Annotated in this window: 50 protein-coding genes and 1 pseudogene (1 of these 51 running past the window's edge); 31 read left to right on the top strand and 20 right to left on the bottom strand. The window is 56.3% G+C overall.

Going from position 1 to position 57,671, the window contains the following annotated elements:
- The 10 genes from HZS81_RS15285 to HZS81_RS15240 form a co-directional block, all read left to right on the top strand.
- Positions 1–374: the 3' portion of a TetR/AcrR family transcriptional regulator gene (locus HZS81_RS15285; RefSeq protein ID WP_179931383.1), read on the top strand. It extends 304 nt beyond the left edge of the window; the window shows 374 of its 678 coding nt (coding positions 305–678); its start codon lies off the left edge, out of view; it ends in the stop codon at positions 372–374.
- Between the two features lie 147 nt (positions 375–521).
- Entirely contained in the window at positions 522–1,868 is a 1,347-nt protein-coding gene (locus HZS81_RS15280) for a class-II fumarase/aspartase family protein (RefSeq protein ID WP_179931382.1), read from the top strand.
- Between the two features lie 114 nt (positions 1,869–1,982).
- On the top strand, positions 1,983–2,828 hold the full coding sequence (locus HZS81_RS15275) for a CoA transferase subunit A (protein ID WP_179931381.1): 846 nt from the start codon (positions 1,983–1,985) through the stop codon (positions 2,826–2,828).
- Positions 2,828–3,601: a CoA-transferase subunit beta gene (locus HZS81_RS15270; RefSeq protein ID WP_179931380.1), complete on the top strand. Its 774-nt coding sequence runs from the start codon at positions 2,828–2,830 to the stop codon at positions 3,599–3,601. Before HZS81_RS15275 ends, HZS81_RS15270 begins: the two co-directional genes overlap by 1 nt.
- A 10-nt stretch (positions 3,602–3,611) precedes the next feature.
- Positions 3,612–4,814, top strand: coding sequence for a 3-oxoadipyl-CoA thiolase (gene pcaF / locus HZS81_RS15265; protein ID WP_179931379.1), 1,203 nt, complete (start codon positions 3,612–3,614; stop codon positions 4,812–4,814).
- A 22-nt stretch (positions 4,815–4,836) separates the two neighbouring features.
- A complete protein-coding gene (locus HZS81_RS15260) occupies positions 4,837–6,006 on the top strand; it encodes an alpha/beta fold hydrolase (RefSeq protein WP_179931378.1) in 1,170 nt (389 codons plus the stop codon).
- Positions 6,007–6,060: 54 nt separating this feature from the next.
- A complete protein-coding gene (gene pcaQ / locus HZS81_RS15255) occupies positions 6,061–6,990 on the top strand; it encodes a pca operon transcription factor PcaQ (RefSeq protein ID WP_179931377.1) in 930 nt (309 codons plus the stop codon).
- A 157-nt stretch (positions 6,991–7,147) separates the two neighbouring features.
- Entirely contained in the window at positions 7,148–7,876 is a 729-nt protein-coding gene (gene pcaH / locus HZS81_RS15250) for a protocatechuate 3,4-dioxygenase subunit beta (RefSeq protein WP_179931376.1), read from the top strand.
- A 14-nt stretch (positions 7,877–7,890) separates the two neighbouring features.
- Positions 7,891–8,523 (top strand): protocatechuate 3,4-dioxygenase subunit alpha, encoded by a 633-nt coding sequence (gene pcaG / locus HZS81_RS15245; protein ID WP_179931375.1) that lies wholly within the window; start codon positions 7,891–7,893, stop codon positions 8,521–8,523.
- A 117-nt stretch (positions 8,524–8,640) separates the two neighbouring features.
- Positions 8,641–9,477: a 3-oxoadipate:acetyl-CoA acetyltransferase gene (locus HZS81_RS15240; RefSeq protein ID WP_179931374.1), complete on the top strand. Its 837-nt coding sequence runs from the start codon at positions 8,641–8,643 to the stop codon at positions 9,475–9,477.
- A 117-nt stretch (positions 9,478–9,594) separates the two neighbouring features.
- On the opposite strand, the gene HZS81_RS15235 is transcribed toward HZS81_RS15240, so the two are convergent.
- On the bottom strand, positions 9,595–11,217 hold the full coding sequence (locus HZS81_RS15235) for a sigma-54-dependent Fis family transcriptional regulator (RefSeq protein ID WP_277815006.1): 1,623 nt from the start codon (positions 11,215–11,217) through the stop codon (positions 9,595–9,597).
- A gap of 415 nt (positions 11,218–11,632) precedes the next feature.
- Here HZS81_RS15235 and HZS81_RS15230 point away from each other — a divergent pair, with 415 nt between their 5' ends.
- The 8 genes from HZS81_RS15230 to HZS81_RS15195 all read left to right on the top strand — a co-directional run bounded on the left by HZS81_RS15230 (position 11,633) and on the right by HZS81_RS15195 (position 19,916).
- Complete coding sequence (locus tag HZS81_RS15230) at positions 11,633–12,001, top strand: c-type cytochrome (protein WP_179931373.1); 369 nt, start codon at positions 11,633–11,635, stop codon at positions 11,999–12,001.
- 3 nt (positions 12,002–12,004) lie between these two features.
- Positions 12,005–12,547: a hypothetical protein gene (locus tag HZS81_RS15225; RefSeq protein WP_179931372.1), complete on the top strand. Its 543-nt coding sequence runs from the start codon at positions 12,005–12,007 to the stop codon at positions 12,545–12,547.
- Between the two features lie 69 nt (positions 12,548–12,616).
- Positions 12,617–14,167 carry an FAD-binding oxidoreductase gene (locus tag HZS81_RS15220; RefSeq protein WP_179931371.1) on the top strand — a complete coding sequence of 517 codons (1,551 nt, stop codon included), beginning with the start codon at positions 12,617–12,619 and terminating at the stop codon, positions 14,165–14,167.
- 61 nt (positions 14,168–14,228) lie between these two features.
- Complete coding sequence (locus HZS81_RS15215) at positions 14,229–15,698, top strand: aldehyde dehydrogenase family protein (RefSeq protein ID WP_179931370.1); 1,470 nt, start codon at positions 14,229–14,231, stop codon at positions 15,696–15,698.
- Between the two features lie 105 nt (positions 15,699–15,803).
- Complete coding sequence (locus HZS81_RS15210; RefSeq protein WP_179931369.1) at positions 15,804–16,715, top strand: SphA family protein; 912 nt, start codon at positions 15,804–15,806, stop codon at positions 16,713–16,715.
- A gap of 326 nt (positions 16,716–17,041) precedes the next feature.
- Positions 17,042–18,073: a TRAP transporter substrate-binding protein gene (locus HZS81_RS15205; protein WP_179931368.1), complete on the top strand. Its 1,032-nt coding sequence runs from the start codon at positions 17,042–17,044 to the stop codon at positions 18,071–18,073.
- Positions 18,074–18,079: 6 nt separating this feature from the next.
- Complete coding sequence (locus tag HZS81_RS15200; protein ID WP_179931367.1) at positions 18,080–18,637, top strand: TRAP transporter small permease; 558 nt, start codon at positions 18,080–18,082, stop codon at positions 18,635–18,637.
- The gene (locus HZS81_RS15195; RefSeq protein WP_179931366.1) at positions 18,627–19,916 is read left to right on the top strand and encodes a TRAP transporter large permease; all 1,290 of its coding nucleotides are present in this window, start codon (positions 18,627–18,629) and stop codon (positions 19,914–19,916) included. The genes HZS81_RS15200 and HZS81_RS15195 overlap by 11 nt, the downstream gene beginning before the upstream one ends.
- A 72-nt stretch (positions 19,917–19,988) precedes the next feature.
- Here HZS81_RS15195 and HZS81_RS15190 read toward each other — a convergent pair whose 3' ends face one another.
- A complete protein-coding gene (locus HZS81_RS15190) occupies positions 19,989–20,867 on the bottom strand; it encodes a helix-turn-helix domain-containing protein (RefSeq protein WP_179931365.1) in 879 nt (292 codons plus the stop codon).
- A gap of 202 nt (positions 20,868–21,069) precedes the next feature.
- Between HZS81_RS15190 and pobA the strand changes: the two genes are divergently transcribed.
- The 10 genes from pobA to HZS81_RS15140 all read left to right on the top strand — a co-directional run bounded on the left by pobA (position 21,070) and on the right by HZS81_RS15140 (position 31,632).
- Positions 21,070–22,254, top strand: a complete 1,185-nt coding sequence (pobA, locus tag HZS81_RS15185; protein ID WP_179931364.1) for a 4-hydroxybenzoate 3-monooxygenase — start codon at positions 21,070–21,072, stop codon at positions 22,252–22,254.
- A 400-nt stretch (positions 22,255–22,654) separates the two neighbouring features.
- A complete protein-coding gene (locus HZS81_RS15180; RefSeq protein ID WP_179931363.1) occupies positions 22,655–23,773 on the top strand; it encodes a muconate/chloromuconate family cycloisomerase in 1,119 nt (372 codons plus the stop codon).
- A gap of 58 nt (positions 23,774–23,831) precedes the next feature.
- Positions 23,832–24,122: a muconolactone Delta-isomerase gene (gene catC / locus HZS81_RS15175; protein WP_179931362.1), complete on the top strand. Its 291-nt coding sequence runs from the start codon at positions 23,832–23,834 to the stop codon at positions 24,120–24,122.
- 66 nt (positions 24,123–24,188) lie between these two features.
- A complete protein-coding gene (gene catA / locus HZS81_RS15170) occupies positions 24,189–25,163 on the top strand; it encodes a catechol 1,2-dioxygenase (RefSeq protein WP_179931361.1) in 975 nt (324 codons plus the stop codon).
- Between the two features lie 98 nt (positions 25,164–25,261).
- Positions 25,262–26,629, top strand: coding sequence for a Rieske 2Fe-2S domain-containing protein (locus tag HZS81_RS15165; RefSeq protein WP_179931360.1), 1,368 nt, complete (start codon positions 25,262–25,264; stop codon positions 26,627–26,629).
- Positions 26,630–26,654: 25 nt separating this feature from the next.
- Complete coding sequence (benB, locus tag HZS81_RS15160; RefSeq protein WP_179931359.1) at positions 26,655–27,143, top strand: benzoate 1,2-dioxygenase small subunit; 489 nt, start codon at positions 26,655–26,657, stop codon at positions 27,141–27,143.
- 24 nt (positions 27,144–27,167) lie between these two features.
- Positions 27,168–28,193 carry a benzoate 1,2-dioxygenase electron transfer component BenC gene (benC, locus tag HZS81_RS15155; RefSeq protein ID WP_179931358.1) on the top strand — a complete coding sequence of 342 codons (1,026 nt, stop codon included), beginning with the start codon at positions 27,168–27,170 and terminating at the stop codon, positions 28,191–28,193.
- Positions 28,190–28,990 carry a benzoate diol dehydrogenase BenD gene (benD, locus tag HZS81_RS15150; protein ID WP_179931357.1) on the top strand — a complete coding sequence of 267 codons (801 nt, stop codon included), beginning with the start codon at positions 28,190–28,192 and terminating at the stop codon, positions 28,988–28,990. Before benC ends, benD begins: the two co-directional genes overlap by 4 nt.
- A 44-nt stretch (positions 28,991–29,034) precedes the next feature.
- Positions 29,035–30,291 carry a benzoate/H(+) symporter BenE family transporter gene (locus tag HZS81_RS15145; protein WP_179931356.1) on the top strand — a complete coding sequence of 419 codons (1,257 nt, stop codon included), beginning with the start codon at positions 29,035–29,037 and terminating at the stop codon, positions 30,289–30,291.
- Positions 30,292–30,465: 174 nt separating this feature from the next.
- Positions 30,466–31,632, top strand: coding sequence for a benzoate/H(+) symporter BenE family transporter (locus tag HZS81_RS15140; protein WP_179931355.1), 1,167 nt, complete (start codon positions 30,466–30,468; stop codon positions 31,630–31,632).
- A gap of 6 nt (positions 31,633–31,638) precedes the next feature.
- Here the strand turns inward: HZS81_RS15140 and HZS81_RS15135 are convergent, their stop codons facing one another.
- On the bottom strand, positions 31,639–32,541 hold the full coding sequence (locus tag HZS81_RS15135; RefSeq protein ID WP_179931354.1) for a LysR family transcriptional regulator: 903 nt from the start codon (positions 32,539–32,541) through the stop codon (positions 31,639–31,641).
- A 242-nt stretch (positions 32,542–32,783) separates the two neighbouring features.
- On the opposite strand from HZS81_RS15135, the gene HZS81_RS15130 reads away from it, so the two are divergent.
- Entirely contained in the window at positions 32,784–33,227 is a 444-nt protein-coding gene (locus HZS81_RS15130) for a universal stress protein (RefSeq protein ID WP_179931353.1), read from the top strand.
- Here the strand turns inward: HZS81_RS15130 and tnpA are convergent.
- From tnpA to HZS81_RS15085, 9 genes are all read right to left on the bottom strand, one after another.
- The gene (tnpA, locus tag HZS81_RS15125) at positions 33,217–33,513 is read right to left on the bottom strand and encodes an IS66 family insertion sequence element accessory protein TnpA (RefSeq protein WP_179931352.1); all 297 of its coding nucleotides are present in this window, start codon (positions 33,511–33,513) and stop codon (positions 33,217–33,219) included. The two genes, HZS81_RS15130 and tnpA, sit on opposite strands and share 11 nt — an antisense overlap.
- Before the next feature lie 88 nt (positions 33,514–33,601).
- Positions 33,602–34,153 (bottom strand): 4Fe-4S dicluster domain-containing protein, encoded by a 552-nt coding sequence (locus HZS81_RS18310; protein WP_422141746.1) that lies wholly within the window; start codon positions 34,151–34,153, stop codon positions 33,602–33,604.
- Positions 34,150–34,746: a Tat proofreading chaperone DmsD gene (gene dmsD / locus HZS81_RS15115; RefSeq protein ID WP_179931350.1), complete on the bottom strand. Its 597-nt coding sequence runs from the start codon at positions 34,744–34,746 to the stop codon at positions 34,150–34,152. Before dmsD ends, HZS81_RS18310 begins: the two co-directional genes overlap by 4 nt.
- 8 nt (positions 34,747–34,754) lie before the next feature.
- Entirely contained in the window at positions 34,755–35,597 is an 843-nt protein-coding gene (locus tag HZS81_RS15110) for a DmsC/YnfH family molybdoenzyme membrane anchor subunit (RefSeq protein WP_179931349.1), read from the bottom strand.
- A 1-nt stretch (position 35,598) separates the two neighbouring features.
- Positions 35,599–36,216: a DMSO/selenate family reductase complex B subunit gene (locus HZS81_RS15105; RefSeq protein ID WP_179931348.1), complete on the bottom strand. Its 618-nt coding sequence runs from the start codon at positions 36,214–36,216 to the stop codon at positions 35,599–35,601.
- A gap of 10 nt (positions 36,217–36,226) precedes the next feature.
- Positions 36,227–38,680: a DmsA/YnfE/YnfF family dimethyl sulfoxide reductase gene (locus HZS81_RS15100; RefSeq protein WP_179931347.1), complete on the bottom strand. Its 2,454-nt coding sequence runs from the start codon at positions 38,678–38,680 to the stop codon at positions 36,227–36,229.
- Positions 38,681–39,225: 545 nt separating this feature from the next.
- The gene (locus HZS81_RS15095; RefSeq protein ID WP_179931346.1) at positions 39,226–40,530 is read right to left on the bottom strand and encodes a GGDEF domain-containing protein; all 1,305 of its coding nucleotides are present in this window, start codon (positions 40,528–40,530) and stop codon (positions 39,226–39,228) included.
- A gap of 220 nt (positions 40,531–40,750) precedes the next feature.
- On the bottom strand, positions 40,751–44,251 hold the full coding sequence (locus tag HZS81_RS15090; RefSeq protein ID WP_179931345.1) for a sensor domain-containing protein: 3,501 nt from the start codon (positions 44,249–44,251) through the stop codon (positions 40,751–40,753).
- A 288-nt stretch (positions 44,252–44,539) separates the two neighbouring features.
- Positions 44,540–46,189 (bottom strand): methyl-accepting chemotaxis protein, encoded by a 1,650-nt coding sequence (locus HZS81_RS15085; protein ID WP_179931344.1) that lies wholly within the window; start codon positions 46,187–46,189, stop codon positions 44,540–44,542.
- 522 nt (positions 46,190–46,711) lie between these two features.
- Here HZS81_RS15085 and HZS81_RS15080 point away from each other — a divergent pair.
- On the top strand, positions 46,712–47,470 hold the full coding sequence (locus tag HZS81_RS15080) for a DeoR/GlpR family transcriptional regulator (protein WP_179931343.1): 759 nt from the start codon (positions 46,712–46,714) through the stop codon (positions 47,468–47,470).
- 166 nt (positions 47,471–47,636) lie between these two features.
- The gene (gene glpK, locus HZS81_RS15075; protein WP_179931342.1) at positions 47,637–49,121 is read left to right on the top strand and encodes a glycerol kinase GlpK; all 1,485 of its coding nucleotides are present in this window, start codon (positions 47,637–47,639) and stop codon (positions 49,119–49,121) included.
- A 61-nt stretch (positions 49,122–49,182) separates the two neighbouring features.
- Here the strand turns inward: glpK and HZS81_RS15070 are convergent, their stop codons facing one another.
- The 8 genes and pseudogenes from HZS81_RS15070 to HZS81_RS18105 all read right to left on the bottom strand — a co-directional run.
- A complete protein-coding gene (locus HZS81_RS15070) occupies positions 49,183–50,835 on the bottom strand; it encodes a glycerol-3-phosphate dehydrogenase/oxidase (RefSeq protein ID WP_179931341.1) in 1,653 nt (550 codons plus the stop codon).
- A gap of 202 nt (positions 50,836–51,037) precedes the next feature.
- Positions 51,038–52,804: an ABC transporter substrate-binding protein gene (locus HZS81_RS15065; protein WP_179931340.1), complete on the bottom strand. Its 1,767-nt coding sequence runs from the start codon at positions 52,802–52,804 to the stop codon at positions 51,038–51,040.
- 132 nt (positions 52,805–52,936) lie between these two features.
- Complete coding sequence (locus HZS81_RS15060; protein WP_179931339.1) at positions 52,937–53,209, bottom strand: DUF2160 domain-containing protein; 273 nt, start codon at positions 53,207–53,209, stop codon at positions 52,937–52,939.
- A gap of 15 nt (positions 53,210–53,224) precedes the next feature.
- Complete coding sequence (locus HZS81_RS15055) at positions 53,225–54,121, bottom strand: carbohydrate ABC transporter permease (RefSeq protein ID WP_179931338.1); 897 nt, start codon at positions 54,119–54,121, stop codon at positions 53,225–53,227.
- Between the two features lies 1 nt (position 54,122).
- Positions 54,123–55,010: a carbohydrate ABC transporter permease gene (locus tag HZS81_RS15050; RefSeq protein WP_179931337.1), complete on the bottom strand. Its 888-nt coding sequence runs from the start codon at positions 55,008–55,010 to the stop codon at positions 54,123–54,125.
- Positions 55,007–56,104: an ABC transporter ATP-binding protein gene (locus tag HZS81_RS15045; RefSeq protein ID WP_179931336.1), complete on the bottom strand. Its 1,098-nt coding sequence runs from the start codon at positions 56,102–56,104 to the stop codon at positions 55,007–55,009. Before HZS81_RS15045 ends, HZS81_RS15050 begins: the two co-directional genes overlap by 4 nt.
- A complete protein-coding gene (locus HZS81_RS15040) occupies positions 56,097–57,194 on the bottom strand; it encodes an ABC transporter ATP-binding protein (protein WP_179931335.1) in 1,098 nt (365 codons plus the stop codon). Before HZS81_RS15040 ends, HZS81_RS15045 begins: the two co-directional genes overlap by 8 nt.
- A gap of 356 nt (positions 57,195–57,550) precedes the next feature.
- Positions 57,551–57,671: pseudogene (locus HZS81_RS18105) on the bottom strand (IS5/IS1182 family transposase); the annotation flags it as partial.

Raw genomic sequence — 57,671 nt, 5'->3', positions numbered from 1 at the left:
GGTTGGTGCGGTTTACGTTCTGCCATCATGCTAAAAATCCCGATTTTATTCGCTTGGTGATGATTGAAAATATTCACCATGGGCGGTTTTTGGCGCAGTCAGAGTTGATTCAATCGCTTAATGCCGGTGTGATTGATGCCCTCGCCGACGTCTACGCGCGTGGCGTCGAAAGCGGCTGCTTTCGCGAAGGCTTAGATCCGCGCGAGTTGCACTGGCTGATTAGTGCGCTGTCTTTTTTCAACGTCTCCAACCAACACACCTTTTCGCGTATTTTTGATTGGAAGCAGGCCGCGCCGGAAAACCAGCAGAAATTAGAAGATCACGTTACCGACATGGTGATGCGCTACGTACGTACGGATGAAGCCTTGCGTTGAGCCGGCCGGATGCAAGCGCGTAAGTGGGTATTTGCGGGTTGGTAGCCGCCTCGATAGCATGGCGTTTAAATGGCGAACAGTTGTACGATTTTGCTGACGTCGTTCAAAGCGATGCCTAGATTCCTGCTAAGAAGAGGTTGATTATCCATGCCTGCTGCATTTTTGAAGCATCCGTTTATGAGCCAGCACGCGCTTAGTGAGTTTGACGAGCGCGCGATGGTGCGGGCAATGCTCGCGTTCGAGATTGCCCTTGCTGAAGTGCAGGAGACAAGCGGCGCGATTCCTGCCACGACCAGCCAGCAGCTGCGCGATGCGCTCGACGGTGTCGACTGGGACATTGACGCCATCGCCACCGGCATCGCCAGCGGCGGCAACGTGGCGATTCCGTTTGTGAAGCAGGGGCGCGCCAAGCTCCCCGCCGCGCTCAAACGCTACTGGCACCTCGGCGCGACCAGCCAAGACGTGGTCGATTCCGCGCTGATGCTATTGCTCAAACCGCGTTTGGCCGCGCTGGATAACTTGCTTACACGCTGCCGCACAGCGGCGCTGGCGCTGATGGAGGCTCACGCGGATACCCCGATGGTGGGGCGCACGCTGATGCAGCAGGCACTGCCGATCACCTTCGGGGTGAAGGTCTCGCACTGGGCGGTGGGGCTGGAGCAGAGCCGCCGCCGCTTGGCAGGCGTGGAGTTGCCGGTGCAGTTTGGTGGCGCGGTCGGCGTTCATTCCGGCTGGGACGCACAGGGCTTGAGTTTTATGGACGCGCTAGCCGAGCGATTAAATCTTGCGGCGCCCGTACTGCCTTGGCACACAGACCGCCAGCCGATTCATGCGCTGGGTACGGCGCTGGACGCTATTGCTGGCGCGGCAGAGAAGGTCGCGCTCGATGTGTCGCTGCTGACGCAAACCGAAATCGGTGAAGTCGCCGAACCTTCCGCGCCGGGCATGGGAGAATCTTCTTCCATGCCGCATAAGCGCAACCCGGTGCGTAGCGCCTTGATTCGCGGTGGCGCTCGTCAAGTCCATGGCCTTACCAGCACGCTGTTGAACGTGTACGCCCAGCCATTAGAGCGCGGCCTGGGCGAATGGCACGCGGAATGGGCACCGCTGACTGAGAGCACGCTGCTGGTGGAGGGGGCGCTTGAGCAGCTCGCCGTGCTGCTCGAAGGTTTAGATGTTTACCCCGAGAAGATGCAGCGTAATCTGGCCGTTACTGGTGGCGGCATCATGGCCGAACCTGTCGCCCGCCTTCTCACTCCACACCTTGGGCCGGATGCCGCTAAAGCGCTCAGCGCCGAGGCCGCCGAAATCGCCCGCCAACAAGTCCGTCCGTATGCGGAAGTGCTGACCGAAGTGTTAGCGAAATACTCCGACGCCGCGAGTGTTACCCCAGAGGCGCTACGCGATGCCTGCGACCCAGCATTATACCTTGGTAGTAGTGCGCAGCAGGTGGCGCGAGCGCGCGCGTGGCTAATACCCACGCGTGACGTTTAGCGTTCTAAAGGGGTTGTTGACTTACGCGAGGTTGCCCGCTAAGTTTGTTCGCATATAGAATCTATGTTCGTAAGTCGAACAAAATTTGCGTTCATCCTAATAGAGGCACTTAGCATGGCCGAGTTTTTGAGCTTGCATGACGCGGTGGCGCGTTTCGTCGAGGACGGCGCTACCGTCGCCATGGAGGGCTTTACCCACCTGATTCCGTTCGCTGCGGGCCACGAAGTCATCCGCCAGCAAAAGCGCGATTTAACCCTGATTCGTATGACCCCCGATTTGATCTACGATCAATTGATCGGCGCGGGCTGCGCCAAGAAAGTCATTTTCTCCTGGGGCGGTAACCCCGGCGTTGGCTCGCTGCACCGCCTGCGCGATGCGGTTGAGAAAGGCTGGCCGCGCAAGATCGAGATTCTTGAGCACAGCCACGCGGCCATGGCCTGCGCTTTTGAAGCGGGAGCAGCGGGCTTGCCGTTGGCGGTGTTGCGCGGCTATGTCGGCAGCGAACTGCCTAGCGTTAATGATCAAATCAAGTTTATCGAGTGCCCCTTCACCGGTGAGCGGTTAGCGGCGGTGCCCTCGGTGCGCCCGGATGTCTCCATCGTCCACGCTCAGCGCGCTGATCGCCAAGGCAACGTGCTGGTTGAAGGTATCGTTGGCGTGCAGAAAGAGGCCGTGATGGCGGCGAAGCACAGCATCGTCACCGTCGAAGAGATCGTCGACGATCTGAACGCGCATCCCAACGCCTGTGTGATTCCCGGCTGGGCGATTAGCGCCATTGCCGTGGCCGAAAAGGGGGCGCTGCCTTCCTATACCCACGGTTACTACGATCGCAACAACCGCTTTTATAAAGAGTGGGACGCTATCGCACGCGACCGCGACACTTTTACCACGTGGCTCGACGAGAACGTCTATAACGCCGCCCGCAGTACAGCCAGTGACAGTGCAGGAGGACAAGCCTGATGAGCCTGGAATACACCTCTTCGGAAATGATGACCGTGACCGCCGCCCGCGCGCTGGCAAACGGCACCACCTGCTTTGTCGGCATCGGCCTGCCTTCGGAGGCCGCCAACCTGGCGCGCCTGACCCACGCCCCCGATGTGGTGCTGATTTACGAATCCGGCACGCTGCAAACCAAACCCGAGATTTTGCCACTATCCATCGGCGATGGTGAACTGTGCGAATCCGCGCTGACCACCGTGGCCGTGCCGGAGATGTTCCGCTACTGGCTACAGGGCGGAAAGGTTGACGTTGGCTTCTTAGGCACCGCGCAAATTGACCGTTTTGCTAACCTGAACACGACGCTAATCGGCGATTACAAGGCGCCGAAGGTTCGCTTACCGGGCGGTGGCGGTGCGCCGGAAATTGCCACTAGCGCGGGCGAAGTGTTTATTACCCTTAAACATTCAAAACGCGCTTTTGTAAAAGATGTCGACTTTGTGACCACGCTGGGTTTTGGCCGCGACGGTAAAGGGCGTGATGGCGTGCCCAATATCGGCAAAGGCCCTACCCGTGTCATTACCGATCTCTGCGTAATGAAGCCCGACCCCGAGAGCAAGGAGCTGGTGGTGGTCTCGCTGCACCCGGGCGTGTCGCGTGAGGACGTGATTGATGCCACGGGTTGGGAAATTCGCTTTGCCGAGCAGCTGGAAAGCACCCCCGAGCCGAGCGAAACAGAACTCGACGTACTACGCGAGCTGAAAGCCCGTACCGAACGCGCCCACGCGGGCCAGTAAGGAGAGCATCATGACTGACGTATTTCTCTGCCATCCGCGCCGTACCGCCGTGGGCCGTTTCGGTGGCACACTGGCAAGCGTTCGCCCGGATGACGTTGCCGCGACGCTTTTCAAAGCGGTGCTCGCTGAGGCGCCGAACCTCAAACCGGCCGCCATCGAAGAAGTCTTTATGGGCTGTGCTAACCAGGCCGGTGAAGACAACCGTAACGTGGCGCGGATGTCATCGCTGCTGGCTGGCATCCCGGCATCTGTGCCTGGCACCACCATGAATCGCTTGTGTGGCTCGGGTATGGACGCCGTTGGCACTGCCTTTCGCGCCATCAAAGCTGGTGAAATGGAGCTCGCGCTGGCCGGTGGCGTGGAGTCGATGTCGCGTGCGCCTTATGTGATGGGCAAGGCCGATAGCGCCTTCTCCCGTGGCCAGAAGATCGAAGACACCACCATAGGTTGGCGTTTTATCAATCCGGCGATGAAAAAGGCGTTTGGGGTGGATTCCATGCCCGAAACCGCCGAGAACGTCGCCGAGCAGTTTAAGATCGCGCGCGAAGATCAGGACGCCTTCGCCCTGCGCTCACAGCAGAAAGCCGCCGCCGCGCAAAAGGGGGGCCGTTTTGCTCAGGAGATTACCGCCATTGAGATTCCCCGCCGTAAGCAGGAACCGCTCATCTTTGATCATGACGAGCACCTGCGCGAAACCACGCTCGATAAATTGGCGGGCCTGCCCACGCCGTTCCGCGATGGCGGCAGCGTCACCGCAGGCAATGCCTCCGGTGTGAACGACGGCGCGGCGGCAATGCTAGTCGCAAGCCAAGCGGCGGTCGAGGCGCACGGCTTAACCCCCATGGCGAAAATTCTCGGCATGGCCACGGCGGGTGTAGAGCCGCGCATCATGGGCTACGGCCCGGTGCCTGCGGTGCAAAAACTGCTCAAGCGCACTGGTGTGAGCATAGATGAGATCGACGTGATTGAGCTAAATGAAGCCTTCGCCGCTCAGGCGCTTGCGTGCCTGCGTGATCTCGGTATTGCTGACGACGACCCGCGCGTAAACCCTAACGGCGGTGCGATTGCACTGGGCCACCCGCTGGGTATGTCCGGCGCGCGCTTATTGCTCACCGCTGCCCACGAGCTGCAAAACAGCGGCAAGCGCTATGCGCTGTGCACCATGTGCGTTGGCGTCGGCCAAGGTATCGCCACGCTGATCGAGCGGGTATAGCCCAAATAACAGGAGAGAGATCATGGCATTTGCAACGATCAACGGCCGCGGTATCGCCTATCGCCTGCTCGGTAGTGAGGCCAACCCGCTGGTGGTGCTGGCGCACCCGCTGGGCATGAGCCAAGCGGTATGGGATGACGTTATTCCAGCGCTGTTGCCACGTTACCGCGTGTTGACATGGGATTTGCCCGGCCACGGCGCGAGCCAAGCCGTAACGGGTGCCCAGACAACACCGGCGGATTTGGTCGCCGAAGCGTTGGCGCTGGTAGCGCTCTCTGGCGCCGAGCGTTTTCACTTTGCCGGCACCTCAATCGGCGGCGTGGTCGGCCAGCAGCTGATTGCCGAACATAGCGAGCGTTTGCTCTCCGCCACACTGACCAATACCGGCGCGGTGATTGGCAACGCAGAACTGTGGAACACCCGCGCGGCCCGCGTGCGCGAAGAGGGCTTGGCGGCGATGGCCGAAGAGATCGTACCGCGTTGGTTTGCCCCGGCGGCGTTTGAGGCCAGCCCCGCGCTGAAAACCGGCTGGTGCACGCAGATGGGCCGTGGCGATGATGAATCCTACGCTCAGCTGTGCGAAATGCTGGGTCGTGATGTCTTTACTGGAAAGCTCACGGGTAAGCACGCCAAAATCCGGCTTTTCGGCGGCAGCGAAGATATGGCCACACCCCCCGCCACGCTGGAAGCGCTTTCTGCGGAACTCGACGGCGCACCGCTAGAGATTTTTGATGGCATGGGTCATGTACCCCCGGTTGAGGCGCCAGCGCTATTTGCCGAGAAACTGCTCGCTGTGCTGGCTGTGGATCTCGGCGATGTGGGCGCTAACGGCGTGGATTACGCCAGCGGCCTTGAAACCCGTAAGCAGGTGCTGGGCGAGGCGCACGTTGAACGCTCCACCGCGAATGCGACGAGCCTGGATGCGCCGTTTCAGCAGATGATCACTCGCCTGGCGTGGGGTGAGCTTTGGAGCAACGACGACCTGACCCGGCGTGAGCGCAGCATGATCACCACCGGTATTCTCGCCGCGCTCGGCCGTGAAGAGCTAACGCTGCACTTGAAAACTGCCAAGCGTATCGGTCTTTCTGAGGCCGAGCTACGTCAGGTGCTGATGCACGTGGCGATCTACGGCGGCGTGCCGGCGGCAAATCACGCCTTTGCGCTGGCCAAAGAGCTAGGCTGGGGCGAATAGCACCGCTGCGCTAAACTCATAACCAAAAGGTTATGAGTGAGAGAGGGAAAGGGCATGCTCAATGCGCGGATCAAATTGCGCCACCTTCAAGCTTTTTTGCAGGTGGCGCGCCAGCGCAGCTTCGCTCGCGCTGCGGAGCGTTTGGCGATTACTCAGCCGGGTATCTCGAAAACCATCCGTGAGCTAGAAGAGACGCTGGCCGTTGTGCTTTTTGAGCGCACGCCGCGCGGGGTTTCGTTAACCCAGGCGGGGCTGACGCTGCTGCGTCATGCCGGGCCTGCTCTGCGCACTTTGGAGGAGGGCATTGGCGCGGTGGGCGAGGGCCGCACCGGGGCGAGCTGGCTGCGCATCGGCGCGCTCTCCACGGTGGAGAGCCGTTTGATGCCCGAAGCGATTCACCGTTGGCAGGCGAGCATGGAAGGCGAGGGTGGCGTTAGCGTGGTGACAGGCCCGAGCGCCTTTTTGCTCTCGCGCCTGCGACGCGGCGAGCTGGATTTGGTGGTCGGGCGCATGACCGCCGCCCGCGAGATTCTCGATCTCAATTTCGAGCACCTCTTTTACGAGCGCCTGCTACTCGCCGTCCGCGCGGGACATCCTCTAGCAGCCGCTACCGAGCTCACGCCCCAGGATTTAACCGCCTACCCTTGGGTATTGCCACCTCCGCAAACCACGCTGCGTCAGCAGGTGGATAGCTTTTTTGTCCGCCACGGCTTGGAGCTGCCCGCGCAGCCGTTGGAGACGCTTTCACTGCCGCTAGGGCGCGGTTTTACCCTGGGCAGTGATGCCATTTGGGTGGCGCCCGAAGAGTCCGCGATGGAAGGGCTCAAAACCGAAGAGCTGTGCGAGCTACCACTGGCCATGGAGCAGCAGGGCGGCTCGGTGGGATTGTGCACCAACGCTTCACTGGCGCCATCGCTAGCACTGGATCAGTTTTGCTATACCTTGCGCGCCATCGCCGCCGAAAAAGCCATCACTACACCATAGCTAAGCCATAAGTACGTCATAACTCCGCATATAACTTATAGGTTATGACATAACGCTAAAACGTCAATTGGCACGGTGCTGGGTTATTTGCAGACTAGCTACTTACAGGCTGGCTGTTTCCAGACTGTCTTGACCACTTCCCTAAAGGACAATAACGATGTCGTACCAGAATAAACGCTTTGTCGAGCGTGACCGCAACTGGCACCCACCGGGTTATGCGCCGGGCTATAAAACCTCGATTGCGCGCTCGCCGCAGCAGGCGTTGATGAGCATGCAAAAGCCGACGGTTTCGGAACTCTCCGGCCCCGATTTTCGCAAACTGCGCATGGGGCCGCACGACAACGATCTGCTGCTCAACTTTCGCCAAGATCAAAGCCCAGGCCTGCCGGTGGGCGAGCGCATTGTTATGTTCGGCCGCGTGGTTGATCAGTTCGGCAAGCCGGTACCGCATACGCTGGTGGAAATGTGGCAGGCCAACGCTGGTGGTCGTTATCGCCACAAAAACGATAACTACCTCGCCCCGCTCGACCCTAACTTTGGCGGTGTCGGGCGCTGCCTGACCGACGAGCACGGTTGGTACCGCTTCCGCACCATCAAGCCCGGCCCCTACCCGTGGCCCAACGACCCCAACAGCTGGCGCCCGTCGCACATTCACGTCTCGGTGATGGGGCCGTCGATCTCTACGCGTTTGATTACCCAGATGTACTTTGAGGGCGACCCGCTGATTCCGCTCTGCCCAATCGTGAACACCCTTAAAGACGCTGAGGCGGTGGAAACCATGATTGGCCGCCTGGACATGGCCCATAGCAAGCCGATGGATTGTCTGGCTTACCGCTTTGATCTGGTCGTACGCGGCGAGCTGCAAACTTACTTTGAGAACCAATAAGGGAGGGGAACGTCATGCAACAGCCTAATTCGCAGCCCACAAGCGCGCTGATGCTGCGCGAAACCGCCTCCCAAACCGCGGGGCCCTACGTGCACATTGGCCTGGCGTTGGCCGCCGCCGGTAACCCGACCCGCGATGAAGAGATCTGGAACGAACTGGCCAAGCCCGATGCCGACGGCGAGCAGATCGAGGTAGTCGGTACCGTGATCGACGGCAACGGCGATCTGATTCGCGACGCCTTTATCGAGGCGTGGCAAGCGGACGCAAACGGCGAGTACCAACCCGAGTTTGACTTGGAAAAGCCGTTTAACAGTTTTGGCCGCACCGCGACGACGTTCGACCACGGCAGCGAATGGTCGCTCAAGACCATCAAGCCTGGCTCGGTGGCGCACCCAAGCGGCACGCCTCAGGCACCGCATATCAACTTGTCGATCTTCGCTCGCGGGATCAATATTCAGTTGCAGACGCGTCTTTACTTTGACGACGAGACCGAGGCCAATGGCAAGTGCCCCGTACTCAACCGTATCGAGTCGCCAACACGCCGCCAGACGTTGATCGCCAAGCGCGAAGAGGCAGACGGCAAAGTGCGCTATCGCTTTGATATTCGGGTGCAAGGCGAAGGCGAAACGGTGTTCTTTGATTTCTAACCGGCGACTTTCCAACACGCCGCTAGCAATGCGCTGATCTTTCCGCGCCGCCCTGTGTGGGCGGCGTTGGCGTGTGCGCTTACTACCCAAGTGCCAAAAGAGCACGAGGAGAACAAAATGGCGAACCCCTGCATTATCTGTGTGGCTATCACCGGCAGCCTACCGCGTAAAGAGAATAACCCCGCCGTGCCGATCACCGTGGAAGAGCAAATCGAAAGCACACAGGCGGCGTTTGAAGCTGGCGCGACAATTGCGCATTGCCACGTGCGCAACGACGATCAAACACCCTCTTCAGACCCAGAGAAATTTGGCCGGTTGATGGAAGGGCTCAAAAAGCACTGCCCGGGGATGGTCATCCAACTCTCAACCGGCGGGCGCTCCGGCGCGGGCGAGGTGCGCGGTGGCATGTTGTCGCTCGCACCCGATATGGCGAGTCTCTCGGTGGGCTCCAATAACTTCCCTAACCGCGTTTACGAGAACCCGCCGCAATTGGTGGAGTGGCTTGCCAACGAAATGCTCACCTACAACGTCAAGCCTGAAATCGAAGCGTTTGATCTATCGCACATTCACCAAGCGGCTGCGCTGTCTAAACAGGGCAAACTCAAGGCGCCGCTCTACGTCCAGTTTGTAATGGGGGTGAAAAACGCCATGCCGGCGGATAAGCCGACGTTTGATTTCTATATCGAAACGCTCAAACGTTTAGCGCCGGATGCGCAGTGGTGCGGCGCGGGTATCGGCACCAATCAGTATTTGCTCAACGAGTGGTCGATCGCCGCTGGCGGCCACACCCGCACTGGGCTTGAAGATAACGTGCGCCTTGACCGCGATACGCTCGCTCCCTCCAACGCCGCACTGGTCGAGCGCACCGTAGCCTTGTGCGAGCAGTATGAGCGACCGGTTGCCACCTGGCAGCAGGCGCGTGAGATTCTCGGCTTAAGATCGCCTGATGAATAAATGAACGGGGCTCACCTGCCGCGCAAGGTACACCGCGGTACTTAGCCGCGGTACTTAGCCGCGGCAATCAGCGCTTTTTACGGCGTAACGCACCGTTGGGGCCGAGATACGAATTGTTTAAAGCTCGTACTTTTTCAAGCGGTAGGCATACGCCGCTCGGGTCATTCCCAGGCGCCGCGCGGCCGCCGTTATATTGCCGTTACTGCCTTCATTAGCGGATTGAATCAGTGCCCGCTCGACGTCTTCGAGTGTCATACCGGCGTCTAGTAGCGGCTGCACGCGCTGTTGGGGGGTAGCGCTTTCGGCATATTCGCCAGGAGATGGCGTCAGCATGCCGGTTGCATCGAGCCCTTGGGCTTTTTCACGCTCTAGCGTCGGCACACGGTAATCGCCGAATAGGGCCTTTTCGTTAATGTGCTTATGATCGGACGTGAGAATCACGCCGCGCTCGACGCTGTTTTTGAGCTCGCGCACATTACCTGGCCAGCGGTACTGGTTCATGGCCGAGCGCGCTTGGTCGGAAAAGCCTAGCGTGCGGCGCTGATAGTGGTGCTCAAAGTGACTGAGAAAGTGCTCAGCGAGAGCTGTGATATCTTCTTTTCGTTCGCGAAGTGGTGGCACGGTGAGCGTAAAGGCGTTGAGACGGTAGAAAAGATCTTGGCGAAAACTACCCTGCGCCACGCGCTCCATCAGATCCGTGTGGGTGGCGGCGATAATACGGACATTAACGTCTTTTACACTTTCGCCGCCGACTCGCTCAATTTGCCCCTCCTGCAGCGCGCGTAAAAGTGCGGCCTGCGCGCGCGGAGAGAGTTCCGCCAGTTCATCTAAAAACAGCGTGCCTCCATTGGCGCGCTCAAAACGCCCCATACGGGACTGGACCGCACCGGTATAGGCGCCTTTTTCTACGCCAAATAGCTCCGATTCAATCAGCTCAGGTGGGATGGCCGCGCAGTTGACGGCGATAAAGGGGCCATCGACGCGTCGGCTACGGTCGTGTAAGCGCCGCGCCAAAATCTCTTTCCCTGTACCGGTTTCACCGAGCAGTAATACAGGGACATCGGAAGGCGCCGCGCTATCTAGCATGGCGAGCATGTCGCGAAAGGCAGGCGTTGAGCCAATCGGTCCCCAGGTTTCTTGGTCGCGGGAGCGGGCAAGGTCGCTTTCCAGTGTGGCGATGCGTGCCTGTAGCTCATAGAGCTCATCAATCAACGGCGCTTCACGCAGTAACTCGGAAAACTCGACGTGGTCGGGCCACTCTTGGGCCAATTTACCGATGATACGGCAGTCGTCATCGCCGCAAGCGCGGCAGCTCACTTCGCGATACTGAACCTCACGGCCTAAAAGCTGGGTGGCGTAGCCGGACGCATACCCCAGAAGTGTCCAGCACGCTGGTTCGTGCTGTTTTCCTCGAGCATGCCATACATCCACTTCAAAGGAGCCCTTCCAAATAAATTCGCTATAGAAGCGATCATGTGGCAGATCAATTTCCAAGCTAACTGGCACCGATTTAACGTGCCCCTGCAAGGCATGCAACTGCGGGCCAGCAAGGAAACTTTCCTCGAGCCCTAAGTGTTTACCGCGTAGCTCTTCGCCTAGCTCTGCGTCCATCAACCCTGAGTAGTAACCCAAGCGCATGAAAAGCCCGCGAGCTCGCTCGATACCCAGTGTGGTAATCAATTCATTGCGAAAAAACGTAGAGGCGGCCAGCGGCATTAGCAACATGCGCTGCTCGCCCAACCAAATTTAGCCCTCTTCAGGCAGAAAGCGAAGCGCATCCATTAGGTCGCGGGCATTTGGATAGTCGGAGGAGGAGAGAAACATACCGGCTCACGTTTTTTATTGGGAGCGCAAGAGTATCACTTGGCTTGCAGCCTGGGAAAAGGCTCTTGCTGAGCCGACTTTATGATTTGGTGAAGTCGTGACGAAATGGTTAAACGCTATTAGCGAACAGAAGTTCGCTAAACGGACGATGATTCGTCGTACTACTAGCTAATGCTTTGATAACCCCCTTTTTTTCAATATCGGCACGCTTTTTGAAAGGCACTAGGCGAGTCAGCCGATACTAACTCTTTGTTTTTATACAAAAGTATTAGATAGAGGCCGGCTATCGTGAAAGATAAAACACCCCTTGGCTAACTGACGGGTAAGACGTATGCATAACACAACAATTGAGAAGAGCACGTTAGGGCAGCGATTAGCCGCCCTATCCTTGGCGGCGCTGAGCACAGTGTTGGCGACGGCGACACTGGCGGCAGATCGTGCTCGCGAGCCCGCCGAGGTTTATCGGCAGGTGTGTGCTCACTGCCATAACTTGGATAAGGCGGTCGGCCCACAAATCACCATGCCTTTCCCCGAGGCTGCGTGGGAGGCGCGTGGTGATTATATCCATACCACGGTACGCGAAGGTCGCGCGGCCATGCCGTCACTGCGAAACGCCAAAATCAGCGATACCGAGCTTGAAGGGCTGATTGATGCATTGCTGCGTGGTGAGCTGGCAGATACCGCTGCTGGCAAGGAGTAGACGATGAAACTGACACGTCGACAGCTACTAAAAAATAGCCTGCTGATGGGCGCCGCCGCGCCGCTGTCGCTAGGGGCGGCCTGGGCGAGTGATGCTGGGCATCCTAATGCACCTTTCCATGGTGATATTCGCCTTTACGGTGTCGAGCATTCCACCACCGAACTGGGTTTGGGGTTACGTCAACAAGGTTTTGCCCCGCGCTATGAGGGCCGGCTAGACCCTTTGGCGCTAAGCGCCTTGCCTAGCGGTACGCTGATTGCCGGATTTACCGATGAAGCGGGTGTCGTGCTTTTAACCAGCCTACTCGCCGGGCGTGGTCGGATTATCGCATTGGGTCGCCATGAGGCAGAACACCATTGGCTTTTGAGCCATCGTGGCTCGGTCAGCGAGCCGTTGGCCGTGGAGTCGGGCAGTTGGCAGGTATCGTTTGGGCGCGCGTATGCCCGACTGGCCCTCGCCAGCGGACGTGATCGTCATACCCATCAGTTTCCACGGGCTGAGACTAACTCCGACGCTAGCGAGCTGAGCTTTTTGGTCAAGGTGTAACTGACCCGCACCCGTTTTCAGCGTTTGGGATTATTACAACAGTTAGCATAACAAGTGAGAGACCCCTTTATGAGCACGACACAGCGTATTCTGCCGAAAGGCGTTAGTGCTGCGAGTTTCGACGCTGCCCTTGCGAAATTTCGTGAGATTTTGGGCACAGACAACGTTTTCGTCGAGAACGAACAGCTTGCTCCCTACACCAAAATCATGATGGCCGGTAACGATGCCGACTATATTCCCTCCGCTGCCTTGCTGCCGACGGAAGCCGATCAGGTTCAAGCCATCGTGGCTGTGTGCAATCAGTACAAGGTGCCGATCTGGACGATTTCCACCGGTAAGAACTTAGGCTACGGCTCGGCCGCGCCTGGTGAAACCGGCCAAGTGATTCTCGATATGCATCGGATGAATCGCATACTCGACGTCGACCCGGAAGTATGCACGGCGCTGATCGAGCCTGGGGTTACCTATCAGCAGCTTTACGACTACATCAAAGAAAAAGGCTATAAGCTGTGGCTCGATCCGCCAGCGCCGTCGGCGATTGCCGGCCCGGTAGGTAATACACTTGACCGGGGGGTGGGTTATACCCCTTACGGCGAGCACTTCATGTTCCAGTGTGGCATGGAAGTCGTGCTTGCCAATGGGGAAATGGTGCGCACTGGCATGGGCGGTATCGAGAAGTCTAGCTCCTGGCAGGTCTTTAAGTGGGGATACGGCCCGTATATCGATGGCCTCTTCACTCAGTCAAATTACGGCATCGTGACCAAAATGGGACTGTGGCTGATGCCCGAGCCGCCGGCATATCGTCCTTTCTTGATCCAGTATCAAGACCCAGCAGATATCGAAGAGATCGTCGATGTACTGCGGCCACTGCGCATTTCGCAGATCATTCCTAATGCCGTGGTGATTGTTCATACCTTGTGGGATGCAGGTACCCACGTAACACGCAAAAAGTACTACAGCGGTACCGATTCGATTCCCCGTGAGGCCATTGAGCGAATTAAGGAAGGCGAGGGCATCGGTGAGTGGAATGTCTACGCAGCGCTTTACGGCACGCCAGAGCAGATCGAGGTTAATTGGAAGATTGTTGAGCAGGCCTTCGGCGCTAGCGGCAAAGCCAAAATCATGTACGGCGATGAGGCCGAACAGCGTGGCGGTAGTTTCGATTACCGCGCCGCGCTGATGAAAGGTGATATGAACTTGCAGGAGTTTGGTCTCTACAACTGGCGTGGGGGTGGCGGCTCCATGTGGTTTGCACCGGTTTCTCAGGCCAAGGGTAGCGAGACCAAGGATCAGACCGATTTAGCGCAGCAGATCCTCGACAAGTATGGCTTCGATTATGTAGCGGAGTACATCGTCGGCTGGCGCGATATGCACCATGTTATTGACCTTCTCTACAACCGCGAAGATTCGGAAGAGACCCAGCGTGCTCATGACTGTTTTGCTGAGCTTATCGATGAGTTCGCCAAACGCGGTTACGGGCTATACCGCACCAATACAGAGTTTATGGAGCAGGTGGCCGGCACCTTCGGCGAGCCGTTGCGCAATGTCCATACCACACTAAAAAATGCACTCGACCCGAACGGTATTCTTTCGCCGGGTAAGTCGGGCATTCGTCAATAACGCCGTTAGTGCGATCAGGCGAGACAGTACGATCAGGTGAGACAATGAAGCAGGAGTTTTGATGATGAGCAACACTTACAGTGATTTTTACCTTCAGCCTATTGCTGGCGAGTGGCGCGAAGGAAAAAGCGAGCGCACCGTCGAGGTAAGCAACCCTTACGATGGCAGCGCATTACTGTCAACACGCTTGGCGAACCGAGATGATTTGGACGCAGCCTTTGGCGCGGCAGAAAAAGCCCAGGCCGAATGGGCAGTCACGCCGCCCGCTGAGCGTGCCGATTTGATGCAGCGTGTGGTTGCGATCTTTGACGCGCGCAAGGACGAGATTATCGATTGGCTGATTCGCGAATCGGGCAGCACTCGGCTTAAAGCCAACGTGGAGTGGGGGGCCGCCCGCGGTATTACCCAGGAAGCTGCGAGCATGCCGGGGCGCGTGCAAGGTATGACGCTAGCATCCAACGTGCCGGGTAAGGAGAACCGTGTTTATCGCAAGCCGTTAGGTGTTGTCGGCGTGATCAGCCCGTGGAATTTTCCGCTGCATTTATCTCAGCGCTCCATTGCGCCTGCCCTTGCTCTGGGTAACGCCGTAGTGGTCAAGCCGGCAAGCGACACACCGGTTACCGGCGGTTTGCTACTGGCGAAGATTTTTGAAGAGGCCGGCCTGCCCAAGGGGCTACTCAGCGTAGTCGTGGGTGCGGGTAGCGAAATCGGTGATGCCTTCGTTGAGCATCGCGTGCCGCGGCTGATCTCGTTTACTGGCTCTACCCAGGTCGGCCGTGGCATCGGCCGCATTGCCAGCGGTGGCACACATATCAAGAAGGTATCGTTAGAGCTAGGTGGCAACAGTCCCTTTGTTGTGCTGGATGACGCTGATCTTGATCAGGCGGTCAACGCCGCGGCAATGGGCAAGTTTCTCCATCAAGGCCAGATCTGCATGGCGATAAACCGCATCATCGTGGATGAAAACCTCTACGACGCGTTCGTGGAACGCTTCGTGACCAAGGTGAAGATGCTACAGGTCGGTGACCCAAGCGATATGGCGACCGTGGTGGGGCCGGTGATTAATGCCAAACAACGCGAAGGATTGGAGACGAAAATCGCCACCGCTAAACGAGAGGGCGCCACTGTTCTGCTGGAAGGAACAATCGATGGCCAGATGGTGCCGCCGTTTGTGTTCGGCGATGTGACACCTGATATGGAGATCAGTCGCGAGGAAATTTTCGGCCCGCTGGTAGGCATCCAGAAAGCCCGCGACGAGGCTCATGCACTGGAGCTCGCCAATGGCACCGAATACGGGCTTTCCAGCGCGGTGTTCAGTGGCGACCTGGAGCGAGGGTTGCGCTTTGCCCAACGCATCAAGGCGGGCATGACGCACGTTAATGACATGCCAGTAAACGACGAAGCGCACGTACCCTTTGGCGGCGAGAAAAACTCCGGACTTGGCCGCTTTAACGGTGATTGGGCAATTGAGGAATTTACCACTGACCATTGGATCAGCGTGCAGCATGCCCCGCGCGGCTACCCATTCTAAACCAGCATTGCGCGTACTTTTTGATTCCTATTTTTTTACCACGCTTGCTATCGGCTCACTGCGAGCGGATAGCAAGGCGGCTGACGATAAAAGAGACAATAAGCCATGAAAAAAACAGTCACCCTATGCTTGGCAACGCTCGGTGCGAGCATTGCTGTGCCCACAGCCTTAGCTGTCAATGGTCACTATCCGCCCGGTATCGAAGGGCTTGGTTCGGCGGCAGCACCGCCTGCTGGGCTTTACTATCGTGGCTACTTGTTTCAATACGACGTCGATCAGTTTAACGGCACAGAGGGTAATGCGGTGCCAGGCAATAACAATGGCACAGTCAACGCATTAGCCCACCGCCTTATTTGGATGACGGATAGGACGTTCCTGGGAGCTGATTATGGAATGGAAACGATTATCCCCATGCTGGATATCGCGTTTGATTTTGACGTTGCTGGTGGGCAGCGTTTTGACGATGACGGCATCGGTGATTTGTTTGTCGGCCCAGTGATATTGGGCTGGCACGGCAAACAGTGGGATGCCACCTTCGCCGCTGGCCACTGGTTCGACACAGCTGACTTCGACGCTGGGAATCCCGCCTCGGTGGGCAAAGGCTTCGGTTCCACCATGCTGACACTGGGCGGCATGTGGCACTTTGATGCGAAGAAAACATGGAACGTTTCCGCGCTGTCGCGCTACGAGATTAAGACCAAGCAGGATGATACCGGCATTACCCCAGGCGATAGCTGGCTCGTGGAGTGGGGCATTGGTCATCGGTTGGAGAACGGTCTGGAGCTTGGGCTTGTGGGCTACAACGCCTGGCAGCTGGAGGCCGACGACGATGGCGCTCCCTCAGATGCAGAGGCCGAACGTCATGCCGTTGGCGCTGAAGCTGGCTACCTTTGGCCCAGCGCCGGGGTGATGCTCAAAGGTGCTTACTATAATGAATACGACGCCGAAGCAGGTGGCTTAAAAGGCCTGGAGAGCGAAGGCGATACCGTGCGTCTACAACTGACCAAGTTCTTTTAAAGCCCTTTCCCTTTCCTTTTGAGATCCCGTTCGGCGCGATGCCGAGCAGGATCACTTTTTTAGCCTAAATACGCTGACACTCCTACCGTCATGGCATCGATACTGGTTATCTGCTTTATTGAATTGGTGCGGCGGCTGGGTTAATCGATCACTCTCATTTTAATCATGTCCGACCAAAGTCGCGTTTCGCTAGGGGGCTAGGCAGTTTACCTTTCTGTATGAAATAGCGAACCAATGTTCACTATGCGAATAAATGCGATATATTCACGGAACACTTCGCTCATAATAATAAGTGGTTAATACATAACACACCCCGGAGAATGAACATGAAAACATGCTTTACTTCCTGCCTGCTGGCGGCGTCTATCGCCGGGCTGGCCGCTAGCTCCGCCGTTCAAGCCTCCACCACCTTGCGTATGGCGCACTTCTGGCCGGGTGCTTCCGGCGTTAACCAGGGAGTCTTCGAGCAGTGGGTGGCCACGGTTGAAGAGGAATCCGGCGGTGAGCTTCGAGTGGAAATGTTCCCCTCCGGCACACTGGCAAAGCCTGACTCTCTCTATGAGGCGGCTGCCAATGGTATCGCCGATATCAGCGCGACGGCACAGGGCTACACCGCAGGTCGCTTCCCGCTTTCCCAAATTGTCGAGCTTCCCGGCGTTGCCACTACCGCCACCCAAGGCGCCTGCGTGCTGCAAACGCTTTACGACGATGGCCATTTAGACGACGAGTACGCCGATACCCGCCCGCTGTTTATGTTCACCACCGGCCCAGGCGGCATTCATACCATCGATACTGATGTCCAAGTGCCCGCAGATCTTGAAGGGCTACGCATTCGTCGCCCGACGGCCGTTGCCGGTGAGATGCTTGAAAACATGGGCGCCAACCCGGTAGGTATGCCGGCGCCGGATATCTACACCTCCATGCAGCGTGGCGTCATCGACGGGCTTAGCTTCCCGTGGGAAGGGCTGAAAGGCTTCCGCATTAATGAGTTGGTTGAGTACCACACCGAAGTGCCGTTTTACACGCTGATTTTCGTCGCCACCATGAGCCAGCGCGCTTACGATGGCCTGACACCCGAGCAGCAAGCAGTGATTGATGCTAACTCTGGCATGCGTTGGGCGGAAAACGCCGGCGAAGTGTTTGACCGCCTGGATGTGGAAGGTAAGCAAGAAGCGAAGGATGCCGGCCATACCATCCGCGAGATTGAAAATCCGCTGGAGCATCCGGATTGGCAAGCACCGCTGCAGGCGGGTATCGAGTCCTATCTCGACCGACTTGAAGAGCGTGGGCTGCCTGGTCGTGAGGTGTACGACGCGGCACTAGCGGCAAGTGAATCCTGCGCGCCTGAGCAAGGGTAACGCGTTATGCCATTTTTCCTACAAAGGGCCAGCCACTGGCTGGCCCTTGTTGCTGGGGTGATTGCCGGCGTGGCGCTGGTGGCGCTGTTAGGTGTGACCATCGCCGATGTGGCCACGCGTTATCTTTCACGCGTGACTGGCGGCGCCATTGCGTTGAGCGTGAGTGGCAGTGTGGAGCTGGTCAGTTACCTCATGTTGATGTCGCTACTCGCGGCGATGGCGGCCAATGTGGAGAAGAGCCAGGTGGTGGTTGAAGCCTTCACCCATGGCCTTTCGCCGGCAGTGAAAACCCGTGTACACGGCGTTTACCTGTTGGGGTTTGCGGTATTGGGGTGGGTGCTGTTCAGCGGCCTGTTAGACTCGGCAAGCGCTGCGACACGCCACGGCGAGGTCACCCAGGATTTACGCTTGCCTATGGGCCCGATCTTCGCCTTCGCCGCCGGATTAAGTTTGCTGCTTGGTGTGCGCGCGCTGATACATGCGCTCTTAGGGGCACTTTTCGGCGTGGAAGCGGGCGACGCCGAGGAAAAATCGATCAAGTCGGAGGCGCACCATGGGAAGTGAAATGATAGGCGCCGTGGGGCTTGGCCTGCTGTTGGTGCTGATGATACTGCGCGTGCCCGTGGCGCTGACCATGCTGATTGTCGGTACGGTGGGGTTTGCCCAAGTGATCAGCTGGGGCGCTGCGATTTCGCAGCTTAAGACCGTACCGGTGGAGGTGCTCTCCAACTACAGCTTTAGCGCGGTGCCGATGTTTATCTTTATGGGCGTGCTCGCAGCCCATTCGGGCATGGCGGGCAAGCTTTTTCAGTCTACGCGGGTGATTTGCGGCGGCTGGAAAGGCGGCCTTGCGATAGCCGCCATTGGGTCGTGCGGGATTTTTTCGGCGATTTCCGGCTCCTCGCTTGCCACTGCGAGCACCATGACCCGCGTCGCACTGCCAGAGATGGAGCGCTACGGCTACCATCGCGGCTTGGCCACCGGGGCGCTAGCCGCGGGTGGCACGTTGGGGATTATGATTCCGCCCTCAATTGCGCTTTTGATCTACGCCATTCTCACCGAGCAGTCGGTCGGCGATATGTTCATGGCCGGGTTAATACCGGGGCTTCTGGGCTTGGTGATGTACGCGATCACGGTTAGCGTGTTGATGCACTTGAAACCGTCATTGGCGGTCGCGGGCGAGCCGACCACGTGGCGCGAAAAATTCGCCTCGCTCTCGGGGCTGCTGCCGTTTTTCGCCGTTTTTCTGGTGATGATTTTGGGCATCTATTTTGGCGCGTTTACCCCAACCGAAGGGGCGAGCGTCGGCGCTTTCGCGACACTGCTGTACGCGCTGGCTAAAGGGATGCGCTTTAAGGGCTTGTGGCACACCGTGCAGGAGACGCTCGCGCTTTCGGCAGTGGTGTTTTTCATGCTGGTGGGCGCCGATATGCTCGGCTACTTCATCTCGGTATCGCGGATTTCGTTCACCATCACCGATGTGCTCTACGGTATGGATCTCGCGCCGATTGTGGTGGTGCTGTGCATTCTGGCGCTCTACTTCGTGCTCGGGATGTTCATGGATTCCATTGCCATGCTGGTGATTACGGTGCCGGTGGTGTTCCCGATTATTCAGGCGCTGGGTATCGACCCCGTGTGGTTTGGGATTATCACCGTGCTCACTGTGGAGCTTGGGTTGATGACGCCGCCGGTGGGGATGAACGTGTTCGTGATCAAAGCAATGGCCCCGCACGTGGGATTGGGGGAAATTTTCCGCGGCGTGGCGCCGTTTGTGGTCTCTGACCTGCTACGTTTGGCGCTTTTGATTGTCTTCCCTGTACTCTCCACGTTTTTCTTACTCTAGCGAAACCCCGTTTTGGCCTATGCGCCCCCGGGTCAGCTTGGCTGGCCGGGGGTGCTTTCGTTATGTGGCACGTCACGCTAATTGGCGGCGGCGGAAATCGCGCGGGGAAAGTCCCGTTAGCCGCTTGAAAAAACGGGTGAAGTAGGCCGGTTCAGAAAAGCCCAGGCTATCGGCGACCTGGCCTACGGTCATGTTGGTGTAGGTCAGCTGGCGCTTGGCTTCGAGCAGCAGGCGCGCGTGCAGCAGCTGCAGCGCACTGCGGTCGGCCAAGCGGCGGCAGAGCAGATTTAAGTGCGCGCTGGTAACGCCGAGCTGAGTCGCAAAATGCTCGACGCTGGGTTGCTGGCGAAATTGCTCTTCGATCAATGCCTGGTAACGGTGCAAATGGGATTGGGCGAGGTCGCTGTGACGCGGTAGCGCGCTTGGCGATGGCCGATCAAGCGTTAAGCGCCACGCTTCGACGGTGAGCGCGGTTATCAAGGCTTCTAGCAAGGGCTCTCGCCCCGGCGCGGGTGAGCGGTACTCTGCATTGAGCTGCTCGACCAGCGTGGCGATTCGTTGGGAAGAGGCGCCCAGCGAATGCGCCCCGCCTTGGTAGAGCACCTGTGTTTGAGGTCCTAGGCGAGCTTCTAAATGTTCGAGTAACGGTTGCGCTAAAGTAAGAATGTGGCCTTGGGTATCTGGCGAAAAGTCAAAGCCGTGAATGCTCATGGCCGGCACCACGATGAAAAGCGGTGCCTGATAGGACTGTCGGTTGCCTTCGAGCTCTAGGGTGACCGAGCCTACCGAAAGATGTAGCAAGTGAATCAAGTCGGCGTGACGGTGTGGCCGAATGTGCCAGTTGTGCAGTCGACTGCGCTCCGGGATTGATTCGCAGTGAAGCAAATCTGGCGTCGGCCAGTGCTGCGTCTCGCCATAGAGCTTAAAGACCGGAACGGTTGCGCTTTGCATGGTGCCTCCGGCAGGGGTCGCGACCTATACTGCGACGAAAGTCGAGTCGTTATATGCCAATAATCCAAGTAAGTCTGCCAATAATGCCTTATATACGTCGATGTTTCAGTGAAAAATACAATCCGTACAGCGAACATTTGTGCACTATCATTAATGTCTGAATAGTGAATCACTGACGACACCGATAACAACGGAGATGATCATGAAAACTCAGGTCGCGATTATTGGCGCAGGCCCTTCGGGGCTGCTGCTGGGGCAACTATTGACCCGCCAGGGTATTGATAACGTTATTTTAGAGCGTAAATCCGGTGAGTACGTTTTAAGCCGCATTCGGGCGGGCGTGCTGGAGCAGGGTATGGTCGATTTGCTGCGTGAAGCCGGCGTCGATCAGCGCATGGACGAAGAGGGCGAAGTTCACGACGGCGTAGAGCTAGCGGTTGAGAATCGCCGCGTGCGTGTTGACCTGGCGGGGCTGACGGGGGGCAAAACCGTGATGGTCTACGGTCAGACGGAAGTGACTCGCGACCTGATGGAGGCGCGCGACGCCATTGGTGCCACGACGATTTACGAAACCGATAACGTACAGCCGCACGATTTGAAAAGTGATCATCCCTACGTCACGTTCGAGAAAGATGGCGAAACACACCGGCTCGATTGCGACTATATCGCGGGATGTGATGGTTTCCACGGAATCTCGCGCAAGTCGATTCCGGAAGGGCATATCAAGGAGTTTGAGAAGGTCTATCCGTTTGGTTGGTTGGGGCTTTTATCAGACACTCCCCCGGTGGCCGACGAGTTGATTTATGCCCAGCACGAGCGCGGCTTTGCCTTGTGCAGCATGCGCTCAAGAACCCGCAGCCGCTATTACATCCAGGTGGCGTTGGATGAAAAGGTGGAAGACTGGTCGGACGAGCGTTTTTGGGATGAGCTTAAGCGCCGCATCCCCGATGAGGTGGCCGCAAAACTGGTGACCGGGCCGTCGATTGAGAAGAGCATTGCACCACTTCGCAGCTTCGTGGTCGAGCCGATGCAGTACGGCAACCTCTTTTTGGTTGGTGATGCCGCGCATATCGTGCCGCCCACCGGCGCCAAGGGGCTTAATCTTGCGGCCAGCGACGTAAATACGCTCTATCGGTTGATGGTGAAGGTCTATCAAGAGGGACGAACTGACTTGATCGCTAACTATTCCCAGACCTGTCTGAAGCGCATCTGGAAGGCGGAGCGTTTCTCCTGGTGGATGACCACCATGCTGCATAAATTCTCCGATGAGCCGGATTTCGCCACGCGGATGCAGCAAGCGGAACTCGATTACGTGACAAACTCCGAAGCTGGCCTGACCACGATTGCGGAAAACTACGTCGGCTTACCTTACGAGTCGCTGGAATAGGCTAAAAATCAGTCGATTACGGCACCTTTACCGCTTCTACAATGTCTCCTTCTACAACATCGGCCGTGCGCGAACTTCGCGCTCGGCCGATGTTGTGTCATGCCCTACTGAATTAGCTTCACTTGATAAGCGCATTATCCATTTGTCGTACGCATAACACGCCCTGCGCGATACAGGGTGAATGCACTTTTTTAACTTAACTCGCTGAAATAATAAGAAAAAACCAAAAGCGACGGTAAGCGGGACAATAAAGCGAAGTGAAGAGGCTGGTCAAGACCGCCTGAATCGCGTGTAGGCAATACCTTCACGGTATGACGAGGCACTCAAACAATATTGGTTAGGACTTCTCAGCGCAATCAAACTGCCATCCAGTTAAACGATTGCCGCCGCCGGAGAAGTCATGTCAACCGTCATCCAACATATTGAGACGCTACTGGTCGATTTACCGACCATCCGTCCCCACAAGCTTTCCATGACCACCATGGCCTGCCAAACCATGGTTATCGTGCGCATGCGCCACTCCGACGGTATCGAGGGCTTGGGCGAAGGCACCACCATCGGTGGGCTCGCCTACGGGCCGGAAAGCCCGGAGAGCATTAAACGCAATATCGATACCTACTTGGCACCGCTTCTGATCGGTCAGCCGTCGAGCAATATTCACGCCTTGCGTGCCCGCCTTAATCGTTATACCCGCGGCAACATGATTGCCAAATCCGCGCTAGAAACAGCCCTTCTCGATGCTCAAGGCAAGCGCTTGGACTTAAGCGTGGCGGAACTTTTGGGCGGCGCGCGCCAAGAGCACCTGTCGGTGCTTTGGACGTTGGCCAGCGGCGATACCGCCAAAGATATCGACGAAGCGCTGCTGCGCTTAGAGCAACGCCGTCACGGCGATTTCAAACTCAAAATCGGCGCGAATCCAGTCGATCAAGATGTGCGCCACGTGGCGGCTATCAAAGAGGCGCTCGGCGAACGGGCCAGTGTTCGAGTGGATGTCAATCAGGCGTGGGATGAGTCCAGTGCTGTACGCGGCATTCAAGCACTGCAGGACGCCGGTATCGAGCTGGTCGAGCAGCCTATTCCCGCGCGCGAACACGCTGGCCTGATTCGCCTGGCGAACCGCTTCAACGTGCCAATGCTTGCCGACGAAGCGGTGCAGAACGCGCGCGACGGGCTCGATCTGGTATGCGGCGGTTTCAGCGGTGCATTTGCGCTGAAGATCGCGAAATCCGGCGGGATTTCCGGCGTGTTGGAGCTTGCCCACGTGGCGCAAGCCGCCGGCGTTGGCCTTTATGGCGGCACGCTGCTCGAAGGCAGCATCGGCACCGCGGCCTCGCTGCACGCCTGGGCGACGTTGCCCGAGATGGCTTGGGGCACGGAGATGTTTGGCCCGCTGTTGCTTAAAGACGACATCGTCGTCAAGCCGCTGAATTACACCGAGTTCGGAGTGGCACTGCCCCAGGGGCCGGGGCTTGGCCTCACGTTGGATGAAGACAAGCTGGCGCACTATTTACGTCAGTAAACCGAGTCGCGTCAGTAAACCCAGGTGCGCTAGGCGCTGAATCAGATAGGAGAAACGCATGCTGTTTCAAGTAGAGATGACCGTCAAGCTGCCGCCCGATATGCCGGCGGAGCAAGCGGCCGAGATCAAAGCCACCGAAAAGGCGTATGCCGAAGACCTGCAACACCAAGGTAAATGGCGTCATCTGTGGCGAGTGGCGGGTAGCTACTCGAACGTCAGCATCTTTGACGTCGAAGATAACGCTGAGCTGCAGGCGCTTGTCAGCAGCCTGCCGTTGTTCCCCTACATGGACATCAGCGTGAAACCGCTGTGTCGTCACCCCTCTTCGGTGCGCGACGACGACAGCTAATTACTGCCGTAATACGCCAGTTCATATCAATAAAACAACACCCAATAACAAACTGAGGATTTCACCATGACCGTGAAGATTTTCGACACGCCAGACGTACAAGACTTCATCAACACCATCGCCGGGTATGATCAAGACGGCGGCAACGAGCGCGCCAAGCAGATAATGCACCGGCTGGTCTCGGATATGTTCAAGTTGATCGACGACTTCGACGTTAGCGAAGAAGAGTATTGGTCCGCCGTTAACTTGCTAAATGCCTTAGGCCACGAGACCCAGTTCGGTCTGCTATCGCCAGGGCTCGGGTTTGACCACTTCTTGGATATGCGCCAAGACGCCATCGACGCCGAAGCTAAGCGCACCGGCGGGACCCCGCGCACCATCGAAGGCCCGCTGTACGTCGCCGGCGCCCCGGAAGCTGAGGGTTTCGCGCGTATGGACGACGGCGCCGACACTGACGGCGAGACCATGTGGCTGACCGGCCAAGTCCGCGACGTCAACGGCCACCCAGTGAAACATGCCAAGGTCGAGATTTGGCACGCCAACTCGAAAGGCGGCTACTCGTTTTTTGATAAAACGCAAAGCGAGTACAACCTTCGCCGCACGATCTATACCGACAGCGATGGTCGCTATACCGCGCGCAGCATTATCCCGTCTGGCTACGGTGTGCCCGAAGGCGCTCCAACCGATGTGGTGCTCAAGTCACTCGGTCGTCACGGCGAGCGTCCGGCACACATCCACTACTTCGTCTCCGCCCCGGGCCACCAGCACCTGACCACCCAGATCAACCTCGCCGGTGACCCCTACACCTTTGATGATTTCGCCTTCGCCACCCGCGAAGAGTTGGTTATCCCAGCCAACAAAGTCGACGACAAGGACGCCATCGCCCAGCGCGAATTAGACGGCCCGTTCTCCGAAGTCGTGTTCGACATCGAACTCAATAAGACCGACGCGGCCGAGCTGCAAACCCGCCACGCTCGCCCGCGCGCCAAAGAGAACGAGCAGGACCAAGCCAGCCAGCTGGCCGGTACCGCCAAGGTCTAATGGCGATATAAGCGACGAGCTACCCCCTGGGTTCGTCGCTTCCTGTCCCGATAGCGACACAACAGCACTACGACACAACAAATACGAGGAGAGCGATCATGACTACGAAGCTTGATCAACTCGAAGCCCGCGTCCGCGGCGCCGTCCAAGACGACCCCGACAACGGCATCTTCCGTTGCCACCGCAGCATGTTCACCGAGCGTGACTTTTTCGACCTGGAGATGAAACACATCTTCGAAGGCAACTGGCTGTTTTTGGCCCACGAAAGCCAAATCGCCGAGCCGGGTGACTACATGACCGTCACCATGGGGCGTCAGCCGGTGGTTATCACTCGCGACAAGCAGGGCGAACTGCACGGCCTAATTAACGCCTGCGCCCACCGTGGCGCCACCCTGTGCCGCCGCAAGCGCGGTAACAAAGGCACCTTCACCTGCCCCTTCCATGGCTGGACGTTCAAAAACGACGGCAAACTGCTCAAGGCGAAAAATGAGAAGAACGGTGCCTATCCGGATACTTTCAAAGAAGACGGCTCCCACGATCTTAAACGCCTGCCGCGCTTTGAAAACTACAAAGGCTTCCTGTTCGGCAGCCTGAGCGACGACGTTCAACCGCTCGAACAACACCTGGGCGAAACCACCAAGATCATCGACAACATCGTCGACCAAGCCCCCGAAGGCCTGGAAATCCTGCGCGGCACCTCGTCGTACACCTACACCGGCAACTGGAAGCTGCAAGCCGAGAACGGTGCTGACGGCTACCACGTCAGCTCCGTGCATTGGAATTATGCCTCCACCATGGAGCGCCGCAATTACGACGCCGGCGGCACCAAAGCGGTGGACGCCGACGGCTGGTCGAAGAGCCAAGGCGGCTTCTACTCCTACGAAAACGGCCACATGATGCTGTGGACGCGCTTGCTTAACCCCGAAGTACGCCCCGTTTACCAGCAAAAAGAGTGGATCGAAGAGCAATTGGGCGAGGCCCGGGCCGACTCCATCGTCAACCAAACGCGCAACCTCTGCCTCTACCCCAACGTCTACCTGATGGATCAGTTCTCCACGCAAATCCGCGTGGTGCGCCCCATCGACGTCGACAAAACCGAAGTCACCATCTACTGCTTCGCGCCCAAAGGCGAATCGGCGGAAAACCGTGCGGTGCGCATCCGCCAATACGAAGACTTCTTCAACGTCTCTGGCATGGGTACTCCGGACGATCTCGAAGAGTTTCGCGCCTGCCAAGAAGGCTACAACGGCGCGCTTGCCGAATGGAACGATCTTTCTCGCGGGGCCAAGCAATGGGTCGAGGGGGCCGATGACAACGCTAAAGCGATCAACATGAAACCCCTACTCAGCGGCGCCTCCCCAGAAGACGAAGGCCTCTACGTGATGCACCACAAACACTGGGTCGACGAAATGCTGCGTGCCATCGACAAAGAGCGTAGCCAGTTCATCGCCACTGCATCCGCCTGAAAGCCTACGCAAGAGGAGAACCGACATGAGCTTTAGCTACCACGAAATCCAAGCGTTTTTATACCGCGAGGCCCGCTTACTCGACGACCGCCAGTGGGATGAGTGGCTGGCGTGCTACCGCCAAGACGCCGAGTTCTGGATGCCCGCCTGGGACGACGACGACCAACTCACGCGTGATCCGCAAAGCGAAATCTCACTGATCTACTACCCCAACCGCGAAGGGCTAGAAGATCGCGTCTACCGCATCAAGACCGAGCGCAGTGGGGCGAGCACGCCGGAGCCGCGAACTACGCACCAGGTGAACAACTTGGAAGTGCTCAAAGACGACGGCGACACGCTAGAGCTGCGGTTTAACTGGCACACGCTCAGCCACCGCTACAAAAAGACCGACAGCTACTTTGGCACGGCGTTTTATACCCTGGACGTGTCGGGGGAGTCCCCGTTGATCACAAGAAAAGTCGTGCAGCTGAATAACGACTATATCCATCAAGTTATCGACGTTTACCACGTGTGACCTGATGGGAGAGGAGATTTAACCATGAGTTATACCATTGCCCTCAACTTTGAAGATGGCGTTACCCGTTTCATCGGCTGCAAAGCCGGGGAAACCGTTCTCGACGCCGCGTACCGGCAAAAAGTCAACTTGCCGATGGACTGCTCCGACGGGGTATGCGGTACCTGCAAAGGCCTCTGCGAACAGGGCGAGTTCGACATGGGTGACGAGTACTTAGACGAAGCGCTCTCCGACGAGGAAGCGGCGGAAGGCCAGGTACTAACGTGCCAAATGGTGCCCTCTACGGATTGTGTGATCCAAGTACCGGTGGCCTCCTCGCTGTGCAAAACGCAGGTAGGGAAAGTCGAGGGCACGGTAGCCGCGGTTGAGTCACTCTCCGAGGACAGCATTGAGCTGGCAGTGGAGCTTGACGACGAGGCGGCGCTGACCTTTCTGCCGGGGCAGTACCTTCATATCGATGTGCCCGGCACCGAGGTACACCGCTCCTATTCCTTTAGCTCAAAGCCCGGCGAGCGCCGGGCGACCTTCCTGATCCGTAATATTCCCGACGGGGTGATGAGTGGCTATTTGACCGAGCGCGCCAAGGTCGGCGACAGGCTGGCCCTGACCGGGCCGATGGGGAGTTTTTATCTGCGTGAGGTCACGCGTCCGGTACTGATGCTGGCGGGCGGCACGGGGCTTGCCCCTTTCCTTTCGATGCTGGAGCAGCTGACAGAGAAGGGCTGCGACGCGCCCATCCACATGATTTACGGCGTCAACAAAGACGACCATCTGGTTAAAACCGATGCGCTAGAGGGCTATGCACAGAAGCTGCCAAATTTCACCTACTCAACGGTGGTGGTGGACGAAGCGAGTGAACATCCGCGCAAAGGTTATGTGACGCACCACATGGACGCCGAGGTGATGCACGACGGCAACGTGGACGTTTATCTGTGCGGCCCGCCGCCGATGGTGGATGCCGTGCTTAAGCATTTCGATGCCGAAGGGATCGTGCCGCAGAGCTTTCATTACGAGAAGTTCACCCCTAACGAAGTGGGAGAGAACGCATGAGCAACCAACGTAGTAACGGCTTACGTTTTCAAGACCACGTCATGGTCATTACCGGCGCCGCCCAAGGGATTGGGCAGCGTGTGGCCGAGCTCGCCGCTGCAGACGGCGCTTGGCTGGTGCTGGTCGATCGCTCCGATTTGATTCATGACGTCGTTGCTCAATTAAGCGAAAAGGGCAGCGACGTTATCGCCGTGCAGGCGGATTTGGAAACCTTTGCAGGCGCCGAGCAGACGATGCAAGCCGCGTGCGAGAAGTTTGGGCGCATCGATATCTTGATCAACAACGTCGGCGGGGCGATCAACTTCAAACCGTTTACCCAGTTTAGCGATAGCGAAATTTCCGCCGAAATCACCCGGTCGCTAATGCCCACGCTGTGGTGCTGCCGGGCGGTGTTGCCGACCATGGTGGCGCAGGGCAATGGCGTGATCGTCAACGTTTCTTCGGCGGCAACGCGCGGTATCCACCGCATTCCTTACTCAGCGGCGAAAGGCGGCGTCAATGCCATGACCGCATCGCTGGCGTTTGAATATGCCGACCACGGTATTCGTGTGGTCGCGACGGCCCCTGGCGGTACCGAAGCGCCGCCGCGGCGTATTTCGCGCGGGACCCCCGAGCCCCGTGACGAAAGCGAGCAGGCGTGGTTTCAAGCACACATCGATCAGACCAAAGAGAGCTGCCTGATGGATCGCTACGGCACGCTAGATGAAATGGCTGCGCCGATTCTGTTTTTGGCCTCTCGTGATGCCAGCTACATCACCGGCAGCGTGATTCCGGTGGCAGGCGGCGACCAAGGCTAAGCGCTCACCAACTCCAATCACAACAATATTCCCTGGAGCAAACCGTGAAACATATTGAGAAAGGGGTCAGCCTTCGGCATGCACCCCGTGACTTTGTACGCGACCTTAATGTCGATAACGCCAGTACAGGCTTGGTCGCCGGCATTTTAGGGCTCAGCGTTGGGGTCGTGCATATTAGTGCCGGCACATCAGCGGGGCTTGATTCTTCCTTCATCATGATTTGGGTCATTAGCTACCTGATGATCAACGGCCTGTTTGGCCTTTTTGTTCCCGCCTACTACCGGCTGCCGTTACCAATGGCCAACTCGATTCCCGGTGCGCTAATGTTTGCTGCGGTAATCCCTGTGGTTGGGCTTGAAGCGGCGCTTGGGGCGAGTTTGATCGCTGGCGCCATTTCGTTGGTGGCCGGGCTCACCGGGGTTATGGGCATGGTGATGCGCTTGATACCCATGCCGATCGTGATGGGCATGGTGGGTGGCATGTTATTGAGCTTCGGGCTGAAAATGGTAAGCCCACTGGAGGGTGCCATTGTGCCGGCCGCCATCATGATTCTAGCGTTTTTTATATCGGCCAGGCTCTTTCGCAAAATTCCGCCTTTAGTTGTGTCGATGGCGGCAGGCCTTGCGTATCTCATGGTGACCGGTGTGGATTTGTCCGGTGTCGAGGCGACGATTCGCTTCCCCGAGTTCATTATGCCGGAGTTCACCCTAAGCGCTTTTCTGACTTACGGCTTACCGCTGGCGATTATCTTGGTGGGGATGGAAACCCCGGCAGGCGTAGGCCTGGTAAAAGGCATGGGTTACAAAGACGTGCCGGCCAACGGCATTACCGCTGTGGGCGGCGTCGGAACGATGGTATCGGCCTTTTTCAACCTGCATAGCACCTGCATTGCCGCGCCCATGACCGGCATTTGCTCCTCGCCGGAGGCCGGCACCCACGACAAACGCTGGGTGGCAGCGGTCATTGCCGGGGCCATTTTTGTTGTCGGCGCGCCATTTTACGGCTATGTGGTGAGCTTGCTAGAGGCCACACCGGGCTACTTTATTTCGATTATCGCCGGCCTTGCACTGATGCGCGTCATCACCTCGGCGATGTCGATTGCGTTTGCCGGCAAGAAGCATGAAATGGGAGCCCTGTTTGCCTTTCTGATTGCCGCGTCCGGGATTCAGATACTGGGTATTGGTGCAACCTTCTGGGCGCTCGTGTTAGGGGTGGTGGTCTCGATGATTTTCGAAACCAAAGACTTCGATTTCCTGTTGGAAACCTCAAAAAAACGTGACGCCCCCGAGAGCACAGGCTAACGGTTTCCCCATCGCTGTTGAAATCGATTCTGGGTTTTGTGCCGACGTATTACCATGTCGGCACGTTTCTCTTCGGCGGAGAGCCGTAGGTGCTCTCCTTGGGTCGGGTGCTTACCCAAAACACCCGGCGTTAAACGGATGGGAATTCATTAAGCGCGTAAGGGAGACGTTTGCATGCAGCTTCTTAAGGACGCCTCGATTCCTGCGGTCACCGCCGGTTTTGTCGCGGTGCTGGTTTCTTACTCGGGGCCGCTGGCGATCTTCTTCCAGGCGGCGCAGAGTGCCGATATTTCCAGCGCGATGATGACCTCTTGGGTGTGGGCGATTTCCATCGGTGCGGCGGTCTCGGGCATTTTGCTGAGTATATGGCTGAAGGTACCGGTGGTGACCGCCTGGTCAGCGCCGGGCACTGCACTTCTGGTGACGCTGTTTCCGGAGCTTTCGCTCAATGAGGCAGTGGGGGCGTATCTGGTCGCAGCGGCCGTGATTTTCACAATCGGTATCACTGGCTCCTTCGACCGCATTATTCAGATGATTCCGCCGGGCATCGCCAGCGCGATGATGGCGGGCATTCTCTTCCAGTTCGGCGTGGGGGTGTTTGTCTCGCTGCAAAGCGTGCCGGCGCTGGCGATTGGCATGATTTTCGCCTATCTGGTGTTTAAGCGACTCACCCCACGCTATAGCCTAGTGCTACTGTTGGTGGTGGGGGTGATGTTGGCGGTTGGATTGGAGGGCGCGAGCTTGAAAGGCGTTTCGGTTCAGCTCGCCGAGCCGCAATTTATTCGCCCGGAATGGACGTGGAGCGCTACCTTGAGTCTCGCCATGCCGCTGGTATTGGTTAGCCTTACGGGGCAGTTTCTGCCCGGCATGGCGATTATGCGCACCTCTGGCTACACCACCCGCGCCAAGCCGATTGTCGTCGTGACCAGTGCGGTGTCTTTTTTCACCGCCTTTTTTGGCGGTATCACCACGGCGATTGCCGCGATTACGGCGGCGATCTGTACCAGCAAAGAAGCTCACGAGGACCCGGAGAAACGCTACGTGGCGGGCGTGGCAAACGGGTTTTTCTACCTCATTGGTGGCATCTGCGCGGGCACCATTGTGGCGCTTTTCACCTCACTGCCGGGGGAGTTTGTCGCGATCTTGGCGGGCCTTGCGTTGATTGGCGCGATTACGAGCAACATCAGTGCGTTTGCCGCCGAAAAAAGCCATCTTGAAGCCTCGGTGATCACCTTTATTGCCACGGCATCGGGTGTCAACTTTTTAGGGCTGGGCTCGGCTTTTTGGGGAGTGGTTGTCGGTGCACTCGCCTATAACCTGCTGCATCGGCGCTTTCGCTAGCTGACTTTACGGATAGCGCCCAGAGCGGCGATTTTCCACCAGCACCTCTAAGATAGCGTTGGCTTCTTGCATGAGCGGTGAGGGGGCTTCGCCGCGCCGTCGGCTACAGATTACCGGTGTGGTCAGCGATTTATCCGCCAGTGACACATAGGTGATGCCGTCGCGACGAACGCGCTTGACCTGCTCGGGTACCAGCGTAATGCCGATGCCTGAGGCCACCAGACTCAGCGCAGTTTGCAGCTCGTTGGCCTCTTGCACCACTTCCACCTTTAACCCCTGGCGGCGGAAGATACCCAACACCATATCCGCCATGCTGGGCCGCGGTTTGGCGGGGAACAGAACCAGCGGATAGCGCGCCAGTTCCTCGCAGTTAGGCGCGGTGCCTTCAAGCGGATGACCGTTTGGAAGGGCTGCCATTAGCGGTTCGTCGAAGAGAATCTCCTGTTCGACATCCGGGTCGTCAATGCGTAAACGACCAAAGCCGATATCGATACGGCCGGCTTTGAGCGCTTGAATCTGCTGCACGGTGGTGAGCTCGGCAAGCGAGAGCTCAACACTATCCTTTTCGCGTAAATCGCGCACCAGCATGGGCAGCTGCCCGTAAAACACAGACGGCACAAAACCGACGCCAAACAGCGTGCGCTGGCTGCGCGCCATGCGCCGCGTGGCATCGATAGTGACGTCGACTTTTTCCAAAATCTGGATGGCGTGCTGCTGGAAAAATATGCCGGCCGGTGTAAGGCGTAATCCGCGGGTGCTGCGCTCGAATAGCTCGGTACCGACCTCTTGCTCTAGCTGTTTGATCTGGCGCGACAAAGGAGGCTGCGACATGTGCAAGCGCTCGGCGGCGCAGGTGAGGTTTAATTCCTCCGCAACGGCGCAGAAGTAGCGTAGGTGGCGCAGCTCCATGATACCTCCTGGGTATGGCCAATGACTTAATCAATATTGGTGTTGTGGCGCGATGATGGTCAAACTACGAGGGCGTTTTACGCTGAAAGGCGTGGGAAGCGCCTACGTCACGAAGGCAGAGCTGGGCTCAATGCTGAGTAGGCATGTTACCACGATATTCTCCTTGACCCGCCTCTGCTTGCCAGGGTGGGTCTTTTTTTAGACGCTATCTTATAACGCATAACAATCAGGAGTTTGCCATTATGTTTGACCGTATTCTCGTTCCTGTTGATGGCTCAGAGCACGCTAAACAAGCGTTGGCGATTGCTTGCCAGCTGCTTAACAAAACCGATGCGACAGTGCATTTGCTGCACGTGCCGCAGGCATTAGGGTATGAAACGACGCTGGTGTGGGGAGTCGGTGCGATGAATGCCGAAGCGACTCTTGCCGAGCGTGAGAAGGCCGGCAAGCAGCTGCTAGAACAAGCGGCCGCGTTTGCGCGCGAGCAGGGTGTGGAACAGATTGAGCAGGAGCTCATCCAAGGCGACCCGGTACGGGTGATTTTAGATACCGCAAAAAAGCGAGACGTGGACGCCATTGTCATGGGCAGCCGCGGATTAAGCGATTTGGGCGGCGTGGTGATTGGCAGTGTGTCGCATAAAGTGAGCCACGCCGCCAAATGCCGCGTGATCACCGTTAGCCAGTAACCATAGGTAAGGCGCTTAAACGGTTATTGTCGCTCGCTAGTTTCTGCCGTAACACCAACAGGTCTTGCCGCTCATCAGGGGCTAGCAGCGCATTTGCCGACACAAAGTCATTGTCTAGTCGTTTCCATAACTGGTGCACGTGGCGGCTTGCGGAATGGAATCGTTTGCCCGCTGGTGTGATATTAGTAAGCGTCTCTTGCTTGCAAAACGGCATGTCGGACAAGCCAGAGGTGTGCCATTCGGTTACTTGTTGCTGCCAATATTGCTTACGCTCTTGATGCGCCATGGAGCCACCTCACAAAGATCTGATGGCATCAGTGTGAGGTGGTAAAAGCGAGAGCGGTAAATGTCGGTTTAAGGGCGCTTACGTAGCTTCAGTCAGCTTGAGGCATGGTACAACCAGAGACGTAGCAGGACTGTATGCACCGGGCACACCCCTGGCAGTGTTCGGCTGATACCTGAGGCAGTCCTGCGGAAGGCAAAGTGATGGCCTGGCTAGGGCACGCCTCCTGGCACAACGTGCAGGACTCGCCATAGCTCAAGACGCAATTTTCGTTGAATACCGGAACGAGTCCGGTCATGGCCGGTAGCTCAGGAATGAGGGCGCGTGTCTCGCAGGCGGCGGTACACGCCAGACACAGGTCGCAGTAGTTGTGCTCCAGGTCTAGGCGCGGGAACCCGTGTTCCACACTGATGATCTGGTTGGGACATGCTGTGGCACAGGCACCGCAGCCGTTGCATAACTGGGCAAGGAGCGGCTCCTCTTGAGCCTGGGGAGGGCGGGGTATCTCGCGCTGCTGTCGAAGTGGCGGTGTCGCGGCGAAAGACGCGGCGACCGGGCGCAGCAATCCCCGCAGTAGTTCCCGGCGGCTGAGACGAGTATGGTCGAGGCGGGCACGCAGATAGCGTTCGTCAATACGGCTCATCGGTAGAGCCTCAATTGATGCGGGGTGATGCCCCGCTCCATTTGCCACTGATCGAGGGTTGTCGCGCCTAGCTGTGCCAGGATGCGGTAGAAGGGATGGGGGGCGTGTTCCTCCAGTTGTTCAAGGTAACGCCAGCTCCAGGGCAGGAGAAACTCGCCGAGCAGCCGGTCGACACCGGTCTCGCGTCCTTCCAGCGCCAACTGGCCGAGAAGTAGTAGCAGAAGTCCGAAGTGGTCGAGCGGCTCGCGCTGGGTGGTCGTCAGGGACACTCCCTCCTCGTGCTCAAGAAAGCGCTTGAGTGCCTGGTGAGAGTCGCCGAAGACCACTTGCTCAGGGTCTAGGTAGACCGAGCCCCAGGGTGGGGCAGCGAGGGCATCCGGGCCGACGAACAACTGCTGGTAGGCGTCGTCGAGCAGTGGTTCTTGACGTGCCTCACTGAGTGTTACGAGCAGCGGAGTTCCCGCTGCGTAGGGCCACGCCTCGGCCAGGCTGCCGTCATCAAAATGCCGGTCAAGCTGTTCCAGGGCCGGTGCGCCTGGCGGATAGTAGAACCAGGCGCCAAGTAGACGAGCGGAGTGGGCAAGTGGTTGCATGGAGCTCTTCACAGCCCAGCGGTCATATGCAGATTGTAGAAAAGATTACGACCCAGCATTTCCGCCGCTAGCAGCAGTACGAAGCTGGCGCACAGTACTAGCGGCTGATGGCGCATGCTACGCAGGGCGAACAACCACAACGCTAGTACGGTGGCCAGCAACGCCAACCGAATGATCAGCAAGCTCTGGTAGTGGGGTACCAAGTCGACCGCTGACTGGATAGCACTTTGGATGCCCGCCAGGCTCATGGCGTGGGCCACGCTGGTGCCCAGCGCCACCACTATCGCCAGGGCACCTAGCCATGGCAGTAGTTGTGCCAGCAGGCGTTGCCCCTGGCCGCTTAAACTAAGCAGTAACTGAGCGAGCAAGGCGCCTCCCATGACGCTGGTCAGGAAAAAGCCCAGCGGGGTGAAGGGGGTATTCCAGGTCGGCACGGTGGGAATCATGTAGACATGGATGGTCGCGTACATGAAGGCAACTCCCAACAGCATGGCAATACTGAGCAGGACCTTGCGCAGCAGTGGTGAGACCTTGTCGAGCAGGGTCAACAGCCAGAACAACCCGCCGAGAGCAAAGAAAAGGCTGCCCAAGAAAATTTCGTTGCTCAACCAGGAGCTACCCAAGCGTAAGAGGGCATTAGGCGCGCGCAGCGGTGAACCTAGATGCAGGGTGGAAGCAGCGAAGGCCACGCCCATCAGAATCCAGATGATCAGCATCGGACGATTGAGGCGCCGCAACGACGCCCCCTCCAGTCGTCCCGTGAGCATTAGCGCGCCGAGCAGAATGAAAGCGCCCACGGCACATTGTGCCAGAACGGTGAATATGACTAGGGGAAATTCGTGCCAGCCCATGTCACACCTCCTTGGGATTGGCGAGTGAACCGGTGGTGTCGCCCACCGGACGGGCATTGCGGTTCGGCTTGATCACGATGCTGGGGCCGGTCAAAGAAGCTGATGGAAGCGGCGCCACCTCTGCGAGGTTTCCATAGCGTTCGCGTAGCTCCTCCATGGGAGCAAAATCCAGCGCCCGTAGGGGACAGGATTCCACGCAGACCGGCTTGAGCCCTTCGGCGACGCGTTCGTAGCAGCCATCGCACTTGGTCATGTGGCCTTTACGTGCGTTGTACTGGGGCGCGCCATATGGGCAGGCCATTGCACAGGATTTACAACCGATACAGGTGTCGGTATCCACTACGACCAAGCCATCCTCGCTACGCTTGTGCATGGCGCCGCTGGGGCAGACAGGTACGCAGGCCGGGGCGGCGCAGTGGTTGCAGGCGATTGACAGGTAATAGGAAAAGATCGACGGCTGCCAAGTGTCGCCATCGGCCTGCCAGGAGCCACCCGCGTATTCGTAGATACGCCGGTAGTTCACGTCGACATCAAGATCCTTGTAATCCTTGCAGGCCAGCTGGCAGGTCTTGCAGCCGGTACACTTGCTGGAGTCTATGTAGAAACCATATTGCGTCATGACGCTCTCCTCAGGCCTTGTTCACTTCGACCAGGTTGGTATGCGAAGGATTACCCTTGGCCAGCGGCGAGGGGCGTTGCGTGGTCAGCACGTTGATACTGCCGGCCTGATCCGTGCCGTGGCGGTTAGGGGCGTACCAGGCGCCCTCGGCGAGGGCCACCACGCCGGGCAGAATGCGTGGGGTGACCTTGGCTGCGATGCGTACCCGACCCCGCTCGTTGTAGAGCTCCACGCTGTCACCGTTGGTGATCCCCCGGGCCTGGGCATCGATGGGGTTGATCCACATTTCCTGGCGGGCGGCGGCTTTGAGCAATGCCACGTTGCCGTAGGTGGAGTGAGTACGAGACTTGTAGTGGAAACCGATCAATTGCAACGGATATTGCGCTCGTTCCGGCGAGTCCCATCCCTCAAAGGTGGAGGCGTGGACAGGCAGGGGGTCAATGACATCGCCTTCAGCAAGCTCCCACTCGGCAGCGATCTTCGCCAGTGCCTCGGAGTAGATCTCGATCTTGCCGGAGGGCGTGGTGAGTGGATTCGCCTCCGGGTCGGCTCGGAAGTCGCGGTAGGCAACGAAGAAACCGTTGGGATTCTGGCGCTTGTAGATGCCCATTTCGCGGAACGCCTCGAAATCGGGCAGGTCGGGGTCGCGCCGACGGTTCTGTGCCAGCAGGTGACGCAGCCACTCCTCCTGGGTGCGGCCTTCGGTGAAGGCCTCGCCGACCCCCATACGCGCGGCGATTTCACTGCACATTTCGTAGACCGACTTGCACTCGAACAACGGTTCAATGACTTGGTCAGCGAAGATCAGGTAATTCATGTTGCCAGCGTTGGCATCCATGGCGAAGTCCATCTGCTCGGAGGTAGTTAAGTCGGGGAGCAAGAGGTCGGCGTAGCGTGCCGAGGAAGTCATGTGGTTGTCGATCACCACAATCATTTCGCATAGATCTTCATCGGAGAGGATCTCGTGGGTGCGGTTGATCTCGGAATGCTGGTTCACCAGACAGTTACTGGCATAGTTCCAGATGAATTTTATCGGCACATCGAGTTTGTCCTTACCGCGTACGCCGTCGCGGGTGGCGGTCATCTCGGGGCCACGGGCAATGGCATCGGTCCAGGTGAACATCGAGATGCTGGTATCGATAGGGTTTTCCAGGGTGGGAAAACGCTCGAAGGGTATGGAGTAACCGCCTTCGCGGGCACCGCTGTTGCCGCCATTGATGCCGACGTTGCCGGTCAGAATGGCCAGCATGGCGATGGCGCGTGATATTAGCTCGCCGTTGGCGTGACGCTGCGGCCCCCAGCCCTGGACGATGTAGCACGGCTTGGTCGAACCGATCTCTCGGGCGAGCTGAACGATACGCCGGGAGGGGATGCCGGTGATGCGTGAGGCCCAATCCGGCGTCTTGGCGATGCCGTCGGGCCCGTCACCGAGAATATACGCCTTGTAGTGGCCGTTGGTCGGAGCGCCTTCGGGCAGGGTGCTCTCATCGTAGCCAACGCAGTAGCGATCCAGGAACGGTTGGTCGACCAGATCCTCGCTGATCAGTACATGGGCCAGGCCGGCCGCCAGGGCAGCGTCGGTGCCTGGGCGGATGGGGACCCATTCGTCCTCACGGCCACCGGCGGTGTCGCTGTAGCGCGGATCGATGACAATCATCCGGGCATCCGAGCGTTGGCGGGCTTCCTCAAGGTGGTAGACGATTCCGCCGCCGCTCATGCGTGTCTCGGCGGGGTTGTTGCCGAACATTACCAGAAGGCGAGTGTTGGCGATGTCGGAGACGCTATTGCCCGCGGCCCAGCCACCGTAGGTGTAGTTAAGCCCGGCGGCGATCTGCGCGGTGCTGTAGTCGCCGTAGTGGTTGAGGTAGCCGCCGCAGAGATTCATCAAGCGCGCCACCAGGGATGAGGCGGGTGGCCAGGACTTGGTCACGGTACCACCCAGTGTGCCGGTACCGTAATTAAGATAGACGGCCTCGTTGCCGTATTCGGCGATAATACGCTTGAGATTGTCGGCGAGCAGCTGATAGGCCTCGTCCCAACTTATGCGGGCGAACTTGCCCTCGCCACGGGCGCCGACACGCTTCATGGGGTACTTTAGGCGGTCGGGGTTATAGACGCGACGGCGCATCGAACGACCGCGTAGGCACGCGCGTACCTGGTGGTCGCCATACTCATCTAGTCCGGTATTGTCAGTCTCCACCCAGGTGATTTCGCCGTCGCGGACATGCATGCGCAAGGGGCAGCGGCTACCGCAGTTAACGGTGCAGGCGCTCCACACCACGCGCTCCTCTGCGGCGGCCGCTGGAGCCGTTTGAGCAGAAGCCCCGGAAGACACGAAGGGAAGCGGGATTGAACCCGCCGCCAATGCCAGGGTACCGGCGGAGCCGGTCTTCAATACGTCCCTGCGGCTAATATCCGGATTAAAAGCCTCGTGGAAGAGGCTATTTGAAGACTCGTTTTCCATTGCCGATACCCCTGTAGGAAGGTTGTGATTCCACTATAGGGCTGAGGCTGGAAATAGAGTTGTCCCGCATCAAGCTTTAGTTACTTAGTCCTTGTTTATAAATGAGTTTTCCTAGCATTTGAGTTTGAGTCTCTTTACGCTCGGTAATGCTGACACGGCGTTACCCCGCTGAAGATGACCGTTCTCGCAGGATACTACATGTCCGAATAATACAATCTCGCGGTGGCTAATCCCTGTGATGCGAAGACCCTCACCAGCCCGCCGCGACCATTGGCGCTTTCGACTCCCCTCCTGCGCGCTAAACCTATCGGTTTTTATGCTCCTGCCATAGGCAATGGGGAGAGCAATACCCTATAACGAAGCCCGCGTCTGTCCGAAAGGTGTTCCTGATAAGGCCTAACAGCACCGAGGCGTTTCAGCGAGAGACGGCACCAAGTGGTCTAACGTCGCTGGTGATCCGGTTGTACAGTCGTAGGGAAATGGGCGGCTACAAGTTCCAATTGCAACGCTAGATAACACAATAAACCGGTTTACAAGGGTAGCATCTACTCAACCATCCAACTGATGACTTGGTTTCTACCGCCAGTTTTTGCTTGATAGAGCGCCTTGTCTGCTCGGGCCAACATGGTCCCTACATCCGCATCATTGTGCGCGGCCATCGTTACCCCAATGCTGGCTGTCACAAAAATCGGCTCTCCATTTATCATCGCCGGTGTATTCGCCAATGCCTGCCTTAAGCGCTCGGCCAACACCTGGCCGCCCTCCAAATCTGTTTCCGGTAAGAGAATGGCAAATTCCTCTCCGCCAATACGCGCGGCTAGATCATGATGTCTCAGGGTGTTTTCACATAACGTTGCGAAGGCTTTAATCACGGAATCGCCAGCTGCGTGCCCATGCGTATCATTGATCGTCTTAAAATGATCCAGATCGGCAAGGAGAAGACAAAGATCATGGTCATGCCGTCGACAGCGGCCTATTTCAATCTCCGCTTGTGTCATGAAATAGCGCCGGTTAGGCATTTCGCTCAATTCATCGTGGGAGGCGATATAGCGCAGGCGCTCTTGTAAAATCTTCCCGCTATTAATTTTTTCCTGCAAATTCAGGCGTAGTTCCTTCTCATTGGTGATATCACTCTGGATAGTGGAAAAGCCCAGTAGTTGATCGTTTTCATCAAAATCGGGCTGGCAGGAAATACGTACCCAATAAGTATGTCCGTCCCGATGATGGTTCAGCACTTCCGTCGTAAAAGACTCACGCCTCGATAGCATGCTGCGCATGTACGCTATCGTGGCGGGGTCTGTTTCTGGCCCTTGCAAAAAATCGCCGGGCTTTCGTCCCAAGAAATCCGCCTCGGGAAAGCCGGTAATGCGGGTGAAAGCGCTATTGGCCCAGGTGATAAACCCGCTGGGGTTGGTCATGACGATGGCTTCATCGGTATTTTCCAGAGAGCTGGCCAATCGCCGATGATGCTGTTGCTGTGCCCATTCTTCCGTGATGTCACGGATAACACCAAATAAATGTGTTGGGTGCCCCTCCTCCCCATACTTGATCTCGCCCTGCGAATGAACGACTCGACTGGTGCCATCCTTCCGCAAAATATGGGCTACAAAGTTTAGCGGTTGGTAAGTTTTTAGCGTCTTATTGATGATATTACTGACGCGCTCCCGGTCTTCGGGGTGGTAAAAATTGATCGCCGTTGTAAGGTCTAGCTGGATATCCCCCGGCTCATAACCATGTATTCGAAATACTTCGTCCGACCAAAACAAGCGGTTTTTGTTGAGATTCAGATACCAGTGGCCTGACTGCATGACCTTGTGACTTAGTTTGAGCACGTCTTCAATGGGTAACAAGGGATATATCCTGTCAAAACGAAGAAGCCATGTGATCCAATGGCTATGTGAAGGTGTTTTCGGCTCTCTAACCGACTTATTCATCCCTGATGGCCAGCAGTTCTCCATTTTCGCCCAGTTCCGGCACAACTGAGGTTCAAAATGATGGCGCTTCCCTGTTGCGCTTTAAATCCTCAGGTTCCGTCATGCGGCGCCATACTGTTATGGCAAAGGCAAAGTCCTACGACTCAGGAAACGGTGACGCCTGGGCTCTTAGTGTGAGCCAAGTGGTGAGGCTATCCAGCGGCATCGGCTTCGCGAAGAGATAGCCCTGAAAGACCTCACAACCCAATGACATCTGGTAGTCATGCTGCTCAACTGTTTCAATGCCCTCGGCCACTACCCTAAGATCCAAATCTTGTGCCAAGGTGATAATGCCACGACAGATGGCCGCATTTTTATCGCTCTTGGAGGCGTCTTTCACGAAGCTGCGATCAATCTTGATCTTGTCGATGGGGAGGTCACGCAAGTAGCTCAGGCTGGAATACCCTGTACCGAAATCATCAATACTCGTACTGACGTCCATGCTGTTAAGGGCGTGGAGGGTATCAATGGCCCCATCCGTGTCTCGCATTAGAATGCCCTCAGTCAGCTCCAGCTCCAAATACGCTGGCGCTAGGCCTGTTTCATTCAGCACGTTACGCAGCGTACTGAGGAAGTTGGGCCGGTGAAACTGAAGGGGCGACAAGTTAATGGCCATGCGTCCCGCCAATAGGCCCTGCGCCACTAGCTGACGGGCATCTTGGCAAGCTTGTTTCATCACCCATCGGCTCAGCGGGATAATCTGTCCGGTCTCTTCGGCTATGGGAATAAACGTCGCCGGTGAGATAAAACCTTTGGTCGGGTGATGCCAGCGCACTAAGGCTTCCAACCCATCAACATGCCCATCACGGTCCATCAGTGGTTGGTAGTGCAGGCTGAGATGACCGTGTTCGATAGCGTCCTGAAGCTCACTGCGTAACATAACGCGCAGACTGAGTTTGCTGTCGAGATCCTCTGTGTACAGCTGGTAAGTGTTTCGACCCTGCTGCTTGGCCTTGTACATGGCCATATCAGCGTGTTGGAGCAGTCGCTCAGGGTCATCAATGGCCCCTGAATTCACCGCGATACCGATGCTGGCTGAGACATGTAGCTCGTGTCCGTGAACCCGGTGAGGCTTGTTGAGATCTTCCAGCAGTCGAGTCGCGACGTCTTCCGCTTCGCTGGCGTGACCTAGATCGGGAAGCAGGAGCACGAATTCATCACCGCCCAAGCGGGCCAGGGTATCACTGGTGCGCAGACCCTGCCGTAATCGGTCGGTGACACTGATCAGCAATTGATCCCCAACCCTGTGGCCTAAGGTGTCGTTGATCGGCTTAAACTCATCAAGATCAATGAACAATACGGCGAGTGTCTGGCCGTGTCGTACCGACAACTCTACGTCGTGGGCTAAGCGGTCGCTGAACAGAGCACGATTACCCAGGCCTGTCAGCACATCGTGCGTGGCCTGATAGGCTAACTGGCTTTCCTGCTCTTTACGTTCGGAAATGTCGTTCATGATCCCAATAAAATGAGTCACGTTCTGATCGCTATCCCTCACAGGTGACAGGAACAGCTGGTTCCAGAAGAGCTTTCCATCCCGCCGATAGGCGCGAAACGTGGTCGATAGGCTATTGCCGAGGCGGATAGCCGCTTGGATCTGTTCGATGTCTTCGGGAGCGGTCTCATCGCCGGTAAGGAATACCGGTGCATGGCCAATGACCTCTTGCTCCAGATAACCGGTAATGCGCGTGAAGGCTGGGTTCACGTAGACCACCGGCTTACCCTCCTCGCGAACGTCGACGATCACAGCACCGTTGCTGCTGGCCTCTAGACTACGTTCAAGGATGTGCAGTCGCTCCTCGGCGATAATGCGAGCAGTGATATCTTTAGCGATCCCGAACACCCCATCGACTTCGCCATCAACGACGATGGGCACCATCGTCACGTCTAGATGTTGGGGGGCGTTTCCGACGCGTGACATACACATGGTATAGCTGTTCGGGAAGCCACTGACAGCTCGCTGAAAGGCCGATTCGGTGCGTTGGACATCCTGCTTCGAACAGGCGGCTTCGCAGACGACGGTGCGAAAGTGCTGACCCAGTAGCGTATCCTCCGAGAGCCCCGCAATAGCCTCTGTCACTGGGTTGAGGCTTTCGTAGGTTCCATCCTTATTGTGCGCAAATACTGCATCTGGATGCTGGGTAAAAAGCGAACGGAAGCGCTGCTCACTGCGCTGTAAGGCTGTCGCCTGAGAATCGCGAATCGCTACCAGTGCACGGCTTATGATCAGTTGGTAAGTGAATAACAAGCCCAGTAGACCGAATATCACCGGTAAGGCGCCCGGTAGGGTGGTCAGCGGCTGCGGCCCGTTCATGGCGGTGATAGTGAACGTTGGGCCACCCGGCAAGGCGACTTCATGGGAAGCAAACGTCCGAAGCGTAATGCCTTCGTGCCCGCCATGGGCGTGTAGGGATCCCCAGGTATTATCCTGTGAGGTGTAGGTGATATTGAAGCCAGCCGTATCCAGGTACCGCTGCAGCCCGATGATCTCTGCAACATCGATGGTGGCCAGCATCGTAGACTGGCCGTTGTCGAGAGTCACCGCCAGAAGGCCGTGGCTGCTATGCGCGGGATCGGGAAAGCGCCAACTCACACGTCGTCTTTGTTCATCTTGTTGAGTTAGCCAGCCACGTGTTGCCGGTTCGGCCAATTGGTCCATTAGCCACGACAGATTTTCGGGCTCGCGTCCCACTCGCCACCCGATTTGCAACTCAGGATCTAAATAGGCGAGGGCCTGCAAGCTCGGCTCATCATCCAGGTAGGTGCGCGCCTCAACCGGGTAAATCTGCTGGACGACGTGATCGGGTTGCTCCCTCATGGACTGCCACCGAGTAGCGAGCCGTTCGATCATATCGACTCTCCTCTCGATTCGCAGCGCCATCCCATCAGCGATGTTACCCACCAGATTGTTGGCATCGGTTAGGCGGGCGTTATGCTGCATCCAGCTACTGGCCAGCCAGATCATGATGCTAGCAGCGACACCCAGCACACCGACTTTTATAGCGGTGCGGGGTAGCGACATCGTCAAGTGAACACGCTGACGGCCAATCACCAGCAAAGCCATCCCCAGCAGCAGGAAGAGCAAGCTGCCCAGCGATCTCATACCGGCAACCGATGACGGTGGCAAGGATGATGTCAGTGGGTACATCAGCGTGACGACACCAACGCCTACCCAGAGCCAACCCACCAAACGATAGCAACGCCTGGATAGTTTTAATTCGGGGGGCAATAAGTAGCACGCCCCTATCATGAGAAGTAACGATGCAGGTAACGGACTCAACTGGGAGCGGCCGGTGAGAGAAGAAAGTCCGTTGTCAGTCGCCGGAACTAAAAGGTGGTGGCCAAGACTGAAGGCACCCAACGCCACCACTAGGCCGCCGATTAAACGCCGCCTTTGAGGCCAATCACGCAGTAATGTCAGTAACCCAAGGCTTACCAACAGCAATGCGATGGCACCCACCGTACTCAGCTGCCATTGGGCTGGGAGGGGGAGGCGAGACACAAGACCGATAAGTAGGCTGCTGATACCCATTAGAAAACTGCTCGTCATTAAGATCAGCAGCCAAGCCTGCGTAGCAAGACGACGGTGACTCTGGTCCATTTTTGTTTCCTTCAACAAAGCATCGCCCAGAAGGGCTTGAGGAACGTGGAGGCCATGCCCAGCTGGCGCTTAGCCAGCCACCTCAGAATATTGTGTTGTTATCAATGCACTTATCAATTGACGCACGCGTCTTGACGTACCCTTTACCAGCAAGGTGGCGAGCAGGGTGAGACAAGTCTGCATTTGGTAGCGAGTTTGTCAGTGCTCAGCCACCCCTAAGGTTCATGAATGAGCCCGCTTTTGGCGGGCACATTAAGTTACATCATAAGGGCAACATTTCTCGGGCGGTTAAAACGACTCCCATGCCAGCTCACTGTTGGAGCGGTGAGTTGCCCTGGGCAAGCTGGCAGGCGACGCGGTCTTGTTGGCAGGCGAGAACGCTGCGCCCTTGCGCTCGTTGGGCAGTTTGAAGCTGGCAATTAGCTCAGCGAGCCGGTCAGCCTCATCCTGGAGTGATGCCGCCGACGTGCTGGTTTGGGTGACCAGGGAGACGTTTTGTTGTGTGGCCGAATCCATTTGGGTAATGGCGGTGCTCACTTGCTCAATGCCGCTTTTTTGCTCATTGACGGCGAGCGCAATTTCCTGCATTAAATCGGTGACTTGCGTGACAGCTGTGACGGTCTCATCCATGCCTTCGCCGCTTAATTCTGATTGTCGAACGCCTTCTTTTATGCGACTCGCAATATCGTCAATAATATGGCGAATTTCACTGGAGGATTCAGATGTTTTGGTGGCGAGCTTACGTACTTCGCTGGCGACGACAGCAAATCCTTGGCCATGCTCGCCCGCGCGCGCCGCTTCCACCGAGGCGTTCAGGGCCAGAATATTCGTTTGAAAGGCAATGCTTTCAATGACCTGGACAATTTCCTGAACCTTTTTAGAGTGCTCCTCCATGCTGTTCATTAATGCTGTTGTTTGATCGACTTCTTTACGAGTATCGCTGGCTTTGTGAGAAGCGCTTTCGGTTAATTGGCGCGCCGAGCTGGTCGTTTGATTATTTTGGTTAACGGTTGAAGACATCTCCTCCATGCTAGAGGCTGTCTCTTGTAGGGCACTGGCTTGTTCTTCGGTACGTGCAGCAAGATCTTCGCTGCCACTGGCGATTTCACGCGCGCTGTTAGCCACTAACTCGCCGGTTTGTGTCAGCGTTAGCATCATCTCGGTGAGCTTGTTCTGCATGAGTCGCATGGCCTGGTAGAGCTTGCCGATTTCATTGCGGCCTTCATCATCGATGCGGCTGGTCAAATCGCCTTGGGCAATGTTCTCGCAAATGCCGATTGCCCGGCTTAATGGTGTAACAATCAAACGGCGCATACCCAACTGGAGCGCCACAAATAACACTAGCGACACCACCAGCAGGGCGGTGGCGGTCCAGATCACTTGCTGGCTGGCGGCCTCTGCATTGGTCTCCATTTCACTGGCGCGGTCGCTAGCAAAACGGCCAAAGTCACGTGTGGCTCCGGTCAATTCGCGGGCGTTATCTTCCAAGCGTTGTTCGTCGGCGGCCATTTGTTGTACGTCGCCATTCTCAATGCCGGTCACCAAGGCATCCGTGATCATTGCGTGATAACTGTCACGCACTGCCATGTAATAAGGGTAGCGGGGCTGATCCTCAGTGATGTTATGGGCATCAAAGGCCTCAAAGCGTGCTTGCGTGCGGGTCAGGCTATGACGCACTTGCTCAAGCGCTTCATCGGCCCCCGGCTCATTATCATTGGTCAGCTCAACAAAACGTGCCATACGTAAGCGCATTTCCATCAAATTGACTTCCATGCGGTTGGCTGCCATCACTTGCTCAGCGCTTAAAGTCGATAGCTCATTAATATCTTCTTGGCTATTGCGGGATGCATTAATCGATAGAGCGCTAATAATGAGCACCATAATGATTAACAGGGTCATCGCGCCGGTTAAGGCATATTGAATGCGGATATTTTTCATTTTTTCGCCTTGTCATTCGTTATTAGCAAAAAGCGCGGGGATAACGCTTTGTCTCGTCTTTGACGTGAAGGTAAGCCTTGCCCATGGGCCTCTGTGGGCCTTATTTTTTAAACGGTTTTTTATGAATTTTCAGTATAGAAAAATGCCGTCGTTATCTAAGCGCCATCGGCGAGTAGCCCTCGGCAATATCACGCTACTTCCCGTCGACGACATCTCGAAAAGTAGCACTGTCGTGCTTATTCGGTCGGTACGCTTTGGTACATAAAAAGAAGAAAAATAGGTCGTTAATTCTACTTAACTTATTGATTTTACATTTAATTACGAAGAAAGGCTTTGCCGCTATGAGAGTAGCGCAGTGAGCGACCATACTCCTCAAAAAACGGCATCTCGCCAGCTCTCTGGAAAATAAAGACCGCCATGGTTTCGCTTATGATGTTTCAAGCTGTTTTCGCTATGTAATTACGAAAATTTTGCTAATCTATGTCCATACGAATAGATACATAACGAACGGGCTGGTCCACCATGAAACAGCAATACCGCCAAGATGGGATTGTCGAGCTGGTGCGCCAGCACGGCTATATGAGCATTGAGCAACTCACTGACTATTTTGCCGTAACGCCACAAACGGTGCGTCGTGATTTAAACACACTCGCCAACGAAGGTCGTTTGCGGCGCGTGCATGGCGGCGCTGGCATCGAATCCAGCACGGTGAACACGGCTTACAGTACGCGCAAGACCCTGCATCTCGCAGAAAAAGAGCGTATTGCCCATTGCTTGGCGCAGCATATTCCCGATCACTCGTCGCTATTTATCAATATCGGCACCAGCAACGAGGTCATTGCACAGGCACTGTTAGACCACCAAGGCTTAGAAATTATCACGAACAACCTCAACGTTGCGGCGATTTTGCAGCATAAAGAAGACTTTACAGTGATTGTGGCCGGCGGACAGGTGCGTTCGCGAGATGGCGGTATCATTGGGGAAGCCACCATTGACTTTATTAATCAATTTAAAGTGGATTACAGCATCATCGGGATCAGTGGTATCGATGAAGACGGGTCGCTTTTGGAGTTTGATTATCAAGAAGTGCGAGTCGCGCAAGCGATTATTGCTAACTCGCGGCGTGTTTATCTCGCCGCTGATTACTCCAAATTTCACCGTAACCCAATGGTGCGTCAAGGCAATATTTCCCAGCTAGATGCCTTGTTTACCGACCGGAAACCACCCGAGGCGATTCAGCGTTTGCTAACGCAACACGACGTGGCGCTTTACTTAGCGTGAGATGTTTATTCCATGGCAGATTAAATGGCATGTACTGCTTAGCGCTGTTTTGATACGCCGGCGGTTTCACACTTGAGCATATGAAGCGGCAAGAGTAGCCTTGAATTATAATAAAACGAAAAATTAGCCTTTATCCGAAAATAACATACAACAAAGCGAATATATTATGTCTTCCTTTATCCTCGCTATTGATCAAGGTACCACCAGTTCCCGCGCAATTCTGTTTGATCGACAAGGCCAAGTAGCGGCAGTGGCGCAGCAGGAGTTTCCTCAGCATTTTCCTCAAGATGGCTGGATTGAACACAATCCCGAAGACATCTGGGATTCCGTTGTATCAACCTGCAGAGAGGTATTGGTGAAAGCCGATATCAGCGCCCAGCAGATAGATGGTATTGGCATTACCAATCAGCGCGAAACGACAGTTTTGTGGGATCGAGTCACCAATGAGCCCCTATATAACGCAATTGTTTGGCAAGATCGACGCACCTCCGATTTGTGTCAGACCTTGCGTGATGAGGGGCATACCGACACGGTGCAAGCCCACACGGGGCTTTTGATAGATCCCTATTTTTCTGCCACCAAACTGGCTTGGATACTCGACCATGTGGAAGGTGCACGCGAGCGAGCTGAGCGCGGTGAGCTTGCTTTTGGCACCGTCGATAGCTTTCTGATTTGGCGTTTGACTAATGGAAAGCGCCACGTCACCGATGCGACGAATGCCTCGCGTACGGCACTGTTTAATATTCATACACAGCAGTGGGATGATGAGCTCCTCGCGCTGTTTAATATACCGGCTTCATTACTGCCCGAGGTAAAAGACTCAAGCGATGATTTCGGTACTATTGATGCGAGTTGGCTTGGGGCAGAGTTGCCCATTGCTGGTGTGGCAGGTGACCAGCAGGCCGCGCTGTTTGGGCAAGCATGTTTTACGCCAGGGATGGGGAAAAGTACGTACGGTACCGGATGTTTTATGATCGTCAATACGGGCGATGAGCCCGCAACGTCTCGTAATCGCCTGCTGACAACAATCGCCTATCGCCTAAACGGCAAGCCGACCTATGCCATCGAGGGAAGTATCTTTGTTGCCGGTGCTACGGTGCAGTGGCTACGAGATGGGCTAAATTTGTTTGCCGATGCGGCGGAGACGGAAGCATTAGCCCGCGAAACGCGCAGTGGCCACAGCGTCTATTTGGTGCCGGCCTTTACCGGTTTGGGTGCTCCGCACTGGGACCCAAAAGCACGGGGTGCCATTTTGGGTTTGACGCGTGATACGGGCATTGCCGAAATCGTGGCAGCAGGGCTTCAGGCGGTATGTTACCAGACGCGTGATTTAGAACGCTGTATGAGCGACGATATGTCGGCTAAATCGGGAAAGCTGCGTGTTGATGGCGGTATGGTTAAGAATAACTGGGTTATGCAGTTCTTGGCTGACATGCTGGGGGTAGAAGTAGACCGCCCGGCGATATTGGAGACTACGGCACTTGGCGCAGCCTATTTAGCCGGTTTACGCCTGGGCTGGTACGCCGATCTCGATGAAATCGAGCGCCTCTGGCGCTGCGAAAAAAGCTTCGTACCTTGTATGGATGAAGCCACGCGAGAGCACCTCTATCAGGGGTGGCAGGATGCCGTGGCGCGTGTACGCTCAGCTTAGCGTATTGATGAGTTAAGTAGATAGATATCCCCCAGGCAGCACCGCACTGCCTGGGGGATATTTATGCGCTGACATTTGTTGTTGCGTACCGGGTAAAGCGAGTAATGTCTTGAGCGGTATCAAAATACTCGTTAAAGCGTGTTTCCGCTTCATCCCCAAATAACATGCGGCAGGCTTCTCGTAAACCTTCCGAGTGCTGAAGCTGTTCATGCGGCACTACCAGGGAAATTTTGGCGCGACGGCGGAGAAAGTCGTCTAGCTTGGTGATCATTTCGCTACGGTGTGCTTGACGCAATTCGCAGCGAATGTACTCAGTACCCTCGATTAAAAGCTCTCCTTGGCTGGGGTCTTCACGAATCTGTTCAAGCATATCCAGTGCCTGCGCGGCATAGCGTCGCCAAAGGCGCTTGCTGAGGGGTTCGGAAGATGTAACAGGTGTCATTTCATCCAGACCCATGCGATCGGCCTGTTGCATGAACTCTTGCCTCATCGCCTCAGGCGGTTCGCCGTACCATTTGTAGTCAGGAAAGGGGATATCGACGCCAAGACGCTGCACTTCGTCGATAATCTCATCGCCAACGTTTAAGCAATCCGTCAGCTTTCCGCCAAAAATGCTGATGTGAGCACTATCCGGATTAGTGTCTACGACATGTTTACGCGATAGTTGCAGAAACCCCCGATCACTACCCTTGGATGCCTTAATGGCCAACGGACGCACGCCGCAGCGGGTCGAGATGATGTCTGCAGCGGTGAGTGGCTTTTCCAGCATTAGGCGCTTATTAATGTTTTCCAGCACAAAGTCCACATCGTCTTGTGTAACATCCACCTCCGGGTTATCCATGTGCGTGTCTGTGGTACCGACACAGGTGCGATTACCCATCGGAATAACAAAGAACAAACGCCCGTCGTCAGCAAAAAAAGCCAGCACGCGTTTGGAATCGGTGAGCTGTGGCACAATCAAGTGAATGCCTTTGGAGTAAAGGTGTTGGTACTCGGTCTTTTGTCCGGTTAGCTTGTTGTGCTGATCCACCCAGGGGCCGGCAGCGTTAACAAGCACTTTGGCGCGAATCGGAAAGGTATTGCCGTCGATAACGTTGCGTGCCTGAATCGTCCAGCGGCCGTTTTCGAAAGAGGCGCCATTGGACTCCACATAGTTCGCGACTCTGGCGCCATAATCTAGGGCGTGACGGATGAAATTAAACACAAATCTCGCGTCATTATCGTGGAGATAAGCGTCTGAATACTCAAAGCCTCCCACAGCCTTGTCGGTATCAATAATGGGTTCTGCGTGTTTAATGCCTTCAGGAGAAAACAGCTTGGGAATGCGGGTAAACCCGTTGCCCATCAGCCAGTAAAGCCAGGTACCTGCGTACAAGTAGCTGGGACGATGGCGAAACCCTTTGCCTATCGTGGTTAAAAAGCGAATCTCTTCCACTGTAGAGGGGTAATTTTTAATCAGATGGTTACGGCTTTTGCACAGTTTGCGCACCAGAGCAAAGTCTTTACTCTCCATGTATTTGATACCCCCCCAGACCAAATTGGAGGAGTGCATGCTGGTACTGCCAGCAAAGTCACCGCGGTCAATCAGGCCTACCTTGGCCCCTTTGCCCGCCAGCGCTGCGGCCGCTGAGGCACCGTTGATTCCGCCACCGATAATCAGGACGTCGAAATCGTCGTTAGCTAGCTTATCAAGGTTGCTATTGCGAAGTTTCATAAGTGAGTGACCCATTACTGAATAGATAAAGCCTCATTTTTTGCCCAACGGAGGCAAAAGGTGTCCGTTCGAGCAACCGTGCGCTGAAAGGGCGGCTCTCGGGCGGAATAACTCGCTTTGAGAACAGCAAAGCAAAGAAAAAAACAAAATAGCGTCATGCGATAAGTGACTGGCGAACCCCGAAGGGTTCGCCATACAGGAATCAGCGCGTTCCTGCTGCCATCCATGCTTCCATCATTTCGTCATACGGAATGGTCTCTCCCTGTGGCATTTCGTTGTCGAGTCGCGCCTTGGGTGACCCGTCCTGATTCAGCCAATACTCGGGATCACGCTCTTCGTTGAGATTGGGCGCGTAGGTTTCGAACACATTGGCACGGGCCAGGCGGTGCATGGTGTTGTCCATATCCGCCGCGAGGTTATCCAAACCTTCTTGTGCTGACATGTCACCACTCATGACCGGTGCCAGATTCTGCCACCACAGCGGTGCCATGCGGGGGTAGTCAGGCACGTTGGTACCGGTGGGTGTCCAGTTGGATTCATTGGGGCTGCGGTAGAATTCCACCAGACCACCCAGTTTGGGGGCCATTTCGGTCATCTGATCCGAGAAGATGTCAGATTCACGAATGGGCGTCAGACCCGTGATGAGTTTTTCCAGCGACGTGCTCTTGGCGACCGTAAACTGGGCAAACAGCCAGGCCGCCGTACGACGATCTTCCGGTGTAGAGTCAAAGAAGGTCCAGCCGCCTACGTCCTGATAGCCGACCTTCATGCCTTCTTCCCAATACGGGCCGGTGGGAGACGGCGCCATGCGCCATAGCGGGTTTCCTTCATCATCGGTCACCGCAACGGCGGGGTCGGTCATATCAGCGGTAAAGGCGGTATACCAGAAGATCTGCTGGGCAATATGGCCTTGCGACGGTACGGGCCCAGCTTCACCAAAGGTCATACCCTGAGCTTCCGGTGGTGCGAAATCACGCAACCAGTCAACCGCTTTCTGCATGGCAAATACTGAAGCAGGCGAGTTGGTGGCACCGCCACGGCTGACGCTGGCACCGACCGGCTGGCTATCTTCGTTTACCCGAATGCCCCAATCGTCAACCGGGTTGCCGGAGGGGACGCCGGGGCTACCCATGCCCGCCATGGAAAGCCAGGAGTCGTGGAAGCGCCAACCCAGTGATGGGTCGCGACGGCCGTAATCCATATGCCCATAGACAGTGGTGCCGTCAATTTCTCCAACGTGCTCGCTGAAGAATTCAGCAATATCTTGGTAAGCGGTCCAGTTGGTGGGCACGCCAAGGTCATAGCCGTAGATGTCGCGGAACTGTTCCTGGAAATCTTCGCGCTGGAACCAGTCATAGCGAAACCAGTAGAGGTTGGCGAACTGTTGGGTGGGAAGTTGGTAAAGGCTTCCGTCCGGGCCTGTACCGTACTGCAGGCCAATAAAGTCATCCAGGTCCAGCGTCGGCAGGGTATAGTCTGCCCACTCGTTTTCCATGGCATTACTCAGGTTGATGGTAGTGCCATAGCGAATGTGCGTACCAATGGCATCGGTATCATTCACAAAACCGTCATAGATGCTGTTACCTGACTGCATCTGGTTTTGCATGGTGTCGACTACATCGCCTTCACCGATGATGTTATGGGTGATATTGATGCCGGTTAGCTCACTAAACGCTTCTGCCAGCACTTCGCTTTCATAAACGTGAGTGGTCAAACCTTCAGCGACGGTTTGGATATCCATACCCTCGAAGGGCTCAGCGGCTTCAGCAAACCACACAAGCTCTTCGATCTGTTCTTCACGGGTCAGCGTCGAATTCTGGAAGTGCTCATCGACCAGCCGTTCAGCGATGGCACGAGCGTCGTGGTTGTCGGCATATAGCGAACCAGAAGCTAGCATCAAACTCGCCGCCAGGGTGGTGAGTTTGAAACCGCCGATATTGACGTGCTTGTTGAAATTATTGTGTCGCATGATGACCTCGTTGTGCGTTGAGGAGTTAGCAACCGAGTCTCTAATCAAGACTGGCGTTGGTACTACGCGGCATCCTTGCCGTTATGGGTTTTCCTGAACTGTTGAGCTGTCCGTAATGACGAAGAAAGCGAATTAGCCCCAGCGCATCAAAACGAGCAGCCATAAAACCGAGATGGCAGACGCCACCAGAATCGATAAAGAGGTAAAGCCGACCACCCCCAGATGAATGAACGCAGCGGATAGCAGGCTGACGAACAGACGATCACCGCGGGTGGTCGAGATGGGTAAAAAGCCTTTTCTTTCTACGGTGGGAGAATAGATTTCCCACACCGTCATGCCAGCGAGCATGGCCGCAATGGAAGAAAAGAAAATGGCCGTGGGTAACGTCCATACCATCCAGGACATGAGATTTTCTCCTACTCAGGTGCGGCCCAGAGCAAAGCCCTTGGCAATATGATTGCGTACGAAGTAAACGACCAAGATGCCCGGGACAATGGTCAGCATGCCGGCTGCCGCCAGCGTGCCCCAGTCGATACCGGAAGCGGTCGAGGTTCGTGTCATGATCATGCCAATCGGTTGGGCATCCGTGGATGTCAGCGTGCGTGCCAGCAGCAGTTCAACCCAGGAGAACATGAACAAGAAGAACAGCACCACGCCAATGCCCGAGCTGATCATGGGAATGAATATCTTGACGAAGAACTTGGGAAAGCTGTAGCCGTCGATATAAGCCGTTTCATCAATTTCCTTAGGCACGCTGCTCATGAAGCCTTCCAGAATCCAGATGGCTAGCGGAATATTGAACAGACAGTGCGCAAGGGCCACCGCTATGTGGGTGTCGAACAGCCCGACAGAGTAATAAAGTTGAAAGTAGGGCAGCAGGAACACCGCAGGCGGAGCCATCAGGTTGGTCAGCAACCAAAAGAACAGGTGCTTATCGCCGATGAACTTGTAACGGCTAAAGGCATAGGCGGCAGGCAGTGCCACCAGCATGGTGATCAGCATATTCATCAACACATACGTAATGGAGTTGACGTACCCCATGTACCAGCTTGGGTTGCTGAAGATGCCGATATAGTTATCGAAGGTCAGGTTCTTAGGCCATAGCGTCATCGACCCGAGGATCTCGCTGTTGGTCTGCAGCGACATGTTAAGTAGCCAGTAGATGGGCAGCATCAACAGCACAATATAGGTGCCGAGCAAAAGCCGCTTTCTTAGCCGGGAGCGTGTATTGCGCTTGCGTCGAGTTGCTGCCGGAACCTTGCTAAAAATAGTGTTGTATTTTTCACCCTGCTGAGTGTTTTCAATTTGGTAAGACATCTCACGCGCCTCCCTGTGGGGTCTTGTCTTTCTGCATATGCATGATGGTGGTATAGAAGACCCAGCTCACCAGCAGAATGACGAGGAAGTAGATGATCGAGAACGCGGCAGAAGGCCCCAGATCCTGCTGGCCGATGGCCATGGTCGCCAGCGACTGACTGAGAAACGTGGTTGAACTCCCCGGGCCACCGCCGGTTAGTACGAAGGGCTCGGCGTAGATCATGAAGGAGTGCATGAAGCGAAGGAGTACAGCAATCACCAGTACGTTAGTCAGCTTGGGAAGCTGAATGTAGCGGAATACCGCCCATTTTGAAGCGCGGTCAATGCGAGCCGCCTGATAATAGGCTTCGGGGATTGAGCGCAAACCGCTGTAGCAGAGCATCGCCACCAGCGGTGTCCAGTGCCATACGTCCATGAGGATGATCGTGAACCAAGCATCACCGGCGTTACGGGTAATGTTGTATTCAATGCCGATCTCACGCAGGCTCCAGCCCATCAGCCCGATATCGCCCCGGGTGAAAATCTGCCAGATGCTGCCGACCACGTTCCATGGAATCAGCAGAGGCAGGGTAATCAGGATCAGCACGGCAGATGCCTGCCAGCCTTGTTTCGGCATGATCAGTGCAATCCCGATCCCCAGAGGTATCTGGATGGCCAGGATCGTCAGTGAAAAAAGAATCTGACGACCAAACGCGGTTTGCAATGCCGGGTCGTTCAGCATGGTGCGAAACCACTCGGTGCCGGTAAAGAAGCTCGCATGCGGACCCAGCACATCCTGAACTGAATAGTTCACCACCGTCATCAGCGGGATGATGGCCGAAAAAGCCACCAGCACCAGCATCGGCAGAACAAGAAGCCAGGCGCGATTGTTATAGACTTTATTGTTCATGCTTGGACCTCCACCCGGTAATCGTCCACGAAAAGCCCTAACTGATCAGGGTCGAACGTGACATGAATGTCGTCTCCAAAATCGGGGTGGCCCTCTGCCAACCGTGCCTTGAATGTCTGGCCACCCAGTTCAAACGTGACAATCGAATACGTGCCCAGATCTTGCACCTGACACTTTCGTGCCGGCAGGGCATCATCACGTTTGTCGGCATGCACAGAGACAAACTCGGGGCGAATCCCGATCTTCACGTTGGCGCTGTCGGTATTGGCGATGGCTTCGACAAAGCGTGTCGGCATGGGGAGTGACATTTCACCAAACATGATCTCACCGGCGTGGTGACGCACGTTGAGAAAGTTCATGCCGGGGCTGCCGATAAAGTAGCCAACAAAGGTGTGGGCAGGGGTTTCGAATAATTCCTGAGGGGTGCCGAATTGCACCACCTGACCGTCGTACATCACCGCAATTTTATCGGCAAAGGTCGACGCCTCCAGCTGGTCGTGGGTGACGTAGATCATGGTGATGTTGAAACGCTGGTGAATCTCCTTGAGTTTGCGGCGTAACTTCCACTTGAGTTGAGGGTCGATGACCGTCAGCGGCTCGTCGAACAGAATGGCCGAGACATCATCGCGGACCAGACCGCGTCCCATGGAAACCTTCTGCTTCTCATCTGCCGTCAGCCCCTTAGCTTTACGCTTGAGCAATGGGGTCAATTCCAGAATATCCGCGACTTCCTCTACTTTCGGTGTGATGCGGTGATGAGGAACGTTGATGTTGCGCAAGGGAAAGGCAAGATTGTCGAACACCGTCATGGTGTCGTAGATCACCGGGAACTGGAAAACCTGGGCAATATTACGCTCTTCTGGCGGCAGCTCGTTGACACGCTGGCCATCAAACAGCACATCGCCTTCGGATGGTTCGAGTAGCCCGGATATAATGTTCAATAGCGTCGACTTGCCACAGCCCGATGGTCCCAGCAGGGCATAAGCACCGCCCTGATGCCATACGTGCTCCATCTGGCGAATCGCATAATCTTCAGGTGATTGCGGATTGGCGCTGTAGGTGTGCGCCAGACGTTTCAATACGATCTCAGCCATGGTGAGCCCCTCCCCGTGTTTCTGGTGTATGGACGACATTGCCCTGCTGGTCGAAGACAAACAGCTTGTGGGTGGGGAAGTAGACCTTGATACGTTGGTCAACTTTCGGGGTATGAATGCCGGTTAGGTGGAGCACGAGAGGAAACAGACTATGACGCACGTGCAGGAAGGTTTCCGAGCCGCTGATTTCAGCGACTTCTACCTCAACCTCCAGTTCAAGGTCGTCTGCCGCATGGGGTTTCAGGCTGACGTGAGAAGCACGAACACCAAAGCGATATTCCCCGGCAGGCAGATTGCGGAGGGCCTCGTCACAAGAGAAGTGGATATCCTGATCAAAGGTGATTTCGTTAGCAGTAAGGCGCCCCGGCACGATATTGATCGGGGGCTCAGAAAACATTTCAGCGCTGAGGATGCCGTTGGGCTCGCGATAGACCTGCTCGGTTGGGCCATACTGCAGCAGCTTACCTTCATGCAGTACGGCGGTGTTGCCCCCCAACGCCAAGGCTTCATTAGGCTCGGTGGTGGCGTATACTGCGATGCAGTTACGCGCTTTGAACAAATCGCTCAGTTCATCGCGCAAAGCTTCACGCAGCTTGTAGTCGAGATTGACCAATGGCTCGTCAAACAGGATCAGCTCGGCATCCTTAACCAATGCACGCCCCATGGCGGTACGCTGCTGCTGCCCACCTGAAAGCTCCAGCGGTAAGCGGTCCAGCAAGTGGTCAATGCCCAGCATGGCGGCGGTTTCGTGTACCCGCTTGTCGATTTCCTGCTTGGATGCTTTGGCCAGCTTGAGAGGGGAGGCGATATTGTTATAGACACTCAGGCTTGGGTAGTTGATAAATTGCTGATAGACCATCGAAACGTTGCGTTTACGCACCGATACGCCGGTTACGTCTTTGCCATCCATTTTGATACGTCCGCGAGTAGGCGGCTCAAGGCCGGCCATTAGGCGCATCAAGGTGGTTTTACCCGCTAGTGTTCGTCCCAGCAAGATGTTGAAGGAGCCCGGTTCTAGCTCCAGGTCAATACCGCTTATATGGGTTTCGCCACCGACGATATGATCGATGTTTTGCAGGTGTAAGGACATGCCTTTCTCGCTAGCGTCGTTGTTATTGGTAGTCTGGGTGTAGCGGCTTGATTGATAATAAGGGTCAAGTTTTTCGTTTTCACAAACGAAAGGCTAGCTGAGCACTTTCGAACTGACAATGCTTCTTTCAGTTCATTTTCATTCGCTTTTAGGCGTAGAAAGGGCAATAGCCGGGTAGTAAGAAGAGGCGAGTAGGCCGTAACCATCTCTTTTTTCGACGGTTTCAAGCCGTTGAGAATGCGTGTGGAAGAAAAACGAAGGGTACAGGCGTTTTGGAATGATTTTTTCGTTTTAGAAGTTCGCAAATGAAAAATTGTTTTTCGGAGACTTCGACGCACATTTCAGGATTTAGGGCCCTAGGTTTTGTACGAAAAGTTGGCTCGCAAGCAACGGTCGATGCACGCCACGCATACCATCGCCTTAAAGCTACTTGCCAGCTTTTCATAGCGTGTGGCGATGCGGCGACATTCTTTAAGC

This window comes from Vreelandella salicampi (assembly GCF_013415105.1).
Taxonomy (GTDB): Bacteria; Pseudomonadota; Gammaproteobacteria; order Pseudomonadales; family Halomonadaceae; genus Vreelandella; species Vreelandella salicampi.
This window is presented reverse-complemented; position numbering and strand designations above follow the sequence as displayed.

Bases quoted from the DNA above. Each gene is read 5' to 3' on its own strand.
- HZS81_RS15200 (WP_179931367.1), top strand. From the start codon at position 18,080: ATGCCATTTTTCCTACAAAGGGCCAGCCACTGGCTGGCCCTTGTTGCT.
- HZS81_RS15180 (WP_179931363.1), top strand. From the start codon at position 22,655: ATGTCAACCGTCATCCAACATATTGAGACGCTACTGGTCGATTTACCG.
- glpK (WP_179931342.1), top strand. From the start codon at position 47,637: ATGTCTTCCTTTATCCTCGCTATTGATCAAGGTACCACCAGTTCCCGC.
- pcaF (WP_179931379.1), top strand. From the start codon at position 3,612: ATGACTGACGTATTTCTCTGCCATCCGCGCCGTACCGCCGTGGGCCGT.
- HZS81_RS15080 (WP_179931343.1), top strand. From the start codon at position 46,712: ATGAAACAGCAATACCGCCAAGATGGGATTGTCGAGCTGGTGCGCCAG.
- HZS81_RS15215 (WP_179931370.1), top strand. From the start codon at position 14,229: ATGATGAGCAACACTTACAGTGATTTTTACCTTCAGCCTATTGCTGGC.
- HZS81_RS15040 (WP_179931335.1), bottom strand. From the start codon at position 57,194: ATGTCCTTACACCTGCAAAACATCGATCATATCGTCGGTGGCGAAACC.
- catA (WP_179931361.1), top strand. From the start codon at position 24,189: ATGACCGTGAAGATTTTCGACACGCCAGACGTACAAGACTTCATCAAC.
- HZS81_RS15140 (WP_179931355.1), top strand. From the start codon at position 30,466: ATGCAGCTTCTTAAGGACGCCTCGATTCCTGCGGTCACCGCCGGTTTT.
- HZS81_RS15205 (WP_179931368.1), top strand. From the start codon at position 17,042: ATGAAAACATGCTTTACTTCCTGCCTGCTGGCGGCGTCTATCGCCGGG.
- HZS81_RS15190 (WP_179931365.1), bottom strand. From the start codon at position 20,867: ATGCAAAGCGCAACCGTTCCGGTCTTTAAGCTCTATGGCGAGACGCAG.
- HZS81_RS15195 (WP_179931366.1), top strand. From the start codon at position 18,627: ATGGGAAGTGAAATGATAGGCGCCGTGGGGCTTGGCCTGCTGTTGGTG.
- HZS81_RS15270 (WP_179931380.1), top strand. From the start codon at position 2,828: ATGAGCCTGGAATACACCTCTTCGGAAATGATGACCGTGACCGCCGCC.
- HZS81_RS15090 (WP_179931345.1), bottom strand. From the start codon at position 44,251: ATGGACCAGAGTCACCGTCGTCTTGCTACGCAGGCTTGGCTGCTGATC.
- benB (WP_179931359.1), top strand. From the start codon at position 26,655: ATGAGCTTTAGCTACCACGAAATCCAAGCGTTTTTATACCGCGAGGCC.
- pcaG (WP_179931375.1), top strand. From the start codon at position 7,891: ATGCAACAGCCTAATTCGCAGCCCACAAGCGCGCTGATGCTGCGCGAA.
- HZS81_RS18310 (WP_422141746.1), bottom strand. From the start codon at position 34,153: ATGAGCCGTATTGACGAACGCTATCTGCGTGCCCGCCTCGACCATACT.
- HZS81_RS15085 (WP_179931344.1), bottom strand. From the start codon at position 46,189: ATGAAAAATATCCGCATTCAATATGCCTTAACCGGCGCGATGACCCTG.
- HZS81_RS15055 (WP_179931338.1), bottom strand. From the start codon at position 54,121: ATGTCTTACCAAATTGAAAACACTCAGCAGGGTGAAAAATACAACACT.
- HZS81_RS15210 (WP_179931369.1), top strand. From the start codon at position 15,804: ATGAAAAAAACAGTCACCCTATGCTTGGCAACGCTCGGTGCGAGCATT.
- HZS81_RS15100 (WP_179931347.1), bottom strand. From the start codon at position 38,680: ATGGAAAACGAGTCTTCAAATAGCCTCTTCCACGAGGCTTTTAATCCG.
- HZS81_RS15110 (WP_179931349.1), bottom strand. From the start codon at position 35,597: ATGGGCTGGCACGAATTTCCCCTAGTCATATTCACCGTTCTGGCACAA.
- HZS81_RS15230 (WP_179931373.1), top strand. From the start codon at position 11,633: ATGCATAACACAACAATTGAGAAGAGCACGTTAGGGCAGCGATTAGCC.
- HZS81_RS15275 (WP_179931381.1), top strand. From the start codon at position 1,983: ATGGCCGAGTTTTTGAGCTTGCATGACGCGGTGGCGCGTTTCGTCGAG.
- HZS81_RS15070 (WP_179931341.1), bottom strand. From the start codon at position 50,835: ATGAAACTTCGCAATAGCAACCTTGATAAGCTAGCTAACGACGATTTC.
- tnpA (WP_179931352.1), bottom strand. From the start codon at position 33,513: ATGGCGCATCAAGAGCGTAAGCAATATTGGCAGCAACAAGTAACCGAA.
- HZS81_RS15280 (WP_179931382.1), top strand. From the start codon at position 522: ATGCCTGCTGCATTTTTGAAGCATCCGTTTATGAGCCAGCACGCGCTT.
- HZS81_RS15130 (WP_179931353.1), top strand. From the start codon at position 32,784: ATGTTTGACCGTATTCTCGTTCCTGTTGATGGCTCAGAGCACGCTAAA.
- dmsD (WP_179931350.1), bottom strand. From the start codon at position 34,746: ATGCAACCACTTGCCCACTCCGCTCGTCTACTTGGCGCCTGGTTCTAC.
- HZS81_RS15105 (WP_179931348.1), bottom strand. From the start codon at position 36,216: ATGACGCAATATGGTTTCTACATAGACTCCAGCAAGTGTACCGGCTGC.
- pcaH (WP_179931376.1), top strand. From the start codon at position 7,148: ATGTCGTACCAGAATAAACGCTTTGTCGAGCGTGACCGCAACTGGCAC.
- pobA (WP_179931364.1), top strand. From the start codon at position 21,070: ATGAAAACTCAGGTCGCGATTATTGGCGCAGGCCCTTCGGGGCTGCTG.
- HZS81_RS15050 (WP_179931337.1), bottom strand. From the start codon at position 55,010: ATGAACAATAAAGTCTATAACAATCGCGCCTGGCTTCTTGTTCTGCCG.
- HZS81_RS15225 (WP_179931372.1), top strand. From the start codon at position 12,005: ATGAAACTGACACGTCGACAGCTACTAAAAAATAGCCTGCTGATGGGC.
- pcaQ (WP_179931377.1), top strand. From the start codon at position 6,061: ATGCTCAATGCGCGGATCAAATTGCGCCACCTTCAAGCTTTTTTGCAG.
- HZS81_RS15135 (WP_179931354.1), bottom strand. From the start codon at position 32,541: ATGGAGCTGCGCCACCTACGCTACTTCTGCGCCGTTGCGGAGGAATTA.
- HZS81_RS15220 (WP_179931371.1), top strand. From the start codon at position 12,617: ATGAGCACGACACAGCGTATTCTGCCGAAAGGCGTTAGTGCTGCGAGT.
- HZS81_RS15060 (WP_179931339.1), bottom strand. From the start codon at position 53,209: ATGTCCTGGATGGTATGGACGTTACCCACGGCCATTTTCTTTTCTTCC.
- benC (WP_179931358.1), top strand. From the start codon at position 27,168: ATGAGTTATACCATTGCCCTCAACTTTGAAGATGGCGTTACCCGTTTC.
- HZS81_RS15260 (WP_179931378.1), top strand. From the start codon at position 4,837: ATGGCATTTGCAACGATCAACGGCCGCGGTATCGCCTATCGCCTGCTC.
- catC (WP_179931362.1), top strand. From the start codon at position 23,832: ATGCTGTTTCAAGTAGAGATGACCGTCAAGCTGCCGCCCGATATGCCG.
- HZS81_RS15045 (WP_179931336.1), bottom strand. From the start codon at position 56,104: ATGGCTGAGATCGTATTGAAACGTCTGGCGCACACCTACAGCGCCAAT.
- benD (WP_179931357.1), top strand. From the start codon at position 28,190: ATGAGCAACCAACGTAGTAACGGCTTACGTTTTCAAGACCACGTCATG.
- HZS81_RS15240 (WP_179931374.1), top strand. From the start codon at position 8,641: ATGGCGAACCCCTGCATTATCTGTGTGGCTATCACCGGCAGCCTACCG.
- HZS81_RS15065 (WP_179931340.1), bottom strand. From the start codon at position 52,804: ATGCGACACAATAATTTCAACAAGCACGTCAATATCGGCGGTTTCAAA.
- HZS81_RS15165 (WP_179931360.1), top strand. From the start codon at position 25,262: ATGACTACGAAGCTTGATCAACTCGAAGCCCGCGTCCGCGGCGCCGTC.